The organism is Martinezella tropici (assembly GCF_003287875.1).
GTDB classification, from domain to species: Bacteria; Pseudomonadota; Alphaproteobacteria; order Rhizobiales; family Rhizobiaceae; genus Rhizobium; species Rhizobium tropici_C.
Window position 1 is genome coordinate 464,708 of record NZ_QMKK01000025.1, and the last position, 57,671, is coordinate 522,378.

Sequence of the window (57,671 nt, forward strand, 5' to 3'; positions counted from 1 at the left end):
ATCTTGCCGTCACCGTCGGCGTCGAAGACTAGGACTCCCGTGCCGTTGCCCGCCCAAGCCATGCGATGTTGGTAGCCATCGCCATTCACATTCACGAACTGCGACGAATTCGATAACGAATTGATGTTCAGGCCATTACCGGAGAGGTCGAGAAGGACAGGAGAAATGTTATCATTATTCGGGCCATCAGACTTCGGTGACCCCTCATCAGTTCCCTGTGTATCTTCGTTGTCCATAGAACTGGGGTGTATTCCACTGTCATTACTCCAGCTGCCGTAGGCGCCTGTATTTTGGTTGTCCCGAGGGCCGCTTACCGGGGCACCGCTCGGACTGCGTCCGGGACCGTGACCGCCGTAGGAGGAGGTCCCTGCCTCCGAGCCTTGAGTGTCCTCGTCATCCATAGAACTGGGATGGATGTCGCCAAGCGAAGACCCGCTGGGACTGCGGCCCGGCCCGTGGCCGCCATAGGACGACGAAGAACCGCCGCCACCAGAACTACCATTCCCTCCATAAGCCGATGATCCGCCACCTGCGTTGGAGCCACCATATCCCCCACCGGAATTTGATGGGCCACCCTGGTCGCCATTGCGCCCACCGCCGCCATCATTTCTATAACCAGAGGCACCTCCAAACGAGGATGCGCCATAGAATGTCCATGGGCCAACAGCGAATGGCTGCAAGTCAGGAGGGGTCGGAGCCACAGCCGACGTCACGCTCGGAGGACTCACTGTCGGAGGCAGCGGAGCCGCCAGCGCCGTTACGCTAGTTGGATTAACCGACGACGGGGGGGTGTAGGCGATATTTCCCAGCATCGCGTTAAGCGCTTCAGGAATGCTCGGCGGAAGTACCGGGGCCTCTACAGGCGGAGCTGAGTCTTTGAGATATGCACGATAGCCCGCTTCGATGTTATCAAGATTCTTGGGGTCGTTAAAATAATCACCACTTATATCTGGCAATATATGTTGCTTATCACTGGTTATTACAGAGATAATATTATCGATATCAACCCTAAGTCTACTATAGATGTTAACGATTCCAGACGCCTCCGCCACCTGGTTATAGCTGTATCCAAGAGCCGCAGCAGCATAGCCAACCGCCCATGAAGCAGCGGGCTTGAATGCCGGAACAAACCCTCCGCCACCTTGTGCAAACATTCCATTATAATTTCGCTGAAGATCAAATTGATGATTGGGGAAGAAGCCCATCATTCCTTCAAAAGAATTTCGGATGCTATTAACAAAATCTTGTGGGTTGAAATCGTTAGGGACAATCATCGGCTGCCCTTGGCTATTCAACACCACATTTCCACCAAGCTCAGAGAGCACCTTTGCGTCAACTGATGTGCCGTTATTGGATTTTACTTGCATTGCCCACCTCGGATACCTGCAGGTTCAAAGTATAGCGCCCTTAACAAGGACGATAAGTGTAATTACCAAAGCATATAGGAGCGCTGAAAATATAAACGAGAATAGACGAGGAAGTTTAAAATAAGATCCGACGTATATCGCAACAAAAAGCGGCGTTAAATAATCAATAAATTGGCCAACTACGCTGTACCCATATATATAATTTTCGCACGCCCCATCAGCTGTATATATTCCCAAGCCGTACTGGAAATTGCACCCAAATAAACCTGATATAAACAAGTAAAAAATAAAAAAGATAAAAATGTATACGGAGAATATCGCGATATTTCCGATGTTTTTTTTGAAAAACGTCATGACACATCTACTGTTTCAGAACTGGTGGCTGTAGGCCGAAGCATTAACGCCTCGTTCCACTCGATTGATACAGGACCGGCCAAGCTTCCTATCCCCTAGCGCCTTATCGAAAATGTTCCACTTTCTTGTTATCCAGCAAATGATGCATATACTCGCCGCGACTTGGAACAAAACGACGAATGGGACCTCACGATCCAATCATAAGTCGCGTATACTCGCTACGTATACGCGCATTTTTAATATTCACAATACAGGATCTTCGCATGACGAGCGAAATAAGCGAAAATAGTCACGATCTATCCGAATTACGCTCAGATTATCCAGAAGGCGAACCTGCCCTTGCGGCACGATGCATCGCGGCACTGCTGACAAGGCACGGCATTCCCAAGTACCGGTTCGCCGTCACCGTCTCCGAAATCCTCGGCCTTTCCTATTCCGCCGGAAACCGACGCCTGACGACGAATGCCTCCTGGTCGCTTGAGGAATTGAAGCGCGTCGCCGAGCATTTTGGTGAGACGCTGCAGGAACTCGTCACATCAGAAAATGCCGACGCCCTCGTTGACGCTTCCATCGTCATCAACAACCACATCGTGCCCTGCCGGATCCGGCTGGGCAACATCGTTGGCCAGGTATCGCCGGGAACACTGATTGCCGCCGAGATCGACGGATCGTGGCGAGTCATGCCGGCAGACGCTAGGTCGATCATACCGGCCCATATCGTCACCCGCCTGCTGATCGAGCCGACCGCCTCGCGGCGCCGGGTCGCGATACTCGACGATCACGCCGATACCGCCAAGACGATCGTGCAATACATGGAGACGGCCGGGTTTGAAGCGGTCGCTTTCAGCGATCCTCAGGCTCTTTACGATCAGACCGATTTCGACGCCTATGTTCTGGACTGGATCATCGAACGCGATGCACGGCGCCAGACGGCGCTGGAGCTGGTCGAGAATATCCGCGCGCGCAATGCGCTTTGTCCGATCATCATCCTGACCGGACAGATCAGAACCGGTAATGTCGACGAGGAGAACATCGCCGCTGCGTTGGCGCAGCACAATCTGAAGTTCTTCACGAAGCCGGCAAGCATGCCGATCCTCATTGCCGCATTGAATGCCAGCTTCAAAACTGCATGATCGTCCGCAACTGCTGCTGCCGTATCGGCTTGCCCAGCACAGCATCGAAGAGTGACAGGTCATGCCTGGAGCCAGCATTGGCGGCTGAGATAGCAACGAGCTTTGGCTTGTAGCCGAGGTTCATCTTGCGGATCTGGGCGGCCAGCTCCGGACCCGTCATGACTGGCATGTCGAGATCGATGAAAATCACCGAATAGGTATGTGCGGCAGCATAGTTGAGCGCCGCCATGCCGGAGGACGCCACGTCGGTTGCGAAACCAAACTCTTCGAGCACCGCTGAGAAGCCTTTCAGGAGGTCAGGATGATCGTCAACGACAAGCACGCGTCTTTGATCACCATTCGCTCCCTGCGATCGTCCTTCCGCGAGGACCACGGGTATCGACACGTCAAACACGCTGCCGCCCTCGGGCGGCCGGCTGACCGTCATTCGCGCGCCAAGCTGGCGTAGCAGGGTCTGGACGACCGATAGGCCGATGCCTCGGCCGGCGCCGAGGCTCAAAGGCCCCTTCGCATCCACGTCGCTCTCCATAATTCTTGGCGGCAGGCCAGGTCCGGTATCTGTCACACGCAGGGAAAGTTCACCAGCGTTCTCATCGAATGGTGCAAGATCGACCTGAACGAAACCGGATGACGTATATTTCACGGCATTCGAAACGAGGTTATGCAACAGTTGTGCAATGCGCTCACCGTCCGCCACCACGAAAATTGGCTCATCAGGACTTGTCTGCCGCAGCTGCAAATGCTTGGCCTGCGCCATCTCATGGTAATTTTCCAGCACCTCGCGGACGAGCTCTCCCGCCTCAAACACACCGGGCTGCAGCTCGATATATCCCGTTTGCGCCCGAGCCAATGTCAGCATGTCGCGAAGCTGGACAGCTAGGCTATTTGCCGCCCGACGAATGCGCGCCGTCAATTCGCTTCGCGTCCTTATATCCTGAGGGCGCTCCAGGATATCCAGCGCCGAAACGATGACCTGAAGCGGCGTTCTGAGCTCGTGGCTGACCATTGCAAGGAATGAGATCTTGTCTTCAACAGCCGCTTCGGCAGCTGCTATTGCGCGCGCCCTTGCGGCAATCGCCCGCCAATAGAAGATAGAAATGATAATAAAGGACAGGATCGCACAAATCAGCAGGCCGGCAATCACCAGGATGATGACATGCCCTGCCTGGATGGTCTCGAAGGACTTTTCCTTCAGTTGGCTATCCCTATCCATGGCCGCCTTGGAGACTCTGTCCACGACAAAGGCCATTTCCTCCATCTTCGGCAACAATGCCTGGGCATCGGCCGACGAAATATCGGTTTTGATAGCTGGCAGGACCTCTGTCGCGAATTTTTCCAACGCGGCCCCATCCTCGGAAAAGCCCGGAAGTGTCTTAAAGCTGTCGTTCAGTTGCGAGGGCCGCACGATAATATTGATGCCGGAAATCAGGACATCGATGTGAAACGAGAGGGCGTCCGGCTCGACGGTAGATCCATCGGCAATCGCTTTCAGGTCCAACCTGACGTCCTCAAGCTCCCTCAGGACCTGCGCGGTCGGCCAGTAAGAGAAAGATGGATTTCTGCTGCTGGCGGCATCCCAGAGATCATAGGCAGCTCGAATGGCCGCCCAGTTGTAGCCGATAACTCCAAGGCATAGGGCTACGATCAACGCGGGAATGCTAAACCATGCAACATGGAAAAACTTCATTCCACTTCGATCCCGCAGAGCTGCCACACCAGATACGATGTCGCGGCCGGCGTGTCCAATTGCTCCTTGAAGCTATCACGGGGAAACATGACGAAGACTGGTCCAAAATCTCTGATCGTCAGCCGGGTGCCGTTCTTGCTGACGGCAAGAATGGTGCCGTATTTCTCAAGGTAGGCGGCATCCACTTCCACGCTGAAATTATCAAGCGCAATGAGCCGAAGCTTCGTTCCTTTCGCACCAACCTCGCTCAATGTCCTGCTGAGCAAAGGCCCCACGAAATCGCTTTTGGGAGTCCATGCCGTTGATGTTGTCACCGTCGATTGCGGCAAACCGAGAAATTCGCGTTCCGACATCTCATAGGCATTCCCGGCGGTGTCCGTCGTCTTTCCAATCTTGCCGGAGATCGTCAGGAAAATATTCTGCCTACATCCCTTCGGAATATGCGTGCCTGCATTCGCCAATCCCGTGCTCAACCAAAGACCAATTGCAATCGATAAGAATGCGCGAACCATTTTCCCAGACATGCCTGACAATCCTGCAACCCCACGAAGTATGGCACAGTTCCGGTCAATTTCGAAGGGTACCCAATTGCGATTGCCGTGGAATCTCATAAACAGAGGCGCCGGCGAGCACTGTGATTTTGCCGGCACTAGCAAGAAATCTTGCGAAGTGCCCCATGACAGTTGGCGCAATGGCCCATATGCTCCCTCAGAATCTACATCTTAAAGATGATGTCAGCTGCGAGGCCCGCTTAACGTGATCTCCGTTTATTGTGTTCTGCGGTCCGGTGGCGAGTACAAACCCGAACACGTGGTGCGCCTGCAGGCGCAGGTGATGAAACATCTTCCGGACGCCGATTTTCGTTGCCTGTGCGATATTGACGTCGACGGCGTCAAAACAATTCCGCTGGCATATGACTGGCCCGGCTGGTGGTCGAAGATGGAGCTTTTTCGGCCAGAGATATCTGGTGACATTCTCTTCATGGATCTCGACACCTCGATTGTCGGAGATCTTGCCGATATCGCTTCGGTCGATCGGCTTGCCTTGATGCGCGATATCTATCGTCCGGAAGGTCTGCAGTCATCGATCATGTATCTGCCTGAGACGGAACGCGCGCCGATTTGGAGCGAATGGGCCGATCGGCCACGGCATTGGATGGATCTTTATCGACACGGCGGCGACCAGGCCTTTCTCGAGCGTTTCTGGCTCGCGCGCGCCGACCGGTGGCAGGATTTGCTGCCCGGTCAGATCGTCTCGTGGAAATCGCATGTGCGCAAAGCGCTTTACGATGATGAAAGCGGAAATGGATCAATTCCCTCAGGCGCGCGTGTGGTGATTTTTCACGGCAAACCCCGCCCCTGGGAGATTGGATGGTAGATGGTCGTCACCTGCCGCGGCGGGCCGTAGTCCCTATTTATTGCAGACACAATAATGCTCTTGAGGACTCGAACCGACGCCCCCGTTGGTACAAGCCTGTCGTTTTCCTTTTAATCTCTGGACGTCCTCAGCGATCAACACCACGGGCACGGTTAATCGTTCGACGTTGGCGCTCGGCGATAATCTCTTCTGCCCTATCTATAGCGACGGCACGCTGGACTGTGCGCAATTGACCAAGGATGGCTTTGAAGACCGCTTGCTGAGACTTCGAGACCATGTTGGCAACATCGGTCTCGTTGCGCAAAATTGCACCCGGCCCGAAGCGAGCATCAAGTGCCTTGCTGACAAGAGAAAATTCCTGGCGGACATCTTGTGACAACGACCGGACCAATCGTGCCAGCTCGCGCGGGTTCTTCTCCGTCTCGGACGTGATGTGCCGCAACTCTTTCTGGGCAGTTCTCGTCAACGCTGGAATAGGTATGGCCATCCGTCCGCGCTCTATCATGACCGCCGATTTTTCGTTTTCAAAAGCGCTCAAGTAATATCGACCAAGAGACCGTATATTAGCACCAACTGCCTCAATCGCCTGCAGAGCTTCCCTGCGCTCGCGACCACCGGCGAGCAGCCTATCCATCGCCCTGCCGGTACCGCGCATAGGGCCATAGGCCGTTGGCTCCGTGGCAACAGCACGTGCAATGCGCTCAGGGTCGATCTGCTTGCGCACCAGATCTTCGATGATCGTCAAGGCGGCCGCGGGGTCGCGCCAGATCACGGACGCAGTCGCAACGAGTGCAGCTCTTATCTGTTTGTAGTGCTCAGCGTCGGTCACACGCATCCGCGCCTCCTCATCGAGGCTTACCTTGAATTTCGTAACCGACGGCAACATAGCAGGTATGGTGTTGAGGTCGTCGGGGGTGGCCGGGGCAACGATCCTGAGCCTATCCGGTTGCTCAGCGAGCTGCTGCTCGGCGGCAAAGCGTTTGACAGCAGTAAATATTGCGATCAACTCGCTCCGCTTCTCCTTGTCAATCGTTTCCGGTATGCCCATCGCGGTCTCGCGATCTGCGAATTGATCAGTCTTTTCCGTAAAGGCATCCCGTCCGAATCGGCGGTTCAAGGCTTCACTCACCGCCTTGATCTCCTGAACAACGGAACGATCCTCCGCGGTAATGCGAAATGCTGTGTGGTATGCCTCCTGCCCACCCCGCTGTCGGATTGCTTCCAACTCAGCGAGTCGCCCTCTTGCTCTGTCGGAAAGGCCTGGCACCGTGACCTCCATGAACAACCGACGCCTTCGTTCGCGATCGTCGAACCGATCCGCCTGCTTGCGAAACTCAGTTGCGTGCGCCCGTGCAAGAACCACCAGTTCGGATACCGCGGCCAAGGCGTCAGCCCTCGTAGCTCGATCATCCCGGCCATCGATCAGCGTGTTGCTGCCCCGCAACGCACCTAGGCTTTGCGGAGAGCGTGACAGCCGGTCCGCCATGATGCCTGGATCCAGCGCGAGGTTCGATGACTGTTCGTTCAGACGGGAAAGCGCTTTATCTGACTCACGATAGATTCGCTCAAGCACCGGACGCAGGAGCGCTTCTCGTTCCTTCCATTGAGGAGATGCGAGTTGGGCGAGGCGCGCATCTTCCGCGATCGATCGGGTAAGGGATTTCACAGCGGGCAATAGACTGGAAGTATCTGCGACCGAAGCGGGCAACGCGTCTTTGTCGTCTGTCGCGTGAATAGCAGTATTTCGCCCCGGAGTTTCGATCGTGGCCCCGAAGGGCACGTTCGACCGTTGCCAGAGCTGCGCTACATGATCACGTTGTATGGCAAGCCAATTGGATAGACGCTCGACCTGTGCCTCGACGGCGTGACCATAATCCGCGATCGTGTCGATGCCGCGCCGCCGCGCGAAGTCGAAAGCCACGGATTGATAAGACGCCTCATTTTCGAAATCGAGCGTTGTCGTCTTTTCGCCGGGGCGCGACAGCCGTTCGACTAGTTGCGCAAAGAGCGTCGGTCGGTGATTGTCTGCGGCAAGTTGCTCCATCCGAGCCTGGACCTTATCAATTGAATAGGCCGTCCAAATATTGCGCTCGACAACGCGATCCTCAAAGTGCCTCGCGCCCGTTTCCTCATCAATAACAGGCACTTTAACGGTAACTTTTTCAGTTCCGTCCTTACGCACGGTCACTGTATCGCCGACCCCCATGCCGGCCTCCTCAAGCGCCTTGGGCAGACTGACGCCCCAAAGGCGATGCGTGGTTCCATCGTTCGTTCTGACGTCGACAGAAGGGGAAGGACCGGCGCCGTCCCGCTCGCGAAACTTCGCAAGCCCAATTTCAACAAGCTCGCCTGTGATGCCAGCGGCATGTTCGACGCGCGCCGGCTTGCCCCATTCGAACTGTGGCTGAAAATCTCCCCTTGCCACATAAAGATCGGCACGCTCGCGATGACGCGTCATAGCAACATATGTCAGGTGTCGGTCCATCATGCCTGTTGCCAGCACGAAAGCGCGGTCGAAGGTCGATCCTTGGCTCTTGTGAATCGTTGCGGCGTAGCCATGGTCGACATTGCGATAAGTGTCTTCGGAGAACATGACATCCCGACCACTGTCCAACCGAACGAAAAGGAATGGTACCCCGCCTCGACCCGCTATCGATATGACCGTTCCAAACATGCCGTTCTTGACGTGCTGAACAGTTAAGTGAGGAGCTTTGGGTTCGACGAACCGCGCATTTTCCAGGAAGATGATCCGGTCTCCCTCGCTAAACTCACGTATGCCGCGCTCTGTACGAAACGACCTACTCTCCCCAAGCGCATCCTGTTGCAACATGACCGCACGGATCGCGTCGTTGAGGCGTCTCACATCGCTGTTGGTGTGGGCGAGAACCATCAACTCGTCGCCACGCAACTTACGACCTTCGACCTCTGCCTTGGCAATGGCGTCAAGGCGAGCGCTGGCCCAGTCGGAGACGATGCGTTGAACCGCATCATTGCGCGTGTCACTTTCGAGGAGATGGCCATGGGCGCTATAGGCACTCAAAGCTTCCTCAACATTTCCACGGGCCAACAGACGGGACGCCTCTCGCGCCCATTCGTGCCTCTGGCGGCGAACGCCGACCAATTCGGTGAAGCCGATGCGCTCGACGATGGCGCGGAAGGAAGCTCCCGCCTGGATCGGCTGAAGTTGCATCGCGTCGCCGACAAGAACTGCTTTCGCGCCGGCATCCTCGACGCGTTTGAGAAGACGCGCCATCTGTTCCGACGATACCATGCCAGCTTCGTCTAGAACCAGCACGTCGCCCTTCTGCAGTAGGTCATAGTCGTTTTTCCAGGCAAGCTCCCACGCAGCAATCGTACGCGAACGGATCCCGGAGCTGCCATTCAATGCCTCCACCGCCTTGCCGGCGAGCGCTGCTCCGAGGACGCGCCTGCCGTCTCGCTCCCAGGCGATACGTGCCACACTCAGCAGTGTCGATTTGCCAGCGCCGGCAATACCGACGACTGCGGCAATGCCACTATCGGCTGTGATATGTCGAACCGCATCGACCTGCTCAGCGTCGAGGCGAATGGCCTTGTTTGGCGCTGCCTCAATCTCAACTATCGCAGCATCAACTTGGGATGACGATACCGCGAAGCCACTGATGTTCGAGAGATTCAATGCCGACCGCGCCATGTGGAATTCGGTTCTGATCGTCGCGCGCGTCGTGAAGACTGCCGGCAGCTCGACCCCACCAGTTTCCGCACTCACCTGCTGCGGCCGCAGCATTACCAAATCGTCCGACGCCATCAGTTTCGCGCGGATATTGGCAAAGACGATTGGATCATCAACGTGGCGGTGCAGGGCACGGGCAATCTCGGCTTCATCGAAAGTCGAGCGCTCGTTGCTGAGTTGCCTAAGCAGTAGGCCGGGGTTGGCAGCGAGGCGATCGGCCGTCTCGTAACGCTGCGCCAATGCTGCAGGGGCGAAATAGACATCGGCACCTTTGCGTAGACGCGCCACGCGGGCGGGAGCGAGGTGGCGCTGCCCCATTCCCCGCAACCCCTGCTCCTCATAGGAGCGGCCGTCTATGCGGATATCGTGACCGGCAAGTGCCAGATGGTGCGTTACCGTTTGAGCCCATGCAAGCTTCCATTCCTCCAGCGTTGCCTTGTTGCCTGCCCACGGACGGTAAATGATTGCTCCTTTCGGCCTATCGGGGGTTTTGAGGCGTAGCGGCTCGCCAGTATCGTCGACGATAGCGACGTGCTTCGGCCCAAACCCTTCCGCGGTCAGTGGACGCAACGTGGTCATAACGTGGACGTGCGGATTTCCCTTTTTGTCGTGATAGACCCAGTCTGCAACCATTCCGCGCGACACGAAGTTTTCGCGAACGAAGTCGCGCACCAGCGCGATATTCTCCCTCCTGCTGAGCTCGTTTGGAAGCGCAAGGATGATCTCGCGGGCAAACCGTGCATCGCGGCGGGTCTCGAAACGATCGACAGCATTCCAAAGCGCTTCACTGGCGCCGGCAACCGATCGGCCGTCGATTAAAATTCGCAACCATGCCGGCGTATCCTCGGGCACAGCGAGTTCCTCATGGATGAGTTCGGCCGCATCTGCGGAGTAGCGGAACTTAGTCCCCACCTGCTCATCCGTCATCTTGGTACGATGCCGATAGGCGGCAGCCGAGACAACGCTCTGTCCCGCTCCGCGGCTGATCATTTTCGCTCTCAAAAACATGATAGCCATATTTGACTCTATCTTTTCCGGCACATCAGTACCGCGCAGATATTGAGATTCTTGGCGAAAATGCCTCGAAAGAGATCAATTTTCCAAGACGAATTCCGCTTTCCTATATTATTTCATCTGATTTGACTACTGCATTTAATGCAGTATAAAAGATGCCATCGAACTCGCCCCTGATGAATGAAAGGACAGATATGCGTGGAAGAACCACAGTCTCCGAGATCGACACACAGGTCGAGCTGCTGAGGGAGAAACGCAAGAACATGGTCGCCAAGGCCAATGAACGTTTCGCTAGCGCGGCACGAAGGGCCGGTCTCGCCGATTTGGATATTTCCGACGCTGAGCTCAATGACGTTCTCGCCGAGATCGCAGCGCGATTTCGCGACGGCGAACAAAGGACGACAGGCCAATCCGCTTAAGAGGTTAGATCAGCGGATTATGCTTCTCGAACGAAGGCGGCAACGCGACATGACAAAAGATCGTAAGCGCGAAACGCGCGAAAGGATGATCTTCGGTGGATTGATCATCAAGGCTGGCTTGAGAAAAGCCGATCGCGCATTCCTGCTCGGCGCCCTGATCGAGGCAAGCCGGATTCCGTCAGATACCGCGCAATACCGCGAGCTTCACAAGATTGGTATGGAGGCGTTCCGAGCCGATGCACGCATGACCAATTCGAAAAGCGAGGACCTAACATGACGATAGAGTGACCACGAGCCTAATGCTTCCAGGGATATTGTCAGCGGTCGTGACAGGTGAAGACGAAACTGGCAAGAATCGCCCCACGACTTTGCTATTTTGTAAGCGTCAGAATTGATCCGGACAGCTGGAAACCTGCCTCATGCAATCTTACTCGCCGCGCTCGGCCTCGAGAGTGGCAATCTCGTCGGAAATTTCCTCAATGCGTTGCCGGAGCTCCGCCTCAGTACCGTCGTCCACCTCGCCTTCGCCAAAACAATAGCGGGCTATGTGCAGCTCAAGCTTGGCTTCAAGCTGCTCGCGCTGTGTGCGGAGATGTTTGAGATAGCTATTTCGCATTGCGAATACGCTTTCAAAGAAATGAAGTCTCACTCCCAATAAATAGGTTCGAAATCAGAAAGTTTCGATAGACGTCCCATCATCCCACCTGAAACTCTCGTCACGAGATGCCGCAATGGCGCCGTTTCACACTTGTTTTAAAGCGTCCGACCGGTCATCACATTCATGCGACTGCGGCTGAAATGATCCCGAGGGCAAATAATAGGCGCTGACATCAGCTTCAAATTCGGGCTAATTCAGGCGGAGTGTTCGAGGTATGTTGTGTTGAACGAAAAAATTGCCGTCATTGGCCTCGGTTATGTTGGCCTGCCTGTCGCGATTGCGCTTGCCGAAAAATTCCATGATGTGGTCGGCTTCGACATCAAGGCCTCCCGCGTCGCTGCGCTGCAGGCCGGCGAGGACGATACCCGGGAGGTTTCTGCCGAGCGGCTCCGGTCGAGCGGACTGCGCATCAGCAGCGAGATCGAGGATCTTCGCGATCGCGATATCTTCATCGTCGCTGTGCCGACGCCGATCGACCGGAACCGCCAGCCCGACCTGCGGCCCATGATTTCCGCCTCGCGTACGGTCGGCAAGGTTTTGCGCAAAGGTTCGATCGTCGTCTATGAATCGACCGTCTATCCCGGCGTTACCGAAGAGGTCTGCGGCCCGGTGCTGGCGGAAGTTTCCGGGCTGCGCCAGGGCGAGGATTTCCATGTCGGCTATTCGCCGGAACGCATCAATCCCGGTGACAGGGAACACACCTTCGAGCGTATCGTGAAGGTCGTCGCCGGCGATGATGCGCAAACGCTGGAAAGGATCGCCGCAATCTATGGCGCCGTGGTCGAGGCCGGCATTCACCGCGCCCCCAGCATCAAGGTGGCCGAAGCCGCCAAGGTGATCGAGAATACGCAGCGCGACGTCAACATCGCACTGATGAACGAGCTTTCGATCATTTTCGAGAAAATGGATATTCGCACGGCCGACGTGCTGAAGGCGGCGCGGACGAAATGGAATTTCCTACCCTTTACCCCCGGTCTCGTCGGCGGCCACTGCATCGGCGTCGATCCCTATTATCTAACGGCCAAAGCGGAAGAGCTCGGCTATCACCCTGAAGTCATCCTCTCCGGCCGACGCATCAATGACGGCATGGGCGCCTTCATTGCCCAGAAACTCATCAAGATGCTGGTCGCGGCGAAAAAGCCGATCAACGGCGCGCGGATCGGTATATTCGGTCTCACCTTCAAGGAAAACGTGCCCGACCTGCGCAACAGCCGGGTTCCCGACATTATAAGCGAACTGCGTCAGTTCGGCCTGGAGCCGCTGGTGCACGATCCGATGGCGAGCGCTTCGGAGGCTGAGGAAGAATACGGCATAAAGCTCAGGGAGTTGCGGGACTTCAGCAAGCTTGATGCCGTCGTGCTTGCCGTTCCCCACAAGTCCTACCTGATAGAAGGGGCAGCCACTATCCTCGATCTCCTGAGCGAAAACGGTGTCGTCGTCGACGTGAAGGCGGCACTCGATCGAGCCAATCCTCTGTTGGAGGGTCATGCGGTCTGGAGCCTGTAAGCCTGAAAGGCCAGCTCAGCGCGCCTTCGTCCCCGCATCGGCGACCGTTGCCGCCAACCCTTCTTCGACCGAGTAAGGCGGCGACCAGCCGGTGACCGACCGCGTCTCGCCGATATCGACCTGAAGCGAACCAAGCAACCGCTGCGCGGCGGCTCGGCGCCCCAGCAACGCGGCAAGTCCCTCGAGCAACGAAGGCGGCACCGGCAGCATCCAAGCCTTACGCCCCGCAGCCAGAGATAGTTTGGAGATCAGTTGGCCGATCGAAAGATCGTCGCCATCACTGATCAGGAAGACGCGGTTACCGACGGACGAATGCGTCGCGCAGAGCAGCATGAAATCGACTAGATTGCCGACATAGACGAGCGACCTGCGGTTTCGAACCGCCCCGAACGGCCAGGGAAACGGCCGCGCAGCCCATTTCATCAAGCTTGCGAAATTCGCCTTGACGCCAGGACCATAGACGAGCGGCGGCCGAATGATGACGACCTCCATGCCCGTTTCCGCTGATATCGCCAGCAAGGCCGCCTCCGCCTCTAGTTTCGAGCGGCCATAGGCATCTTCTGGATGCGGCACGTCCGAGGCCCTGAAGGGCTTACCCACCGACGTCGCTTCGCCGTTGACCTTGATCGAACTCAGGAAAATGAAGCGTTTCACGCCCGCACCCGCAGCCTGTCGCGCCAGATTGACTGTTGCATCGACGTTGACGGCACGGAATGCGGCCAGCGGATCGGAGGCGCTCTCGTTCATAACATGGACGCGGGCGGCCAGATGCATGACGGTGTCGATGCCGGCAAGCGCCTCGGACCAGTCTGTCTGGCCATCGATCACGCCGATGGCGGCGAAGCCTGGGCGAGAGTTGCGACTGACCGGCCGATAATCCATCCGCCGGCGGGAAAGCTCCGCGCACAGAGCCTGTCCGAGAAAACCCGTCGCACCCGTCACCAGGATCATCCGCGCACTGCCTTCGCTTTTCGCACCATGATTTGCTGAGACATGCTTTGCACGGGATATCCGCTCGGAACAAGGGAGGGGAATCTTGCCGGGGATGGTTGTGCTTGAAATCGCGATATGAGATGCACGGAGCAACGACGACCTTCATCACCCTTGGAACAAAGGGCGATGCAACGACAAGAGACGATGCTTTATACGATCGCCAAGCGCCTTTTCGATTTTCTCGCTGCTCTAGCCGCGACCATCGTTTTTTTCATTCCGATCCTGATCGTCGCACTCGCGGTACGGCTGACCTCGCCCGGTCCGATCCTCTATTGGTCGGATCGGGTCGGCCGGCGAAACCGGATCTTCCGCATGCCGAAATTCCGCAGCATGCGCACCGATACGCCGGCGGTGGCGACTCATCTACTGAAGGACGCGACCATTTATCTGACGCCCATCGGTTCCTTTCTGCGCAAATCGAGCCTCGACGAGCTGCCGCAGCTCTGGTGCATCCTGAGGGGAGAAATGAGCATCGTCGGCCCACGGCCGGCGCTGTTCAACCAGCACGACCTCGTCGCCCTGCGCACGGAACGCGGCGTCGACGCGCTGCTGCCGGGCTTGACCGGTTGGGCGCAGGTCAACGGCCGCGACGAACTGCCGATCCCCGAGAAGGTTGCCTTGGACGAAGACTATCTGCACCGACGCTCCTTTCTTTTCGATCTGAAGATCATTTTCCTGACGGTATTGAAAGTGGTCCGGCGCGACGGAGTTGCTCATTGACAAACAATCGGCGAAATCGGCATCAGTGACATAACGGCGTGGGAAAATTGCCGTATTCCTGCCCCTTTGCGACCATACGGCCCGTCACGGGGCGAGGAAGGCCGGATGATGAACCGATTCTGGACGAAGGCGGATGACGACATTGGACGACTCGCGCATCAACAAACCGCATGCTGACCTTGCAGCCGAACCGATCGGCGTCACGAAGGCAGGAAGCAACATGACGAAACCGCTCGCCATCATCGGCGGCATTCTCTGGCTGCTTGTCGCTTCGCCGACCGTCGTCGAGAGCGACGCCTATCGCTATGCCACCGCGCTCCTCTCTCTGATCGCCCTCTACTACTATATGAAGGCGCCCATACGGCCGCGCACCGACTGGATCGGTTGGCTCTGCATGGGCTGGGCCTTCTATGTCATGGCGCGTTTCTTCATCACCTTCTGGCTGACACCGCAGCACGATATAGGCGCCTCGGATTGGCTCTATGCCTTCCCCTTCTTCTTCCCCATTATGGGCGTCGCCTTCCTGCTCTACGAAGAGCTGATGGAAAAGATCATAGCTGCCTATTTCGCCATGGTTCTCATCATGCTTGTGGCAACACAGCACCTGCGCGAAGTCTTCGCCGGCGAAACCATCCGGCCGCTGATCATGAACAACCAGATCCACGGCGCCGTCGCCTGCGGCATGATCGTGATCTTCACCCTCTTCTGGCTGCTGCACTACCTGACGGACAAAACCAGTGACCGCCGGATCGCCCGCTTCGCCTATTTCGTTTCGCCCTTCATCTTCGCGCTCTGTTTCATCGCCATCTACGGCGCCAAATCGAAAGGCGTCTGGCTTGCACTCGGCATCACCCTGCCGCTACTGGCGCTCATTACGCTGACCTACCTACGCCTAAAAAGCGGCGTCATCATTATCATCGCCGTCGCGGCCCTGTTGATCGCCGGGATCTATGGCGTCAGGCACAATCTAGACAAGACGGCTGGCCCGACTTTGTCAGCAGCCATTTCCATGGTTGAAAATGTGGCCAACGGCCATGAAATGGGCGGCGTGGTCTCGAACGCCATCAGCTCGAGCAATACGCCGGTGTCGATGGACGAACGCCTGCAGCTCTGGTCCAACAGTTGGGAGGTCTTCTCCTCCGCACCGATCTTCGGCTGGGGTAATCGGTGGCTCGAACGCTGGGCCGAGACGCGCTACTCGCATGTCCAGTACACGCTGCTGCACAACGGCTATCTGGAAATCCTAGTGCGCTACGGCCTGTTCGGTGCGGCAATCATGGGCTTCATGCTCGCCATCTTCATCCGCGCCGTCTGGCGCGCCCGCAAGGCCGGCATTATTCCGCGCGCCGCATGGCACGCCTACATCGCTTGCCTTTTCTTTTTCTCATTGACGCTCCTCAGCAACTCCAACAACCGCCTAGCGATCGGCGAAAGCCTGGCCTTTGCAAGCTCCGCCTTCGCCTGCTGGTGCCATATGCGGCTGAAGGGGGAGTATTTGGCGGCGGGAAAGTCTGCGCCGAGAGCCGCGACAGCCGCCGTCTAAGTAATCACATATATCATTGAGAGCTAAACATTAAGGCGCCGGAGGTCTCATTGAGCCACCAAGAAGATAAGACTGACCACGATCTCTCACTCAGATCCGAAACGAGGTGACTGCCCTCAAGGAAATGGTCCCGAAAAATCACGAGAAATCTACCGACCATCTCGGAGTGCGGCGCATTTAGCTTCTAGACGCTGGCGTCGTTGCTTTGCTTGTTCTGTTTGGGATTTCTGTCGGATCGCTCATTGCTTGGGCGAGCGACACCGCTTCTGCGATTGTCCGCCATTGGCTGCTGCTTTGAGATTGGCGCGATCGTGAGCCTTTAGGCCGGTCACTATGTCATGGTTGACTGGTAGCGGCTGGAGTCAAGGATGAGAAGCGCGGCATAAGAGCTGGCTTTTATGTTGATGCGCAATCATATATGGCTTGGCGCTGGCTGTTTGCGCCTATGGAAATAATACAAGTGTGTTCGATGTCCGTAACTGCGCTCGCCGAAACTTCTTTTACACCGTCACAAACCGTGCCGGTCTATCTTATCAATATCGATCGGGCAGCCGAACGACTGGCGGAGATTCAGCGACAGAGCGACGTGTTCGGTTTTCGATTCGAGCGTATCCACGGTGTCGACGGCGCCCTCATCCCACGCGACGAATGGGTCGACGTAGATCACGATCGTTTCCAGCGGCGGCACGGTCGCACCATACTGCCCGGTGAATACGGCTGCTATCGCAGCCATCTGCTGGCGCTGCACCGGTTTTTGGCGGGCGACGACGCGATGGCTGTCATCATCGAGGACGATGTCGCGCTGGATATCGATTTCCTCGCACGCGCCGTGGCGGCGAAGAATGCTGCGCCCAATGCCGACCTGGTCAAGCTCGTCAATCACCGCTGGAACGGTTTTCGCGCCACGGGCCGGAGCAGCAGAGGAGATATCGTTGGCCGCTGCCTCTTTGGTCCCCAGGGCTCGACGGCCTGCTATCTCGTCACGCGCAAAGGCGCCGAAAAGATCGTGAAATCGCTGGCCATCATGTCGCTGCCCTGGGATGTGGCTGTGGAGCGCGGCTGGGACATGAATGTATCTATCGTCAGTACGCGTGCGAATATCGCCGGTTTCAGCCAGCTGCAGCGAACGACGATGATCGGCTTGCGTCGCGATTATCGCGCAGCCAAGGCGCCTGCATGGCGGCGCATACCCGCATATATCTTCCGAACCGTGGATTTCTTTCGGCGCATCGCCTACGCGCTGACGACGCCGTAGGGTTCGAGGGCATGTAAAACACCCCTACAGGATGGACCTGACGAGTGGAAAATCAAAAGCAACGCGCATTCACGGCAGGCCGCGCCGTTTTACACTCCCATTGATACAAAACCACTTTTTTCCGCGTGAACGGCTGGGCTTTGCAGCTTCGACATTAAACCGAGCTTCCCAAGCTGATGGCTCTCGAATGGCTGCTTCTCCCAAACGCCGAACAGTTCGCTGCGATAGCTGGCAACATACCGGGACGGGTTGTCGGTAGCCACTTTGGTAACCATGGTCAATTCGCCACTAAAGGTGACAGACATTGAATCCTTTGCCGGACTTGCGGCGAAGGCAGCGACGGGAGTTTAGGCATCCCTGTAGCGGTTAATACTGCGCCCGTGCAGTCGGCTCGGTCCATCGCCTTCGAAGGAGGTCACCATCGCCTCGCTCATCGAGACCTGCAAGCTCAATGCCGTTGATCCGCTTGCCTACCTGAGTGCCACGCTCACCGCCATAGTCAACGGTCACAGGCAGTCCCGAATTGAGGAACTCCTGCCGTGGAATTACTCGATGGTGTGATACGCGCTTAAAGGTTTCTATCGGACCATTGCGGACGGCCACGTTTTTAGAGCATTGTCAAAGCAGCTTGGGGTAGCTGGTGACAAAATTGCGTAGAAAACTCTTTGGCCGAGGATGGGAGCTTAGCGTCTTTGAGGATGACATTGGCTTGGTTCTCTCACTCCCGGTCGATTCAGGCTTTTTGACACATAGCTTTGAATTTTACATCAAGAAGCCCGATCTCGATGCCCTTCAGGGCAGTCAACTGCGGCACAAGGTATTGGAATTCATTCTGCATGAGCGCCTTCAATGTCGAATGAATGAAGGAGCCCTTCGGAGCGTTGAAGAAGAAATAGGCCCAGTGATCCAGGCAGTTCTGCATGGAAATATAGGTCAACTTATTGAGGCGGTATCAGCCTCTCCGAATTCAGAGTTTATTCGGGATCGACTGAACGGGGCCGGATTAACCCTGGACTGAACGGCAGCAAAATTGACGCACCGTTGCCCGTCCTCGTCATGGCTCCGGCCCTCGACACTGCAAAAACCATCTTGGTCAAGGTGCGAGCGAAACAACGCTTACGGAACCTCGGCTGAAGCGAACAAACCAAAAAGCAGGGACTAATCATTTCTCCGCTCGATCACGGCTCAAAATAAATCTCGCTCACCCGAAACTGCCCGTCGATCCGCCTGCACTGGACAATGATATCAACCGCGACCTTCAGCAAACTACGAATATCGCTGCGCTTAAGGTCACGACCTCCCTCCGACTCTTTCACGAGCAACGTCAGTTGCTCAAATGCCAGCGCCGCAGAATCGGCATGCACCGTTGTGATCGATCCAGGGTGTCCTGAATTGACATTGCGGATGTAGTAGAAGGCCGAGCCGTCGCGCAACTCCTGTAGAAGAATGCGATCGGGTCGCATCCTGAGGCACGATTCGAGCAGATCTTTCGCGCTGATTTTCGCTGGTCCCTGTCCTCCTTTCGAGTAGAAAAGCCTGACATGATTGGGCTGCGAGATGACCAGCTCCGGCGTATCTTCGATTGAGATTATCCGCTCATGCTCCGGGATATGCCGGATCAATGCCTTCGACAGGGTGGTCTTGCCCGATCCGGTTGCGCCCGAGATGATAATGTTCTTGCGCGCAAGAACCGCCGCACGCAGAAATGTCGCGTAATTGCCTGCCTTGAGGATCTTATCCAATCTCGCATCGGAGGATTCGCTATGACGGTTCGGCGAGGAGACATTGGAAAATAATTCACCCCTTTCGAGATCATCCAACGTCAGCGTCACCGACGACGGCTTTCTGATCGTGACGCTGACCGTGCCCTTGCTCGTTGCGGGCGGAACAACGATCTGAATCCGCTCTTCATCTGGCAAAGAGGCCGACAAGACCGGCCGGGCCTCGTCGATTGCCTGGTTCGAATAGCTTGCAATGGCTCGGGCCAGGCGCATGAGCTTCTCGAAACTAAGGTCCGGCAGCGCATGATGTCGCCATCCCTCCGCTCCCTCGGTCAGGACTTCACCTGGACGGTTAACGACGATCTCATACAGCGACGTGTCCTTCAGGAAGCGAGACAGTGGCAAAAGCAATTCACGCACCACACGAGCATCTGAAGCTTCCGCCATCTTCCGCCCTACTTCGTCACGAGCGTTGATCGAGGCCCGAAATCCCCCAATACCGCCCGATCGAGGATCCTGTTGCGAGGTTCGGTGACACGCAGGCTATAGACATCGGAAAAATCGAGATCTCGGGCCACAAAAATCGAGACGAGCTCGCCCTGATGCTTCGTCAATGTCGGCACAATATTGATGGATTGCTCGACGGCGATCGCTGCTGCCTGTTGGCCAGTGGTTGTCGTATTCTGCGCTTGAACGTCACTATCCTGCAGTCGGCTGCCGGCATAGGTCGTCGCGTCGCCAACGATGGAGAGCAGGATGGCGCTGCCGAAGCGCTCCCACCAATGCGTGTCAACATAGCCATCCATGCCCGCCCGCCCGAGTGCGTCGGTTGCGGGTGAGGCGAGTGTAATAATTACACCTTTTGGCGTCTTTGCCCGGTTCCAAAGCACGAATAGACGCTTCTGGCCCCGGTTCAAGCCACCTCGATATTCTCCGACGATCTGGGTTCCTTTCTCCATCAGAACTACGCGGCCGTTGTCGGAAAGCACATCGCGGTTGATGATGCAGCTAGCGAAGCCTGGCTGGTCGGAGGCAAGCGCCGTCTCCAGCACGCACGGAATGGAAGTTCCCATCGCCACAATGAAGTCGCGATTGCCGAGCGTGCCGGCGCGTGATCCTTCCAGCTGAGTCGGCGTCAACATCCTGTTGAAGCGCTGGTCCTCGGTTTCAGGTTGGGCGCCCCCAAGGCTGCCAGGAACGGGCAGGTAATTGGAACCGGTGTCTTGCGACATGGCGGCTGCTGTGTCGCGGCGTTGCGATGAGGACTGCTGTCCATTATAGGCCATCACCGGCGCACGGCGGGCGGAGTCCAACAACGGGTCCTCAGTAGGTGTGATCTGCTCCTTTGACGCAGGCGTCGGTAACAACACCTCAGGAAGGGGTGCCGCCGGCTTTACCTCTTCCTTCGCCGGCTCGAAGTCAGCCGTCTGGCGAATAACGACATGGTCGGGCTCTTTCGTCTCAGCCTTTTGCCGGTCACGCATCGACCACAACGAAAACCCAACAAAAGCGACCATCGCTAAAACCACGCCACCGCGCTTCAGGAATGGACGGCCCTCAGCTCGCGCATTGACATCCGTCTCGGCGCGCTCACCTGGGATACGGTCTTCTGCCTCATCCGCCATAGGCTCCTCCTGTTGCAGCGCTTGCCGCCTGCGCTTTCATGACGCGCTCTACGGAAGGCGATGTTGTACCGGTGTTGGGATCGATGCCCACCGGATCGTAGGCTTCGTTGAAGATGCAGAGCACGTCTCCTCCCCGCCGCAGAATAAATTTGCGACTGATCGCATGGACGAGCACGAGGTCACCGGAAACCGACTTAGGTACCAGGCTCTCGGTGCCGTCAGAGTTTTCCATATAGATTGCCGGCATTTCCTGATTGCCGGTGAAGGCGATCGTCGTGATCTTGCCGTTGTCATAAACAGCGTTCGGTTCCAACGCTCCTGAGCCCTGTGCCGAATAATGCCAGTTGCGCGGTCCATATTGCTCATGCAAAGCCAGCACTGTGTCGGCTTGTCCAGCTTGGGCTGCCTGGGTTCGCGCGAGCGCCTCCTGACGACGGCGTTCCGCATCATCGGTCGGATAGCGATATTTGACATAGAAGTAAGTGTCCTGGCCGGCGGCAACCGGACCGTCTCGGACCGTCAACTCCATCTGGTAACTGCGCGTCGAACCATCACGACGTGTCGTGACCACGGAGATGTTCGTAACAGGCTGGTTCTCTCGCGCCTTCAGGAAGAGGATATTGCCGGCCGGCGCCACTTCCCAGGCGACCGTGTTGCCAAGCGCCACATGGGCGATTTCCTCGTCGGCGGCAAACTCCACCTGGACGGAGGAACGCAACGAGCCAACGATCCTGGTGATATTGTAAGGCTGATAGTCGACGAAGCGGACCCGACTGTCCTGGGATGCGCCGCGCGGCGTTTCCAACGCAAGGGTTGCCGATGGCCAGCTAGCGGTCAGGAGCAGTGCAATCAAACAATGATGTTTCAGATGTCTCAATTGATGGCCTCCGGATCGGAGCGATAGTCGCTGACGGCGAAGCCGAGCGGATTTATCAGCCGATCGGTCGAGGACATTGGAGCATTCACATAGGAGAAGGTAAGCGTTGCCACCCAATGGGTCGTATGCGTCTCATCACCGCGCGTGATGGTACGCATATAGCGAACAGACAGTACATTGGCGTTGATCAGCGAGATGGAAACGATGTTGATCCGCGATGTGGCGCCGCGACCGTAGATATTTTGCGGGGAATCCGGATTGCCGCCGCGATAAATCGCGGCAAAGCGGGTCTGTTCCGGCGCCGTCGAGAGCAGCGAAACCGTGCGAAAATTCTCCTCTGCCTCGCTCCAGACATAACCCTCACGGGCACGAACATAGCGGGCGGCGAAATATTTGGTCACTGCTTCGTCGTAAGTGCCGGCGGTCGACGTGAGTGCCGAAACGACATCGACAATACCGGTGGAATTGTCGACTCTCACGACAAAAGGCTCGACCGTCTTTAGCGGTGTCAGGCCTGCGATGGCGACGGTCGAAATCGTCGCAAGAATACCGGCGCCGATGGCTACGAACCAGGCAATTCGAGCCGAACGTTCCATCTGGATCATGCGGTCCTGGTCGAAGCGCCGGGCCTTATCGAAATAATCCTTGAGACTGTCCGTCGTCACCATCACCGCTGCCCTCCGCATGGGCGATAGGAGTGGCCGACATCAAAATGCGCGAAGGCGGCGGGAGCGATATCCAGCTTTTCCTCGACGTAGGCAGGTGGCTTGCCGCCGGACTGCGCCGGTGAAGCATGAGGGGGTTGCGGCGTGGACCGACTATCGCCATCCCATTGCCACATGGCGCGATTGAGCGGCCGGCGCGAATAGCCGTCGCATTTGGGCAGGGGATAGGAATGTGACGCGCAGCCGCCGAGCGTTGATGCCACACAAAAAAGCACGAATATTCGGATCATCGTGAACCATCTTGTTGCTTGCTTGAAGTTCCACATCAGCCGGTTCTTTCGAAACGAAAGCTGCGGCCAACGGCACGTGCACCCCGACCAGTCGCGCGCGCCATGTAGGTAGCACCTCGGGCAAGCGTGCCTTCATGGGCGTCGCGTGCCGCGCCATAGCCGTAGGTGAGCGACGCCCCGCCCGAGGCAAGTGCCGAAGCGATGCCTGGAAGCTGGTAAAAGACGTAGAGGGACGCAAGGCAAATGGCGCCGAGCGCAACGGGTCGCATGAGTACGTCGCTGTAGCTCTCGATCATTGTGAAGGTGGAATCGATACAAGTAATGAGTAGCGAGCCAACCGCCACGACCAGTACCTGCAGGATCACGAAGTTGGCGAGTTGTCCGATCCAGGCTTCGGTAAAGCGGCGCGTCGAGCGGAACATGGCGAGTGCTACGAAAATCGGGCCGATAGCGAGCACGATCGCCAGTGCGAGACGGGCATAGAGCGAGACGATATAACCGATCGCGGCAACCACGAAACTTGCCAAGATGACAAGCATGCCACCGAAGCCGGTAACGATATCGACTCCCCATGAGGCGCGCGACCAGATCTCATGCGCGCATTTTTGACCTTTATCCAACAGGCTGTCGAAGGTCGAGGCGCTTGGTATCGTGCCGGAGTTCAACGCCTGCGAAATTTCCTTAGGCAATGTGTCGAAAAAGATACCGCCGACATAAGTCTGGTACTCGCCAGCATTCGTGACCAGCATCAGGATGATGGCAAGCTTCATTGCCCGAAAGGCGAAATCCATGATCGGTTCATGGACCGATCCACGCAGGATCAGGAAGCCATAGAGGATGACGTAAAGTGTCAAGGCCGCCGTCAATGGCCCTGTGACCCAGCTGGCGATATTCGAGGTACCTGATGATATGAAGTTCTCCAGCGGCGCCTTGAACTGCCCATCGACAAAGGCAAAGATCTGGTACATGCCTCAGCCTCCGAGTGCTTTGCCCATGCGTTCCAGGCGGGATTTCCAATCTGCCGCCTCGGCATTTACGCAGTTCGGCGTGGCTCGCAACTCACCGGGATTGCTTTTGCATTTGGCAATGAGATCTGACAGCAGCGTCTGGTTGGCCATCAGCTCGTCGACCGAATACGTACGCTCGGGCTGCTTCGAGCAGCCGAACAAGGAGACACCGAGTGTAAAGAGAACAAGAAACTTCATTGAAGGGCCGCTCCCATCGTATCCATGCGCTTGCGCCAATCCTCTGCCTTGCGCTGTTCATCGACCTGAACCTCGGCCTGCTGCACCATCTGCAACCCCTGCATCCTGAGCATATCGGTCTGGAGAAAGGCCGTTTCGGCCTGCAGCCGTGCCTGCAGATCGGCGATGTCCTTGGCGTCGCTCGCCGAAGAGATTTGCCGGCGTAACTCATCAATCCCATCGATCCGCTTGGTCGCGGTATCGTAGATTTGCTGGGCTAGGCTCATCTGCCCCGCATTCTTGTTCTGAAGACGCGACAGTTCCTGAGCATAAAAGTCGTTAGCGCTCGTTTTGTAGGTCGAATTGTCGGTCAAGAACTTCGAGGCGGCATCACCAAGCGTGCCTGAACCTGAGCCCTTGAGCAGGCTTTGGACCGCAGAAAAGTCTCCTGGCAAAGCCTTGCGGACCGCCGGATCGTTCAACAGGTTGGCAACGTCGGCCATATTGGTCAGCTTGTTTAGCGAACCATAGAGCTGCTGGGTCTGCTGGAGTTGCTGGTTTAGCGCATCGAGCTGCGATTTCAGTTGGGTTATGCTTTCGATCTGCTTGGCAATCGCCGTCTGGTCGATCACCGGGATACCCTGCGCGTCGGCGGCGTACGAAGAAAGGAACAGCACTATCGCTGTCATGGGAATCACCCTGCTCTGCGCCATCAGCTTGCACTCCTTGTCTGTTGGAATATCCGCAACCATTCGTCCCGGTCATCGCCAAGCTCCGCTCGGATGGCCTCGGCAAGTTCCACGTTTGCCGTTCGCCCGGAGAGGATTGCGAGCTCATCGCCGAAACCGTTGAGATTGAGCTCGGCGACAACGCTGTTGTGACCCTGTTTAACGATAAAGCGCCGGCTTTCGGCGGAGAGCTCGCGGGCAAGCAACTCGAATTCGCGTTCAGTGAGCTTGAAGCCACCGACATAGTCGTCTCGATCACCGCGGGAATTCGGCAGGAAAACCTGTGTTGGGCACTGCTCGATGATTGTATGCGCGATCGGTGAGTTGATGGCGTCTCGCGGGCTTTGCGTGGCAAACAGCATCAAGCCGTTCTGCTTGCGAATGGTCTTGAGCTTATTCTGGGCGAGATCAAGAAAGCTCTCGTCTTGCAATGCCTTCCAGAACTCGTCGATAACGATGATGATCCGTCGACCATCGATCAACTGTTCGACACGATAGAAAAGATAAGCCATCAAGGGATTACGGATTTCCTCGTTGTCGAGAAAATCGGTCATGTCGTAGCCGAGAAATTTGGCGCCGATACCGATCTCATCGGCCTCGTTGTCGAAGACCCAACCAAGCGGCCCGCCCCTTTCCCACCGACGCAGGCGCGCGGCAATCCCTTCCGGATCGGTATTGTTGAGAAAGGTGCGCAAAGCGCCGATCGTGCGCTGCTCTTTGGGCAGATCGGCAAGACCATCGATCGCGAGCGCGATATCGCTAACATCGCTGACCGAAAAATCGCGCACCGCCTTGCCGGCTAGCTTGGCGATAAATCGTGCCAGGAAAATCTTATTTTCCGGTGTCAACTCTAAGGCTTTCAACGGTGCACATCCCGTCGGCAGCCCGTTCTTCAGCGGCAAATAGGTGCCACCGGCAGCCCGAACGAAGAGGTCGGCGCCACGATCCTTGTCGAAGAAGACCATGTGCGGGTCATGCTTTTCGAGTTGCGATAGCATGAAATTGAGAAGTACGGTCTTGCCAGCACCCGACGGACCGCAGACGAAGGTGTTACCGAGATCACCATAGTGGAAATTGAAATAGAACGGCGAGCCCGACGCCGTCTTTAGCATGGCGACGGCCGGCCCCCATTCGTTGCCGTCCTTCTTACCCATAGGATAGGAATGAAACGGAGAAAGTGCTGCAAAATTCAGCGAGGTGATCGCACCGGAACGAGCCCGATACCGAAAATTACCGGGCAATTGTGCCCACCATGCAGCTTCGAGCCCCAGATCCTCGCGCGCTACGACAGCGCCACCATTGGTCAGATGCGCGCGCGCCTTCGCGAGATTGTCACCGAGGTCTTTGACAGATGAAGCGAAGATCCCGAGAGTCAGATGGTGTTCACCAAGCACGAAACGGTTCGATTCCAGCTCGTCCATTGCCGCATCAAGCTCTTCAATCTGGGAGGCTGCCTTGTCGACCGCACTCACCATTTGATTCTGCTTGCGGCCCATGATGGTGCGGGCATCGGTCTTGGACCTGAATGCGAAGGACTGAGTGAGGATCAGTTCGAAAGGTGCCGTCAGAATGCCGTCCAGCATACCGACACGGGTTCTCGCCGGATATTCCTTGAACCCGAACATGCCGGCATAACGGCTTGTCCCTTCATCGCGGATCTCGACCGTCTCGCGCCCGAAGATCACACGATCGGAATAGATCGCCGAGGAGATCCTGCCTTCCGTCAATGGTATGGGCTCTCGCCGGCCGCCGATCAACTGATGCAGCACCTCGCTCGGTTCGGAAAACAGGATGCCGTTTTGATCGTAGAGAGACAGCACGCGCGGGGCGAAGCGTCTCAGTCCCGCAGTGACATCGGTCACCTTGTCCCGCAGATGTTTCAGGCTGTCCTCATCGAGCTCGGCTGCTGCTCGTTGGGCCTTACGAAGCCGTGACAGCAAATTTGCAAGCCGTTCGGCCGGATCGTGTCCCGGATGCCAAAGCAGGGTGAGATAGAGATCGTTGCGAAACAGATCTTCGCTCACCATCCGCTCCCGATACTTGCCATTCAACGTTGCCGAGAAGAAATTGGTGAACTCGCCGTCGGGATAAGTGTTATCGCGCCGACGGATGAGGTGGGTCCAGATTGCCAGACGGTCGTCGGCAATGTTGCGGTAGAGCGTGTTGAGATCGCGCTGCAGGCTGTTCAAATCGATAGCGTCGATTGTCTCGAACGATACGCCCTCCAAAGCGATCATCGCTAGCAATGCTCTGGAATCGAGTGCGATCACGGTCTCATCCACGTGCCGGACATAGGGGATGTACGTTTCTGGCTCGAGTTCACGGAATTTGAGACGGGACACATTAGGCATGGCCAAGGTCCCTTTCGTCATAGTGTCGCACTAGCCTCAACGGCGTCAGCGAAGCACCCCTCCAATAGGCGCCGTTACGCGAACGACCACGGGTTTCGATCCAGGCCAGCAGAATACGGAACATGTTGTGGTCATGCTTGACGAGCGAGCGAAAAATGAAATGGAAGACCACACCGACAAGCCCATAGGCAATCGAGCCGGCAACAATGTAGAGGATCGTCGTCAGTATAATATTGACGCCCATGGCCTCCATTGTCACCCCGGCGATCATCGCTGGCCGGGTGCAAGCCAAGAACAGGGTATCTTCCTCAAGCGAAACCTTCTTCACCATGATTTCAGCCCCCGGAAATCGTGCTGACGATCTGAGAGGCGCCAAAGAGAATGCCGATGCCGAGCACGACATAGGCTGCCTTGCGAAGGTCGAGGTAACCAAACATCCAGGCGATGCCGACGATGATGACGGCGATCGTTGCCAGGAGTTTGGCAACGTTGCCCGTGAGCAAGGTGACGATATTCTGCAGAACCGTCTCGATCCCGCCGGCGCTCTGCGCGAAGGCTGGCTCGATCATGGCGATCGAAAGGACAGTTGCCATCGCAACGGTGACGCCAAATGCACGAATATTGATCCTCGACATCATTCAGACTGCTCCGGTTGATCATTTTGGAAGACCAGCGCAGATGATTGCCGCGCTGCGTGGAAGACATCCCAAGACGGTGGTTTCGCCGACCGGTCGGGCAAAGGCCCTTCCTCACCGTTCAAGGACGGATCACTGGTCTGGTATTCGGGAACTGTCGGCCGCCCCACACTCTGCCCTATCGCTATGGCGAACAGCGTCTTCGAAAGCCGTTTGGCCTCGCTTTGGACCTGATCGTCATACTGGGCCATCTTTCCGACCGAAGGATCGGAGCGCCCGTAGTAGGATTGCAGCATCACGCGCTCAGCCTGCTGCGGTGCGGCGCCGGCGCGCACTGCCAGACGATAATAACCATCGAGCAATGTGGCCGTTGCCTTGAGGTTGAGGCATGGGTCGAAAGCATCCGCGATGCTGAGATCAAATTTACGCAATTCGGCGATGCCAATGCCGCCAAGTCCTAGCTGGACATCGTTATGCTCCGCCATCAGCGCCGTTGCGGTTTCGATCGCCTCGGCCTTGCTCTTCGGCTGTTCATGAAGAGATGAACTCCCGCCTACACGAATATCAAAAGGTTGGAACTGGCTTTCGAGACTGACAACCGCCGCAAGCGTTTCGATCGCAATCGCCGGCGCACAGGTCTGGGCAAGATCGGTAAAGGAGACGGCCATGGTCAGTACCAAACCCGTTGGCTTCCCACACCGTCGATGGTTACATCGACATAATGGGGCTCGGATCGCACATTCGGCCTTGCCGTCGGATAGCCCATGCACTGTACGTGCCGGCCATCCCGCTGCCAGCGCGCCGATATCACCAACCCATCGTCTCTAGCGCCGCCATCACGACCGGAGGCGCAATAGCCGCCGTCAACCTTGGAAAGGGTTCGCGAAACGCAGGTCTCCTGTTGGCTGCGCTCGCCATAGCGTGTCGTCAGGCGATAATTATCACTGCAGAAATAGGGCTCGTAACCAGGACGCGATGCCCGGAAGCCGACACCGCTGCAAGTGGGAAAGGAATGCCCCTTGGCAAGCTCCTGCCAGAGCTTATTAATCGGGGGACGGCAGGCGGCATATTGTGTGGGCCCACCCGGATTGGAAAGGCACAGGATAACCTGGCATCCCCAATCATCGGCGCGCGCATGCCGCTCGGAAATGAGATATAAAGGCATGCAGCCGGCAATGGCGAAGATTGTTCCAACCAGAAGGCGTTTCATCAGCATGATCCTTCGATGTGGCGATATCAGACGATCGGTCCGGCGACGAATCGGGCGTCTTTCGTAATTTATAGTGACTTATATAATGCAGTTAAAAAGATGACAAGCACCCTAACCACGCAGTGGCACAGTCTTTCGTTTGCCGCCTTCATCCTGCATGAGATCATGGATAATCCGCAGGAGGACGAGACACCGCAATCCCGGCTGAAACAGGTCGGCATGATGAGTGTTCTTTACATCATGAACCAAGCTCACCAAGCACTAACTATCTCAAATATAGTCGAAATTACGAAGCTCACACGCATGGGCGTGACGGAGACAATCGAGCCGCTGGTGAAACGTGGCATCCTGACCGAGACGTTCGTGAAGAATTCTATGGGGCGCGGTAAGGCCCGTCAGTTTGAGATCGCGCCGGAGATTTTCGAGAAGCTACGGAGCTTTCAGGCGCGGTAATTGAGCATCTCAGTGGCCGAATCAAACTGAATTAAAAGAATCAATAAAAATCTAGATCCGTCCAAGCAAAGCGACTACGCTGATGTGCTTGACCCAGTCTTTCGCAAGCCCCGGGGTTTGAACACATAGCCAGCTGCATGGACGGTGCGAATGGCAGCACTACATCCGGGCAACACTCCCAGCGCCTTGCGCAAGCGGCCAATGTGAACGTCTACGGTTCGCGGCGTGACTTCGGCGGAAGCCGGCCAAGCCGAAGCAATCAGTTCGGAACGGCTGCAGAGCTGTCCCTCCCTCTTCATCAGATGACGTAGAATATTGAACTCGATGGGTGGCAGCGCAAAGTCGCAACCGTTGCAAAGTATTCGGCGACTGTCGACGTCGACTTCCAAGTCGGCAAAAGCCAGCGACGCAACCCTTTTTGAGTTGGCCGTTTCCATGGCCTGTCCCGCCGCCTGCCTGAGAGATGTCAGCAACTTCTCCGGTGAAAGCGGCCTGAACAGGCAATCATCAACACCGGCTTGCAGCAAGGCAAGATGAAGCGGCTGCGCTTCGCTTCGCAAGAGCGCAATCAGGCGGACTTCCTTGTCATGTGTGGTGGATCGCCTGATTTCGCCACATATGGAAACGGCATCTTGGGTTTCATGGGTGCAATCGAAAAGGACCGCGCACGGCAAGCGCTTCGTGCAGGAAGCCAAAACATCGTTGGCGCTGCAAGCCAAAGAGGGCATAAAGCCCTCCGTCTTCAGAATATAGCTAAACGGCAAGAACAGCTCTGCATCGGAGGTCCAGATAATGACTTCGTTGTGGGCCGCCACTTCGAGCTTCACTGTCGCATCGGAGCGCTTGAAGTTGAACGCCCCGGGCCGCGTGACGGCTCTAGGCTGGCGCATATTCGCCTCCATTGATATCGAGGATAGCACCATTAACGAAGCCCGCTTCTTCCGACGCCAGAAAGGCAACGGCGGCGGCAATGTCCTCCGGAGTTCCCAATCTGGCAGAAGGAATGCGTGCAACCGCGTCCTGATTGGCCGGCGTATTGGGATCGCCAGTCAAGGGTGTCAAGATCCTGCCCGGCGCCACGAGATTAACGGTTATGCCGAAAGGACCGCACGATCCGACAAGCGCGCGCATAAGGCCGGCCAGCGCTGCCTTGCTGGCGGCGTAAGCGCCACCGGCAATGCGAGGACGTGTGCGCCCAGCGAGCGATCCAATCAAAATGATGCGTCCGAATCCCGCCTGTCGCATTCCCCTGACGACCGCCTGACAACATAACATGGTGCCGGTCAGATTAACGGCCAGCACTTCGTTCCATTCCTCCAGCCCAATTTCCTCGAACCGCCGAGGACCAGCTAGGCCTTTGGGCGATATGCCGGCGTTGCAGACGAGAATTTCGGCATCTCCCCAGGTGGATGAAAGCTCTTCGAAGAAATTGGTAACAGCCACAGGATCCGACAGATCGACAACTCGGCCCAAGACGCGTCCAGATCCGAATTCCGCGGACAGCACGGCAGTTGCATCAGTCACAGTTTTAGCGCTGTGACTGAAGACGGCGACGCAATGCCCCGCCGCCAGTAGTTTTCGCGCCGTCGCCAATCCGATACCGCTCGTCCCTCCTGTCACGACGGCGATGCGAGACGGCTCTGGCATCATGCCGCCTCATCCAAGCCGGCAAATAAGGACAAAGCCGGATGAGCCTCTGGATCTGTCATGACCTCAATAAACAGCGGCCCCTTGCCTGTCAGTCCACCCTGTAGATGAGCCGTGAGCTCGGCCGGATCCTCAACGCGCACTGCCGGGCATCCGCAGGCTTGAGCGATCTGCATATGATCGACAGGCGCGAAATGGCACGCCGATGTGAAGCGCCCGAACTTTACTGTCTCGGCATCCCGCTGGAAACCGAGGATACCGTTGTTGAGAAGGATGATGGTTATGGGAAGATCGGAGCGAACCATGGTTTCCATCTCCGCCCAGCTATGGGCGAACCCGCCGTCGCCAACGATGGCGACCACCGGATGCTCGGGTCTAGCTGCCTTTGCACCAAGAGCCAGAGGCAGGCCCCACCCCAGTCCCGCAAGACCGCGCGGCGTCAGGAACCGCATTCCTGAAGCAAGCGATCGCAATTGGCCGACGACCCACATCGATGAATAGCTTGCATCCGCAACGACAGTCGTCTGCGGTGTCAATGACGCCTGCAGTTCCGCCATGATGCGTTCGGGGCGAATCGGCGACGCAGTAGCATGCACGAGGTGATGCCGATCCTCATCGAACTGCCGCCAGCACTCGGCTACGCGGCTGGTAACAGCGGCCCGTTGGTCCCGACGTTGGGATAGATCTTGCGCGTTGAGGGCATGAACAAGTTCTCTGAGTGTCTCACGCGCATCCCCGACCAGGCGTAGCGCTTGATAATTGCGGCCGATTTCCTGAGGGTCGACATCGATGTGGATCACCTGAGCGCCAGCAGGAATTTGCCGCCAACTATCCGTGCCATTCTGATTGGTTCGCGTTCCAACCAGAATGACAAGGTCTGCGTCACCGACCAGAGCTGCCGTATGGCGCCCGAGTGACCGCGGACCTACGAGTGATCCTAAGACGCCGGCCGAAAGCGGGTGATATTCATTAACTGCACCCTTGCCCATGTTGGTGGTCAAAATTGGGAGTACAGCCAGATCCTGCAACATGGCCAGTTCATGGCAGGCATCGCTGCCGAGGACGCCGCCACCCGCGACTACTACCGGATTGCGCGCATTCGCGATCAACTCCGCTGCCCTTTGCAAAGTCGCGCGATCAGGGGACGACCGGTCAAGCGGCCAATGGCCAAGATTCAGAGATCGCGATGGCGTTTTGACACCAAGCTCCGAACGCAGCAGATCGGCAGGCAACAGCAACGCAACCGGCCCGGGTCGACCGGAGGCAGCAGCAGTGAAGGCGGCATCAACATAGTCCTCTATTCGCTCCGGGACCATGACCCTGCGCACCCATTTCGTGCAGGATTGGAAGAGCGCGATATGGTCAAGCTCCTGGAACGCGTTCCGATCCATCTGATCGCGCTCGACTTCCTGCACAAGTGCTACGATCGGAACGCTCGCTTTCAGCGCTTCGGCCATGGGCGGCACCAGCAGCGTGGCAGCCGGACCATTCTGGGCGGCCACCACGCCGATCTTTCCGGATCGTCGCGCATAGCCATCGGCCATGGCGCCGCCCATATTCTCCTGTCGGTAAGCGACCTGGCGAATGCCTGCCGCTTCGGCAGCCAGGATGAGCGCTGATGGTAGGCTCTGGGCAAATATATGAGTGACGTCATGGCGCACCAGCGAACGAGCCAGGCATTCAGCGACAGTTTCCAAGGACTTCGTGGTCATGCGTTTGCTCCAGCAAAATCGGCTTCGTAGGTTTCGAGGAAATCGCCGAAGACATCGACGATCAAATCAAGATCGGTGTTCGTCATTGCCGTGGACAGGCAGGCGGCGGCCCCAAAGGGCAGGAGGATATCGAGCTGACGGAAATGGCTTGTCAGATTGGTCATCCAACTGTTCTGTTCCGGTGTCGGGAAGGCCTGCCGATAGTCACGGGGCACCTGCCGCTTGGGGTGAATACGAAAAAGCGAAGCCGAACCGGTGACGATAAATGGCGCGTCATGACGCGCGATCGCGGCAGAAAGGCCGTCGCGCACACGCGTACCCATTTCATCAAGACGCTCGAAGCTTGCCGAAGTCAGTGCCTCCATGGCCACCCTTCCTGCGACCATTGAAACCGGGTTGGCCGAAAAAGTGCCGCCCTGTGGCACCGCTGGCCTTGCGCCCGAGCTTGCGAACACCGCCATCACCTCCTTGCGACCACCAACTGCGCCGACTGGAAAGCCCCCGCCGATAATCTTCCCGGCAGCAATAAGATCCGGCACGAGCCCGAAACGCGCCGATGCACCACGATATCCCTGACGCAGATTCAGCACTTCGTCGGCTATGACGAGAACGCCATATTGCCCGGCAAGACTGGAGATGGCTTCGATGAAGGCTGGCTCAGGGGCGAGCAAACCTGCCCTGCTCGGCATGGGATCCATCAGGATGCAGGCAAGGTCGCCACCAGACACGGCCAGCCTCCGTTCCAGGCCTTCGACATCATTGAAGCGGATCACATCGACCTCTTCGGCAATACTTTCCGGCGCGCCGGCATAAGAGGTTGTGGATGTGGGGGCGTCCGCTGGTCCCCAGGATGCAGGCGACGCGCCTTGGCTTACCTCGGCCCAATCATAGGCACCGTGATAGGCTCCTTCGACGCGGGCAATGCGCGACCGCCCGGTAAAGGCGCGAGCTGCCTTGATAGCGAACATGACAGCCTCGGTGCCGCTGTTGACGAAGCGAATCTGCTCGATCGCGGGAATGCGCTGTACGAGCAATTCCGCCAATCCCAACTCGTGCTCCGTTGGATTGGAAAAGCAGGTTCCTTTCTGCAGGAGATCTGCGATTGCGTCGGCAACGGGTAGGTAACCGTGACCATGGATCAGTGTTGTGAAATTGTTATTGAGGTCGAGGAGCCGATTGCCGTCGACATCGACCAGATAAGCACCCTCACCGCGGGAAATATACGTCGGCAGAGGATCGCGTTCGACGGTGACGCGCGTGGTTCCATCGGGAAACACGATCTGCCCTCGCTCAAAGAAATATTGCGATCGCGATCTGAGTGCTGCCCGTCGAAATGGTGGAAAATCCTGATGAAGCATGCCTTGCCCTCTCCATGCAGAGATGCGCGTTCGCATCCCGTTCACATTTTTGTTGCAACAAAAAAACACGGAGAAAAGGAAAGTGCAACATAATTATTCAGCGGCGAGAGAGATTCCTTTGATCGCGGTCTGCGCTCATTTTTTTCATCTGACGAAATCCATCACGAATGTCGCTCTCGATGGCTGCGCGCGCAGCATCGGCATCCTTTTCAACAAGCGCCTCTATCGCGTTACGGTGATTGCGAGCACCGTAGCGCGTCTCGGAAAATTCCGGGTAGAGGCCATTAAATGACGCACCAACCCGCAGCCACAGAGTCTCGATCACCTGTAAAAGATAGGGCATTCCGCTGAGACGATAGATCGCGAAATGGAACTCCTTATTATGCCAAAGGGTGTCAAAATAACGCTTTTCATCCAATGCGGCGTCAATTTTCGCCTGAAGTTGCTCAAGTTCATCGATCGTTGCCTCGCTTGCGGCCTTGACGGACAGCGCTGCCGCAAGCCCCTCCAGAGCCAGACGCATCTGCGTAATCTCCTGGAGATCCGACAATCTTAAGTGGGGAACGATAACGGTTTTCGGCCCAGAATAAATGAGCGCACCATCGATCACGAGGCGGTTGATGGCGTCACGAGCGGGCGTCGTGCTGACATCCAGCATTTCCGAAACCGCACGAATTGTGAGCTTATCTCCGGGGGAAAAAGCGCCTCGGATCAGTCGCTCCTTCATGTTGTGATATGCCATTTCGCCCAATCGATTGGGCTGATGCTGATGGTATCCTTCGTCTTCCGATACGTTTTCCATTGAAAATTCCTCCAATTTCCTTTGACAAGCATTTATTTTGTTGCAACAAAAATGAAAAGCGACATACTTGCAAACATTATGTGACATTAAAGTCATAGCACTTTCGCAGATTTCCGTCTTCCCAAAGTTCAGCTCGGGAACCGGACCAGAAGCCAAGCGATCGGTGAACAACTCGCGACGCCGTCGCAAACGAACACGTTTCACAACGACAACAATAAGGAGAGGAACTTTGATTGGTGAAGCACTTACGCTGCAAGCGCTTGAAAAACGATATGACACATCGCTTGCTGTGGATGGCATTTCACTGGCCATTCGGGCAGGTGAGTTCCTGTCGATCCTTGGTCCTTCGGGCTCCGGCAAGACGACGCTACTCACGATGATCGCCGGCTTTGAGAGCCCGAGCAACGGTCAGATAATGATCGGCCGTCGTGACGTTACCTATATGGCGCCAAATAGGCGCAACATCGGTATGGTGTTCCAGCGCTATGCCCTTTTTCCGCATCTGACGGTGGCAGCCAACATCGCTTTTCCGTTGCGCATGCGCCGAATGGACAAAGATCTCATCAGCCGCAAGGTGGAGGCGGTACTGGCGCAGGTACATCTCGACGGCTACGGCGATCGATATCCCCATCAGCTCTCTGGAGGTCAGCAGCAACGCGTCGCCGTCGCTCGGGCGATCGTCTTCGAGCCGCCTGTTCTCCTTATGGACGAACCACTTGGGGCCCTCGACAAGAAACTGCGCGAGGCGCTGCAATTGGAAATCAAGAGCTTGCAGCAACGGCTTGGGGCGACCGTCGTCTATGTGACGCATGACCAGGAGGAAGCACTCACCATGTCTGATCGCGTTGCAGTGGTGGCAGAAGGCCGGTTAGCCCAAGTGGGATCACCGCTCGATCTTTACCATTCGCCTGTCTCAGCCTTCGTCGGAGACTTCATTGGTCGCATGAACTTTCTCGACGGCGAATATCTCGGTCGAGATAACGGGAAGCACATGGTACGGCCTAAGGGCGGCAACGTCGTTGCTACCGCGGCTAACGAAGGCGGGGCAAGCCCCTTTGCCTCTCGCCAAGCTGTCACTATCGCGGTTCGCCCCGAACGGTTGTCGTTAGCGCCTCATGGTCGCGACCGTGGTGCCATTATGACGGGCACCATAGACGCAACCGTTTTCGCCGGGTCGTTTTTCCTCTTCTTCGTGCGAACCCGGAACAGCGATGATCGTTTGCTCCAGATCCAGATGCCCGTTGGGCATGTGGCGGCAGGCCTTCATCAGGGAGACTTGGTTGACGTTATCCCAGAGGCGAACGCCTTACGGCTGTTTGCAAAAGCGGGGGTCTAATCATGGCGTCATCCTTCGCGAGACAATCGACCGGCACTTTCCGCAGCTGGATCCTCACAGGGTCGGTCCAACATTATTCGCCACTATTGGCCATCTTGCTGATCCTGCCGCTGCTCCTCCTCTTGGCGGGAGGCTTCGTCTACCCGGTGGTCAGACTTATCGGTATCAGCCTTTCCGGAGAAGCTCCGCTTGCCCCCTACCAGCGTGTCTTCGACAGTCCACTTTATGTTCAGGTCCTACTTAGAACCTTCCGCATCGCGGCGATCGTAACCGTTGCCTGTTTTGCAATCGGTTATCCGACCGCCTATGCAATCGCGCGCATGCGCGGCAAGTTGGTAAAGCTCGGAACGGCATGCTTATTCATTCCGCTATGGACCTCGGTGCTTGTCCGTTCCTATGCCTGGATCGTGCTGCTAGGGCGCAACGGCATCATCAACGACGGGCTGATCCAGCTCGGTGTTATCTCGACACCGCTGAAAATGCTCTATACGGAGGGCGCTGTCATTCTCGCGATGACGCATGTGCTGATGCCCTTCATGATCCTGCCGATCCATTCTGCCCTGCGTTCTGTGCCGAGCGCATATGAGCAGGCGGCACGAAATCTCGGTGCCAGCCGGATCGTCGCCTTTTGGCGCGTGACCTTTCCACTTAGCCTATCCGGCGTCTTCGCCGGCTGTGTGATCTGCTTCATTCTCGCCATCGGCTTCTACATCACCCCCGCCCTAGTCGGTGGACCCGGCGCGCTGATGATGGCGACCCTCATCGGCCAGCAGACAATCGTCCTTCTGGATTGGCCATTTGCGGCCGCCCTGTCAGTCATCCTGCTCAGCGCGACATTACTGCTGGTGCTGCTCTTTCGCCGCGCGCTCTCTTTCAGCAAAGGTTTGAACAGTGTCCATTGAATCTCAACCCTTGACGCAGCGATTGACAACATCGTCATCCGACGCCCGGCGGTTTCGCCCGATCTGGTCACGAGTGGGACGACACGCATCCAATCTGATGATTGCGGCGGTGCTGTTCTTTCTCGTCCTTCCGACTCTGCTGGTGATACCACTGGCACTCAGCAACGCCTCCTATATCACGTTCCCGCCGCAGGGGCTGACCCTGCGCTGGTTCGAAGCGTATTTGTCCGATCCCGACTGGCTGCGCTCGACCATTTTCAGCCTACAGATCGCCGCGGTAACCACGGTGGTAGCGACGACCATCGGGACGATGGCGGCGGTTGCTCTCGTACGTGGCAAACTACCGGGCAAGGCACTGCTGCAGGCCCTCTGCCTCGGACCGATGATCGTGCCGGCAATCGTCTTCGGCGTGGCGCTCTATCTGGTCTTCTCACCGTTACAACTGACAGGAAATCTGACCGGATTCGTCCTTGCCCATTCGGTGCTGGCGGTACCTTTTGTCGTTATCATCGTTTCCGCAGCGTTGGAGAGAATGGACCCGTTGCTGGAATTGGCGGCTTTGAGCTGCGGAGCGGACCGGCTCAGAGCCTTCTTTGCCGTGACACTTCCCAATCTCGCGCCGGCGGTCGCGACGGCCGCGGTCTTTGCTTTCCTGACCTCCTTTGACGAGGCGACCGTGGCATTCTTCATCTCAGATACCGGCGGGAAGACGATCAGCCGGAAAATGTTCGAGGACATCGATTTCAACCTGACACCTGTCATTGCCGCCGTCTCGGTCATCATTGTTGCCGTTTCGCTGCTTTTGATGGGCTCCATACATCTCCTGAACAGCCGCCGGGAGCAGCACTAGCGGCAAAACACCCGCTGTAGGCGGGACAATAAGAGGGAAAAATTGATGACAATAAGAGCAGCCATCCGGCTGAGCGGCGTTGCTATGTTTTGCGCAGCCATTCTTCTGGGAGAGACACCCGTTCCGGCACTTGCCAGTGAGCAGGTCGTAATCGCCACGACTGGCGGCGCCTATGATGCGGTGCTACGCAAATGGTGGTTCGAGCCGTTCACCGCTAAGACTGGTATACAGGTCGTTTCTGTAGCGGCGACCAACGCGGAGATGCGCGCTAAGGCGACCGCGATGGTGAAAACCGGCAATGTCAGCTGGGATCTCTACCCCGATGGAGAAATCCAAGTGAGCTCAAAGGATCATCTCGCGATTTCCGAACCACTTGACAGTTTTTGCACACAATTTAGGGACCGTCAGGATCTCGTTTCCGATGCTTGCATCCCGGCCGGCGTGCGGCTGTTTTCGACAGCCACATTGATGGCCTACGATCCGCAAGCCTTCAAAGGCAACCAGCCGGTCACCTGGGCGGATATGTGGGATACTTCAAAGTTCCCGGGCGGACGCTCATTTCCGAATTTCGACGATCCGTGGCGCGTCATGGCAGCTGCCCTTTTGGCAGATGGGGTCAAACGCGAGAACCTGTTTCCGCTCGACGTCGATCGCGCTCTTAAGAAGCTTGACGCATTGCGGCCGTCCATCTCGCTCTGGTGGAAAACCGGGGATCAGAGCGTCCAGGGGTTCCGTTCGAGCGATTACAGCATCGGACAAATCTGGCTAACGAGGGCAAGCGCGCTTAAGGCGGAAGGCCGTTCAATCGCCTGGTCGAACAAGGCGGCATTTCTGGTGGGCGATCGCCTCACCGTTATCAGGGGAGCGCCCAATCGCGACAATGCTCTGAAACTCATCGCCTTCTGGTTGGATTCCCCTGATATCCAGGCCAAGGTGTGCGAGGCATTATTGTGCACGCCACCTAGCAGCGCGGCGATTATGATAATGCCGCAAGCAGTTCGCGACCAGATGCCGAGCGCCGAAGACGTGCGCGACAGCATCGTCATTCCAGATGCCAAATGGATCAACGATCATGCCTCGGAGTTACTGGAGAAGTGGAACAACTGGGTTCGCTAAAACAGGATGACGACGTGAAAACATTGTGCATGATCATACGGTGCCACGACGTTTGAAAGATGAGTGTTTAGCGATCGTTCATTGAATGAACGCTCGACGCCGGCGCACCCCAATACACCTCTGCAAGAGGTCCGCCTGCGAGCAGAAAGGCTCGAAGCCGGGCGGGCCTCTCTTGCCTAATGAGGTGGAAGATTGGAATTTCGCTGATGATAGCCTCGACCGCAGTGACCGCGCCTGCGGTCCTGGTGTTGAATCCCAAATGTCTCGGCCTGCAAAGCGTCGAGACAATTCACGGCTGGATGCCCAAAAGACTCCGGCGAACGGACATTTCGCAAACACATAAGCGCCTGGAGTCTCTGAGGAGACAATGTCCGCAAGCTATTTGGTCTTTAGGTGCGGCATTTAAAGAGATGAACCACCACCTTCATGCTCAGAAGTTAAACTTGACTTCTCATTTGCTATATAAGAACATAAAGCGAACATTCGGATTTTTCCGTGACCTGCGCAGGGCAGATTATTGGGCAGGCGCCCTCGAAATCCGAATTCGATCGAAGGGCTGAAAGATCTCTTCTGCTACCTATCCGCCTTGCATAGAATCAATATCGGACTGGCGTTGTAGTCGGATCGTACCTACAACTGGAATCATCAGAAAGGGTCCCGCTCTCCATGAAGTTCAGCCTCGATCATCTGCCGGAACGCAAACGCCTCGAACTGTCGCGAATTGTCGAGATCGTGCATGAAGAATTCGAGGATGCGTTGAAGGAAGGTACGGCCGATTTCAAGAAGAAGGGTCGCATCCTCAAGATCATTCTTTTCGGCTCCTATGCTCGTGGCAATTGGGTCGATGAAGAGCATACCGGCAAAGGCTATAAGTCCGACTACGATCTGCTGGTGATCGTCAACAATCGCAAGCTGACCGACTTCGGCCTATACTGGCGCAAGGCGGCCGACCGCTTTCCGCGCATCATCAAGCCGCCGGTGAGCCTTGCCGTGCATTCGTTGCGTGAGGTCAACACGGCACTGAAACTCGGCAATTATTTCTTCAGCGAAATCCGTCGCGACGGCATCGTTCTTTACGAACTCGACGACGAGGAACTTGCCGAGCCAAAGACACTCACACCAGCGGAGGAATATCGCGCCGCTCGACAACATTTTAAGAGATTTCACAGAAGCGAAAAATTTCTTAAAGTTGCCCGCTTTTCCGCAAGCGAGGGCGATACGGACGAAGCGGCGTTCCTCCTCCATCAAGCGATTGAACAGGCGTATTCGACCTTACTCCTGACATTGACGAATTACAGCCCTGCCTCACACAACCTCAACCATTTAAGGACACTTGCCGAAGGCCGCGATCAGCGGCTTGCCGAGATCTGGCCACAAGATAGTCAACGCTATACTGCCTGGTTCAACATTATCAACCAAGCCTATGTGAAAGCCCGCTATTCCGAGCATTTCAAGATCACCGAAGAAGCGCTCGTCTGGCTTGGCGAACGTACAGGCGCACTACAGCAATTGGTAAAAGCGATTTGTGAAGAGCATATCGAAAAGCTGCGGCAAAAGCTCTAAGCGCTGTTGGCAATCGCTTATCGACGTTCTTTGCTCCGGCCGCCCGCCGCTATCGATCACCAGACAGTTGGCACTTATTGGATCACCGTCCCCAGCCGCTCCCCCACCTCGGAAACCCCCTCTATCCGCACTCCCATCGCTTAGCGTCGGGCCGATACCCGAGCGGTGGGACGTTACCGAGATGCAGGAAGATACATCGGTCCCGCCCAACCAGTTTTGGCCAAAGGAAACCTAATTCAGTTTGCCGTCCGCGTCACCGAATCCGCGCCGCGCCGGCCGAAGAGCCCGCATCTGCGTTTCCCTAGCGCTCAGGAGGCAAAAAACTTCGAACCAGAAATGGCTGTCGGCGGCACGTCCGTCCACCTTCGCGCCTAAAGCGCACCAAGCCACAGCAAGCGTGGCATCAGGTCCATAGGCCGCTTTTGCGGCCAAGGCCGCGAGTGCAGGGTCCTTACCACACCAAATAGAGATGTCATCAGCCGAGGACGGTGGCTGGCGATATTTTGATGTATCCGCAAAAGTCATAGGAAGCTCTCCCGTGAACGTCCGGCACGGGACGAAGTTTGGCCGGACTTTGTTCCCACAAGTGAGTCACGACCGCGGATGCCGCATGTGTCGTGTGATCCCTGGCCACTTCCCATTTCATCTCAACATACACCAACCTTGAATCTTGGGCGAGCCGAACGAACTCGCTCGCGAAGCGCCTCCTTTTTGATGCAACAAAATTGTGATTGAGAAAATATCATTTTCTCTCTTTACGTGCAATGCGAATTTATGACAGGTAAAATACAGCGATTTTCAGCGAACGCAGGCAAGATCGCAATTACCGGGTGTATTTTTGTTGCGTCAAAATACCGAAAGGTTATGCGGAATCTTTGCCCCTCTCATCGTCCGCGTGCTGCGGCCCACTGATCGAAAGGTTATCATCAATGAAGCCACTCATCCTCATTTGTTCCAAGGATTACGAATTCTACCTTCTGCTCGCCCAGATCCTCAACATGACAGGTTTTGAACCTTCACTGGTGGAAGGAGCGGAGGAGGCTCTCGCTGGTGTGAAATCCCATGATTTGGTGGCCTTGATAATAGACTATCATAGCGACGCCTTCCGTATTGGCGATCTTGTTAGCCAGATCAAGGAAGCACTGGCCGACAAAACACCACCGATCGCGGTCTTCGTGGGAGCAGGCAATCAGCAACTTTATCTCGAAGTGCTCAAAACTGGCGTAAGCGAGATTTTCATGCGCCCCTTCAACCCAGACCGTTTTCTATCTTATCTGTCAGACTTATCGCCAGACGCGAGTGGGAAATCTTGCATGATGAGCCCCCCCGGCAATACGCTTATTTATGCGGAAATCACGATGCACCTCGATAGCATGCGCGTCGATTGCGATGGCATGGACGTTCAACTCAGTCCGATCGAATTTCGCCTTCTTCAGCATTTTCTACAAAAACCAGGCTACGTCTTCAGCCGAGACGCTCTCATCGAGGCTGCATGGCCGCAAGGTACCTTTGTGGAGCCCCGCACCGTCGACGTTCATGTTGGGCGCCTCCGGCGGGGCATGAGACGGGTGTTAGGTCGCGATATTATCCGCACGGTGCGGGCCACCGGTTATGCGCTCGATGAGCGTCAGAATGCAGAGCGGGCTTCGTAAGCACTGAGATCACCGAGAAACTCCGTGAGCATCAATGTGACATTCCGCCTGCTGTGTTTATCAAGCCTTTCGTTTTCGAAATATTGGCGTCACAGAACCTTCAGACAATATTACCAAAACGATCGTTGTTCGCAGACCCATTCCACGGCAATAAAATAGCATCGCGTCGCCAATGAGATGCGATGTGCTGCAGCAGATGTCCATTTTCTGTTGTGTCGCTGCTCCGCTACGAACAATTTGGATATTCCCATGAGCGATGATCATCATCCGCCCACCGCTACGGCTGTGTCGCGATCCTACCGCAATACACTCAGCATGATCGTTTCCGCCGATCAAAATCTTGCTGGGGCCGAGCAGGAAGGAGTTATGGCGCTTTACGCGGACCCAGATAGGGATCGCTCCGTCCTGTTGCCCACGACGCGTCAGAAGAGACAAGTGACCGACTTCGTTCGCTGCTCTTATCTGGGCCTCGACAATCATCCGCTCATCCTCGAAGGCGCAATAGAGGCGGTGCAGCGATGCAAGGCGCTCCATTGGTCCTGCGCAAGAACGAGGCTTAATTTCAGCCTGTTAGGCGAACTGGAAGAAGCTCTCTCCGACTTATTTGCGGCACGGGTTATAACCTACACGACCGTCCTCGCCGCCAATATGGGAGCTCTACCGCTCCTCGCCTCCGGATATCTCACTGAGAACAAAAGACCTGCGATAGTTTTCGACCGGTTGGCGCATGCGACGCTTGCGTTTCACAAGCCGGTCGTCGCCAATGAAACACCGATTGAAACGATTGCTCACAACGATCTGAACGCACTCGAAGATATTTGCCGGCGCAACGATCGCGTAGCCTATGTTTGCGATGGGGTTTATTCTATGGGCGGGAGCGCACCAATCGCGGACCTCCTCGCGCTCCAAGATCGGTACGGTCTGTTTCTCTATATCGACGATGCCCATGGCATTTCCTTGTTCGGGAAGTCTGGGGAGGGCTTTGTACGATCCCAGGCCGGCGAAGCCCTTGGCGAGCGTACAATCATTGCCGCATCGCTCGGCAAAGGCTTTGGAGCATCGGGCGGTTTGCTGATGCTCGGTACTCCTCGGCAGGAAGAATTGTTCCGGCGCTTCTCGATCGCCTACGCCTTTTCCGCGTCGCTCAATTTAGCGGCAATCGGCGCTGCTATGGCGTCTCAAGCGCTGCACCGCACTAATGAGCTCAAATTACGCCAGGATGCACTTGCGGATCGGTTAGCTGTTTTCGACAGGATGGTTGCCAGCGAGCAAGCCGGCTCAAAGCTACCAATCCGCACCATAGACTTCGGCGACGAAAGACAGTCCATTCGTGCCGCGGCCTATATTCTCAACAAAGGCTTCTATACCTCGGCGATCTTCTTTCCCACCGTCGCAAAGGGCAAGGCCGGTTTGCGGGTCTGCCCTACCGCCAGCCACGGCATTCGGGAAATTGAAGAGTTGGGACATGCGATCAACGAGGCGCTCGCCGAACGACGAACAAATCCATGATCGACCCAATCGGTGTCATTCTGACTGACACCAGAAGTTATCCGCAGCGCCAGCTTAAAGGCCGACGAGATCGATATGCTGAAATATATCGCGGAAACCTACGTCACCTTACCCGATTCCGATCTATGGCTTGAGCAGATTTGCCATCACGCTGCCGAGCTATGCCCTTCAATAATCTTCAAAGGGCGAAGAAAAAGGTTCGAATACGAGGAAGGACACCGAATTATCAGCGCTACCCATATGGTCGCTGACAGGACGCGGACACAAATTCGGTGTGGTAGTCGATCTGCAGTTTCCGAAAGAGTCGACAGGTTTCTGAACTTTGGCGACGGTTGCGCCATTATACGGCCAACCAACGAAGGTTTATTTGTTCGCATTTCCGCCCACGACCTCGTCATTTTCTACGGAATTCGAACGCTTCTAGAGGGTAGCTTATTCAAACTCGCGGCCATCTCCAATGACGCAATCGAGTGGTTCCCTGCCGAACGTGCCGCCTCGCTTGCCTTCACATAGAAGGGAGCATTAGGGTCTGAGGTATCGGTTAGAGGTTGGTAATGGGATTAGTGCCATTCCGGCTCGGCAACCTCGCCGCCCTCGGTCACTTGGCGCGAACCAGCGGCATCAATTCCGTCAACACCGTGGTCGCGATGTTGCGCGCCTCGCGCGCCGCGCGACCATCAACCAGAAGATCGGAACCACGTAGACGCCCGAACTGGTCCGGCACAGTGAGCAGACGTCGGCAGACCAGAAGGACAGTATTCAAAGTGCCTTATCACGAACCGGAAATACTAACGCCTGAGAAGGTTTCTTCATGGCGCTGAAAGACAGACTACATACGAGCTTACTGCTCACCCTGGTGCCGGTCGCAGTGACAACGCTAACACTCTGTATCACTGGATGGCAGTGGCAGGACTTGGCGATTGGCATGCCACCACGCATCTCCTATTGGTTCCTGCGAGGGGCTCCTCTTCCCAATCTCGTCCTTGGACCAATTGCCTCACTTCTGACGGTTTCGGCATTGCCGCTGCATCGCCGGCGGCCGATCGTTTTCACGAGCCTTCTTTGCTTTCTATGCGTGGCAGGCTTTTACGCCCTGCGGGAATATGCCCGCCTAGTTCCATGGGTGGAGAATGGCGTCGTCATATGGAACGAGGCACTCACTTATCTCGACGCTTTCGCGGTTGCTGGGACCATTCTCGGATTTGGTATTGTCGCTATCTCCGCGCGCATCTCGATCGTAGTGTCCGATCCGATCAAGCGCGCCAAGCGCGGAATTTTCGGCGACGCCGATTGGCTGTCTATGTCGGAGGTGGCTAAGCTCTTCCCCTCTGACGGAGAGATCGTCATTGGCGAGCGCTACCGCGTCGACCGTGATCGCGTGCATAAATTGCCTTTTGATCCGATGCATCACGAGACTTGGGGGCAAGGTGGCAAGGCACCACTCATGACCTTCAGTCAGAATTTCGATTCCACCCATATGTTATTCTTCGCGGGCTCCGGCGGCTTCAAGACGACCAGCAATGTCATCCCGACGGCGCTACGCTACAGGGGGCCGCTGATCTGTCTCGATCCATCGACGGAGATCGCGCCGATGGTCCTCGAGCATCGCGCCCATGCGCTCGGTCGCGAAGTTATGGTACTCGATCCCACCAATCCAATTATGGGCTTCAACGTTCTTGATGGAATCGAGAGATCGACGCGCAAGGAAGAGGACATCGTTGGTATCGCCCATATGCTTTTGTCGGAAAGCCTACGCTTCGACACCTCGACAGGCTCCTACTTCCAGAACCAGGCGCACAATCTGCTAACTGGGCTTCTGGCTCACGTGATGCTATCGCCCGATTATGCCGGCCGCCGCAACTTGCGTAGCCTGCGCCTGATCGTTTCTGAGCCAGAACCGTCGGTGCTTGCCATGCTGCGCGACATCCAGGAAAATTCCGAGTCCGCCTTTATCCGCGAAACGCTCGGTGTCTTCACCAACATGACGGAGCAAACCTTCTCCGGGGTATATTCGACCGCATCCAAGGATACGCAATGGCTGTCGCTCGACAATTATGCTGCGCTCGTCTGCGGTAATGCATTCAAGTCAAGCGACATCGCCTCCGGGCGGAAGGATGTCTTCCTCAACATCCCTGCATCAATCCTGCGCTCCTATCCCGGCATTGGCCGAGTGATCAGCGGCTCGCTGATCCATGCCATGGTCCGGGCCGACGGTGACTTCCGCCACCGGGCGCTCTTCATGCTCGACGAGGTCGATCTGCTGGGTTACATGCGTATTCTTGAAGAAGCACGCGACCGCGGGCGCAAGTATGGCATCACACTGATGCTGATGTACCAATCGATCGGCCAGCTCGAGCGTCATTTCGGGAAGGATGGAGCGACTTCCTGGATCGAAGGCTGCGCCTTCACGTCCTACGCCGCAATCAAGGCGCTCGATACAGCACGTAATGTCTCCGCCCAATGCGGAGAGATGACCGTTGAAGTCCAGGGACGTTCGCGCAATATTGGCTGGAGCAATTCCAATAGCAGCGCCCGCAAATCCGAAAGCATCAGTTTCCAGCGTCGACCGCTGATCATGCCGCACGAAATCACCCAGTCGATGCGCAAAGACGAACAGATCATCATTGTCCAGGGCCACAGTCCCATTCGCTGCGGGCGAGCGATTTATTTCCGTCGTAAGGAGATGGATGAGGCGGCAGGGGTCAATCGTTTTGCGAAGTTCTAGGCTTTGGTGACAAAGCTGAAGCCTGACAGATTCTGGCAAAGAGAGAAAAGTCGACAGCCAGTATTTGAGATTGATGGGCAAATCTGGTAGCGACTGGCAGTCGCAAAACATGATGAAACTTGCCGACGGCTTACGACGGTATGCGCTCTTAACTTAAATCATAAACGGTATAAAGTACGCCTGATGTTGATGACGCAATCTCATAGAAATAAGTGAATTGCTCTCGAACTATATCCAGACTAAACGCGCATCCCACTGGGGTTGCTAAAGAGACTTACATTGCGAAAACTCATTATCCAGATACCGTGCTTGAATGAAGAAGGAACTTTGCCGGTTACGCTCGCTGATCTCCCGCGTCACGTCGAGGGTTTCGACACGGTGGAGTGGCTCGTCATTGATGATGGCTCGACCGACGGAACGGCACGGGTTGCAGCCGAAAACGGCGTCGACCACATTATCTCGTTGTCACACAATCAGGGCTTAGCTAAAGCCTTCATGACTGGAATCGAATCAGCGCTGAAACTCGGGGCTGACGTCATCGTCAACACCGATGCCGACAATCAATATGATGCGTCTTGCATTCCTGACTTGGTCCGTCCCATATTGGAAAAGCGTGCGCAGATCGTAGTAGGCGCCAGACCGATCAGCGAGATAGAACACTTCTCGCCCATCAAGAAAATACTGCAGAGGTTTGGTAGCTGGACCGTGAAGCTGGCAAGCGATACGACCGTCACCGATGCTCCCAGCGGCTTTCGCGCTATCCATCGCGACGCGGCAGTGCAATTGAACGTCTTCAACCGATACACCTACACGCTGGAAACGATTATCCAGGCGGGGCGCAAGAATATTCCGATCACCTCCGTGCCGATCCGGGTAAACGGCGACCTGCGACCGTCGAGGCTCGTTAAGAGTGTAGGGAGCTACGTCCGTCGCTCGTTGATCACGATTGTTAGAATATTCATCGTCTACAGCCCGCTGCGTTTCTTCTCCGCCTGCGCGGCGGTTGTCGCAATACCGGGAACGTTGATGGTCTTGCGCTTCCTCTATAACTATATGGCCGGCCATGGTAGCGGCAACATCCAGTCGCTCGTCCTCTCGAGTGCGCTGCTTGCGCTCGCAGGTATTCTTGCCATGAGCGGAATTCTCGCCGAACTCATCGCTGTCAACCGGCAATTGCTAGAAGAGGTCCGGATACGGCAGTTGCAGCAAGAACTGCGCAGCCTCTCACAGGCTGGTCGCGATGGCCAGCCAGCCGAGACGCCCGGCGAACCGAAAAAGAAAGCAAAGGCGCGAGGGTGATCAAATATCCGGATTGACGCCCGCCTATGACCATTCCACAAAAGGGCACGCGGCCGGGATTTCTGGCTCAGGTCGATAGAATATAACTAATTCTCTCTGGCGCCATTCGGCTCTTTGTGATGGAAATCGAAGACAGGTAGGGCCTCGGGCATCTCACCGCGTCGTGAGCAGGAAGAAATAAAATGACTGAAACGCCGCCAATATACGAGAATGTCCCCGGTAACTATTATGACAAGTACAACACGCGCAATCCTATCGCCCGCTATTTGATGAATGGCTTCCTGGACAGTTTCGATGAGCTTACGGAAAAGACCGGAGCTCGCAAAGTGTACGAGGTTGGATGCGGCGAAGGCAATTTGTCGATGCGCCTTCACGACCGCGGCTGGGACGTCAGTGGAAGTGATCTCGAGACGTCGAGTGTCGCGGAAGCCAATCAGCAGTGCGTAACGCGCGGTATCACGCCGAGATTTGAAGCCCGATCACTCTTCGATCTGACGCGGGAGGAAGCATCCGCTGAACTGGTGATCTGTTGTGAAGTGCTGGAGCATGTTCCCCAAACCGAGCGTGCGTTGGCCGTTTTGAAATCGCTCGCAAATCCGTATCTCCTCCTCAGCGTACCGAGAGAGCCCATCTGGCGCATACTCAATCTGGCCCGAGGAAAATATATCACGGATCTGGGCAATACGCCCGGTCATATCCAGCATTGGTCCTCCGCCAATTTTATCAGTATGCTGGGAAAAACGATGAAAGTCGTTAAGGTCCGGACGCCCCTTCCCTGGACGATGGTTCTTTGCCGCTGTGATTGAGACGACGCCGGAAAGCCTGGCAGCGCAGGCAAACCGAATGAAGCCTGTCGTCCGCATTGTCGGTGTCATTGTTAGCTTAGCCGCATTTGCCTTCGTTGGTCGGACTATCTACCGTTCGCTGGACAGCCTTCAACAACAGCTTGCTTCCCCATTATTTCTTTTTGCCGTTGCTGGCTCCGTTTTCGTGTATGCGATGATCCTCCAACTTTGTGGACTAGCGTGGCACCGGCTACTGACTGCCATCGATGATCCCCCGTTCGGTATCGGACGTGCGCTTGCAATTTATGGAAAAACCCAAATCTACAAATACCTGCCTAGCAACGTACTTCACATGATCGGGCGCTACCGTCTCGCTAGAAGCGCGGGAGCATCGAACAAGGCCCTTGCTTTTGCTCAAATAGCGGAATTGCTCACCATCCTCCTGGCAGCGGCAGGCATTTCGGCACTGTTGGCAAGAGCGGTTTTAGTCCATGCACTCAAGGAACGTGGCATCGATGCTCCAACCTTCGTCAACGTTCTAGTTGTAGGCGGTATTGCCGTCCTGGCCGTTGGCGCAACTGCGATTGTTCGCCAGAGGATAGCAGGAACCGGGCGAAAAGCATTGGCCGCAGCCGCAGTAGCCTTCGCTATTTACGCATTGTTTTTCATTGGAAGCGGATTGCTGCTAGCCGCACTCTGCAAAAGCCTTTCCACTGCTGGTGGGGTGTCCGAACTGGTCGGCATCGGAGCTGCGGCATGGCTGGTCGGTTTCGTCGTTCCGGGTGCACCCGGGGGGCTTGGTGTCCGCGAGACTATCCTTATTGCCGGCCTCTCTGCAGCGGGCCTGCCTACGGCCGAAGCAACTGCAGTCGCACTTGGATATCGTTTTGTGACGACCGTCGGAGACGCTCTTGTTGCCACGGTCATCATGCTTCTTGAGTTCGAAAAATAAGCCAACTCATCCTTTGGAATTTTCGGAGCAAACATGTCGGAAGTCGATAATTGGACCACTCGCCAAAAGGCCTTCGCAATCTTAGCGGTGGGCCTAACGCTGTTTTTCCATGGCGCCGTCCCGTTCTTGATGACACCCACACTGGGGCAGGCAGTCTGGACAACTGGTTTTGCTAAATCATTCGCCAACGGAGCTTTGTATAGCATATACGCGCATGACTTCGGATTTCCGAAACCGGCTGCAATTGCGTTTGGCCTAGCCGGCGCTCTGCCCGAAAGCTGGTTAATCCGACTGGGGCTACGCCCTTCCGACGCTTATGCCGGAATGGTTGCCCTCTGGTTGATACTGGCGTTGTGTTCTGCCTATCTCATTTCCCGCACGCTTGGAGCAAGCCGTTCGGTTTCTATCCTCAGTGCTATGACTTGGATGAGCATGCCCACCATCTGGGCGCACGCTGACTACTCCATGCTTTCGTTGGGAATCGCCCTGCTGCCCTTTTACTTCCTAGTAGCGTTGAATTTGTTTCAGCACCCACTAGTATCCGGCACAAAATCAGCTATTTTTCTACATTTTGTCGCCGCCTTTTTCTCTGTATTCATGGACGGATATACTTTTATTATGTTCGCCATAGGATCCAGTATACTTTATTTTTACTTTTTATTGACTGATATATCAAAACGTAGATACTTAATTACAATTGCACTACCCGTTCAAATTACAAACTTTTACTTGGCATATCTCGCGTACATGCTATACGTTGGGAAAGGTCAGTTCGAGACGAGCCCTATAGATTTCTTTCGTGGATGGGGGCTCGATCTATCTTTCGTCGCTGTACCAACAAAAGGTTTCCATTGGTTCTTGGATCTTCTAGGGGTAAGTGTACCTCGTACCGATGCGGTGTATTTCGGTGACGCCTCGGTTTGGAGAACAACTTTCTCGCTTCCGGTAATTCTGGCTGGGCTATTTGCTTGGTGGCAAGTTAGGCGGAAGCGCAGCGTGGCAACAGGCTTTTTAGCTCTGGCGATCGTTGGCTTCTTCATGGCACTTGGGCCCACTTTAAAAATAAACGCAACTAAGCCCGAGCACGTTCAGATAACTCAGCCTCGACAGCAGAGCGCAATGATGCCTGCCGAATATGGTCTCGGGCCGACAGGTAGCACGTGGATCTCGGAAACCCTGCCAGGGTTTAAATCCATGCGAGCGTCTTATCGATGGTCTGCCCTTGGGATATTGGCATTGTGGGCGTGTGTTATCGTCTGGGCGGGATCGTCTCGAACAGGCAGCGTGGCGCCCGTTGCTATCTTGATGTTGATTACCTTCTTAAATATTCCAAATCTTCCTCAAAGATATCGCTCCCTAACGGACAACAGAGCGCAATTCCTCCAAGTTGACGAAGACTTAATTGAAAAACTACGCGTTAGCCTCAAACGAAATGAAGTGGTCGCTTTTGCACCGTGGGGAAACGATTTTATAGCAAACTACTTAGCCCCCGCTATTGGCTTCCGCACATTCAATATAGGCGGCGATAAGAACCTGACATCCGCGCAAGCAAACTGGCCCCCGGCTATGTCAGCTCTGAGTGGGGAGCTCGAGACAAGTAAGATTTCGCTTATTACCAAGATGCTCCGAGATAGGAATGCCGACGTAGTGGTAATACCCTATTTCCACATGCTTTGGTCCGCTCATCTCTGGCCGTGCGTCGATCAAACTAGGGCCAAACTGACAGAGGTTTCAAGAGAAGATTGGAATGCCATCCCTGGATTTTACTGTCCGGATCAACGGAAAATTATGCTTCGGCCCGTTATCCAAGAGATAGAACAATTGCCCGATGTTGAGGTAGCAGACGGTGATCTCTTTGCAACGGTCAGGCTGCGGCGGCAACTCGCCGCTGGTATAGATTGAACCGCGCCGAGTTTGCCGTAGGCTGTTTGATTTAAGTTGTGTAGCAGGCTCGTGAATGGTGCAGTCGGTGCTAATCGCTGCACACCGTATTTTCCGAAAGTGACAAACGCGAGAGAGCCGAAACAACAACGAAATCCATCCCCATTCCGCGCTCAAGATGGCTTCCCCACGGCAGTTCATCAGGGCTAAATCAAACTAGCCGACATGTCCGGTGAAACGGGGAGCACTCCACGACCGCATCATGGCCGATGAGATGAAACGCGGACTATAGCTTCCATCTCTCGGCACCCAAAAAATGCGTTCGCTGGACGCTCACTTGACATCCAGGGTATGGAGACCTCTGTTCTTTCATCTCTAATAGATATGTCAAAGGCACGCGCTCGATCGGTTGGAACACACTCCAAGATGATTAAGGGTGAGTTGTTTGATTTGTTTCAGAATAATCAGTGGAGACTGATCCGTGAGAGACTGACGAGATTCAAATATATTCCCGAACGGCCAGATATCGCGGGGATAACAATACACAACGGCGGCCAGTGTTGGATAAATTCCAGGTTCCGATAGCGCTGTTGAGTCGAGAATCGCAGTCACTTCCTTTTTCCGATGGCCTCCTGGAAAATCTCCAGAAGCGCTGAAGCGCTTTTGTCCCACTGAAATCGAGCGGCATTGATCGGCCCGGCAGATGCCAGGTTGGCTTGCAGTTTGGTATCCGTGGCCAATCGCGTCATTGCATTCGAAATCTCATTTGCATTAGCCGGATTTACCAGCAACGCAGCATTTCCCGCCACCTCAGGCATTGCGGAGCGGTTTGAGGTCAATACCGGAATGCCTTTTGAGTTTGCTTCGATGATGGGAAAACCAAAGCCCTCGTAGAAAGACGGCATCGCAAGAAACTTTGCATTGGCGTAAAGAGACGCAAGTTGTTCGTCTGAAACATACCCGGTCAGTCGCACTGATGACGAAACGCCTAGCGCTGAAATCTGCTCCTTTAGGCTTCCAAGCTTCCATCCCTGTCCACCTGCGACCACCAGCAGCAAATTGTTGCGAAGAGCTTGATCCAAGAGTGCATAAGCCTTCAAAAGATTCGTGAGATTCTTACGGGGCTCGAGCGTGCCGACGAAAAGAACGAACGGCCGGTCGATATTAAATGCTTCAAGCGCGTTCCTCACCGTCGATCCAACATCAAGCGGTGTCAAACCCGGATAGACAACCCGCACTTTCCTTCCGATACCAGGATACTCCGCCGCTAGCTGCTCAGCAGTCGCCCGGGAATCGGCGATGACTCGATCTGCAAGCTGGACCGCCGGCCTCATGAAATACCTGTCCGCGAGCCGGCTCCTGAAGCGCATAGTGGCGGCTGCGTGACGCCACGCAAGATCATGGATGGTGACAACGCGGGCAATGCGTCTATCGAGCAATTGAGGCAGCCGATGTGCAGGCCCCCAAAAGAGATCGATCTCGTCGCGTCGCACCGACATCGGCAAAACTGTCTGCGCCCAAATTGTCCGTGCAAGACCGCCATGGGCCTTGGCAAACCTAACGACAACATTTGGGTGGTCTGGAATTGCCACCTTGGGCGGCTCCGGCAGATAAAGATAGATACGATGCTCGCCGGCAGCTAAATGCCGAACCATCTCGGAAACGTAGCGCCCTAAGCCGCTCATCTCCGGAACGAGGTTGCGTGCGTCGACCCCTATCCTCATTGGGCCAAGAGCGCTTCTGCTCGGCCGAAGACGACCTTGGCAGTGTCCTCCCATTTGGGCGCACTGTATTCCTTCCGTATACGGTTTTCGGCGCGCGCAAGCGATTCGGGATTATCGAAATACCATTTCAACCTCTCAGCCCATCGTGGCACATCCCAAGGATCGAGATATTCGATGAGATCGCCCCCGACTTCCGGAATGGAAGCGGCGTTCGATGCAAGGCAGAATTTGCCAGCCGCAAGACTTTCAGCGACGGCGAGCCCCCATCCTTCGTAAAGCGAGGGAAAGACTGTAAACATCGCTTCTCTGTAAAGCCATGCGAGATCTGGGTCGCTAATATTCGTCAGCAGTTGCACTTTATCCTTCATCCGTGGATCAAAACGCAGATCTGCGAGAAAATCCGCAACTCCCCAGCCGGGCATGCCAACAAACACTAGCTTTGGGAGGTTCTTAACTCCCTGATCGACGAGGCGCGTATAGGCTCTGTAGAGCGTCTCGTGATTCTTGCGTCGCTCGATGGTGGAGACAAACAAGATATAGCGATCCCCAGCAGCCCTCTTGGTCTCTTCTGAAACCTGATCGCCATTCGATGCCGGCAAATGGCTGCCGAGCGTGATCACGGTCGTCTCGGGTGTTGGCGCACCAAGCTCATCCAAAAGTTCGATCAGGTCGCGCTTACTGCACTCGGAAATACTGACGAATTCGTCGGCGCACCAGGCCAGATCGGAAAAATAGCGTGCGAATTTCGCGGCAACGTCACCAACACAAAGATGCGGTAGCTTAACAGGAATGACATCGTAACAGCAGAAAATCGCCTTGAATTTTTCTTGAGCCTTTTTCTCCGCGATGTAGACGGTGCTCTTTTGATCCCAATCTAATCCCAAGGAAATGTAGACATCGTCCCTTTCAAACACGAGAGCTTTTTTGGACGGTTGCGTCGCAGCGCCCGGCAGTCCGGCAACGGGCATAGGATTGTGCCAAGCGCGAAGCGCTGTACGGAACTCCCGCAGGCCATTGATCGCCGCATATGCCGCACCCCGCCGTCTAGACAAATAGCTGAAAGTCGCGTCACCGATCCGGCGCGGCAGGCGATTAAGAACCCGTCTCGTGATTACCGCCACGCGCACTATAAGCGGCGTACCGATAGGCTGGACTTGCTGAATTTGACTATTTACAGCATTGGCGTGTTGTGGCTTAACCGTCTGGTTTATACGATCAATTGTGCGCCGCACCTCATCAGCGGAAACGGGAACATATCCCACGCCATGATCATAGCGGCAAAATCCCACTGAAGAACCATTATGCTCCAAAGCATATTTCGCGCACTCTGTCTCGACGCGAATCACACCAACGGCTGGACGGTTCCATAGAAGGATCGACGTTACATCAAACCAAATCTTGCCCACTGCGCACCTTCTTCGTCATTGCATTTTCTACGACTTTCGTCAGTTGCTCCAACCTAACTTCCCAAAGCAGGCTCCTCCGGCGCTCAAATGGCGGGGAATTCTTCTCAAGCGGCATTTTCGGAGGTAGGGACAAGACATTACGAATAGCTTTTTGGAAACCCTTCACGTCCTGACCAATATAGACTTCGTGCAGATCGGAGAATGTCTCGAAACCACGAAGCGCCTGCGGTGTGCCAACAACATATGCACCCGAATACAAGGCCTCCGCCGTTTTGATATTCGAGCCACCGCCAAAAGGTATCGGCAAAACGAAACCATGGGCCAGCGATTTCACAGCTGCAAGATCCCGATCGGAAAGCGTAAATAGAAGCTGCATGCGCGAAAGGTTGAGTTCGGACCATCTTGTCTCATTCAACACACGATAGGCATGCTCGGTGACGCCGCCAGCGATCACCAGTCGGCACTGCGGGGGAAAACACGCCAACGAACTGCCAAAAACTTGCGCGAGGCCAGTGAAATTCGGAGGATGAGCACTGGCAACATAGAGAAGCCAGGGATATTTGGGGAGCTTCTCTCGCCACTCCGCTAAGGCACCCGGATCAGCGTCCCAGCTTGCAATACCATTTGGCACGAGCACCGCCTCATCGACGCCCCAGCTTTTCAGGACGTCCACTTCCTCCTGTGTGACTGCGACCGCGATATCGGCGCTTCGGGCCGCCTCGACTTCGAGCGACTGCAATGTTTCGAGCGCATCTCCCGCGGTGACGCCAAAATCCCTAAAGATGTCACGTTTCAGTGGCTCTTCGATATTTTGAGACCCATAGATCATCAATGCGGAAGCGTATCCAGGCATCGTCTTCAGCTTGACGGCGGCCGGCCACAACCAAGGTTGTTCGACGTGGATTGCATCAAGCCTTGCCGGAAGGCGCTTTAAAAGATCCGGCCACGCGCCATCTTCGGCTGCCGCAAAATTTCCCGTTACCAGGTCTGTAACGAAGGGGATATTCCGTCCCTCAAAGAAGCGGTAGGGGCTGTGGGCCGGGAAAGGAATGTCATTATCACCAGCGACTGCCTTGGAATAGGACTCCTCCGGGTAAACAGCTATTGTGACAACGTCCCACCCTGCCTTTTCATAGGCCTTTTTGATGTTCAGTAACCTGACCTGTCCGCCGTGCTTCGGCTCCACAATAGGGTAAGTGCTTAGAATGAGAATCGTTCGCGTGGCCGGCATGTTTAAAGAATGCTCCTTTGGAAGACGCTTGGGGTAGGAATCGATATAGCATGCGCGTACATTGTCGGTCCTTAACCACGCCAAAGCAGCTTTTTCAATACACGGAGAGGCGCGGTTATGCGCCAAGAGAGGCTGTTATGGATGGCCTCCATCTGCCCCGCCAATGCATCTCCACGACGTTCCGAACCCGTAAGTTTCTCATTGAGTATCGCTATGGCTCGATCGCTTTCATCGATCACTTGCCGCATTCCGGCGATGGCCTGGTTGTTTTCATCGATAATATCTCTCTGCTCATCGACGACTTGCTGCAACCGCCTTCCACTTTCCATCAATTCCGAAATTTGCGAATTCAACAAATTGGCAATTGTCGAACTCGCTCTCCCGGCAATCGCATATTCATCAAAGACATTCGGGCCCGTGAGAAAATGCTTCATCAACTCCTTATGATCTTGAGACAGATAGAACCTGTTCAGGCCGTCGAAATAGACGAAATCATATCCCATGTCGGACAGGATGGCTTCGTAAGTCGCTGAAACCGGCTCGCTGGAGAGAGGCTTAGTGCCCTCGACGACTACGATCCATGGCCGAATCTGAGATGGTGGCCAGCTTTCAATAACCGCGCTCTCCATGCCTTCGACATCGATCTTCAGCCAGTGCACATCACGTCCGGAGAAGCTATCCAATAGCGGCCCAAGAGGGCGCATCGACACCTCGATCTCGTGAACCGCAAAACCCTGCTGCCGATGTTTCTCAGCAATGGCTTCATCACCGGTGCTCAGTCCAGTCTGCGGAAATTCGAAAAAGCGTAGATTGCCGTCGCTCGCACCTATAGCCGCCTGCACGACCACTTCATCGGGGCGATCCTGGCGCAGTTTTTCGGCGTAAGCCGGGGCCGGCTCGATATGAATTCCACGCCAACCCTGTTCATAGAAGCCGCGGCTAACTGAATCAACGATCGGATCTTGAGCGCCGATATCTACGTAGAAGCCGTGCGGAATATGCCCGAGTGCGCGCCAGAGGATGACATCCTCGAAATTTTGAGCGTAGGAGATAAACATCACGATTCCGGGAACAACGAGTTTTTCGGCTCGTTCCGGCTGATCTCCGAGAAATGGAGCTTATGATCTTGCGCAAAGAAACTGGCTACAATGAGACCATCGCCACTGAAGGACTCTTGCACGTTGTGTTCGGCTAGCACCAAACCGCCCAGTTGTTTAATGGCATGCAAACAATCTTCATGAGTAGTTCTCGAGCCGGAGATCGAACTGTGATGTGTGGAGACGACGACAAACCGAATACGGCCTGATGAAACGGCGATTTTCAACGACTGCAAGAAGGGAAGCTCGGCTCCTTGGACATCCATGTGCAAGATCTCTATGACCTCGCCCTGCGCCATTTCAAGAATGTCGTCCATGTTCAGGCACGGCAGCGTCACGTTTTCATTTGTGCTTTCGCAATAGCCCGTCTGACTCTCGACAGACTGCCCGCCTACCCAAGCATTTTGGAACCGAATGCGATCGGACATCTGGTTCAAGGCAGCGTTTTTCCTGCCAATTGCCAAATTTCCGGAATCCGGCTCGATGCAAATGGCTCGCGATCCCGGAACATCCTTCAAGTACCAAAGCGTATAGTAAGCCCAGAATGCGCCAAGTTCAACGAACAGGGAATTGTGCCGCGCATACTTCAAGAGATCAAAGAAGAGGCTCTCTTCCTGAGGCTCATGATGACCGCCCAACGCGCGGAT

54 protein-coding genes and 1 pseudogene (2 of these 55 running past the window's edge) are annotated in these 57,671 nt (G+C 55.7%); 24 read left to right on the plus strand and 31 right to left on the minus strand.

Annotation, left to right across the window (positions count from 1 at the left end):
* Positions 1–236 carry the start of a DUF4214 domain-containing protein gene (locus DQ393_RS10140; RefSeq protein ID WP_245430292.1) on the minus strand. 7,054 nt of this gene lie to the left of the window's left edge, so 236 of the gene's 7,290 nt are visible here — the first part of the coding sequence; the start codon lies at positions 234–236; its stop codon lies off the left edge, out of view.
* Between the two features lie 1,748 nt (positions 237–1,984).
* Between DQ393_RS10140 and DQ393_RS10155 the strand changes: the two genes are divergently transcribed.
* On the plus strand, positions 1,985–2,854 hold the full coding sequence (locus DQ393_RS10155) for a helix-turn-helix domain-containing protein (protein WP_169645237.1): 870 nt from the start codon (positions 1,985–1,987) through the stop codon (positions 2,852–2,854).
* On the opposite strand, the gene DQ393_RS10160 is transcribed toward DQ393_RS10155, so the two are convergent.
* Positions 2,841–4,541 carry a hybrid sensor histidine kinase/response regulator gene (locus DQ393_RS10160; RefSeq protein ID WP_112341634.1) on the minus strand — a complete coding sequence of 567 codons (1,701 nt, stop codon included), beginning with the start codon at positions 4,539–4,541 and terminating at the stop codon, positions 2,841–2,843. The two genes, DQ393_RS10155 and DQ393_RS10160, sit on opposite strands and share 14 nt — an antisense overlap.
* A complete protein-coding gene (locus DQ393_RS10165) occupies positions 4,538–5,152 on the minus strand; it encodes an oxidoreductase (protein ID WP_146758969.1) in 615 nt (204 codons plus the stop codon). Before DQ393_RS10165 ends, DQ393_RS10160 begins: the two co-directional genes overlap by 4 nt.
* 223 nt (positions 5,153–5,375) lie before the next feature.
* On the opposite strand from DQ393_RS10165, the gene DQ393_RS10170 reads away from it, so the two are divergent.
* Positions 5,376–5,918 carry a hypothetical protein gene (locus DQ393_RS10170; protein WP_245430293.1) on the plus strand — a complete coding sequence of 181 codons (543 nt, stop codon included), beginning with the start codon at positions 5,376–5,378 and terminating at the stop codon, positions 5,916–5,918.
* Positions 5,919–6,045: 127 nt separating this feature from the next.
* Here the strand turns inward: DQ393_RS10170 and traA are convergent, their stop codons facing one another.
* Positions 6,046–10,647: a Ti-type conjugative transfer relaxase TraA gene (gene traA / locus DQ393_RS10175; RefSeq protein ID WP_112341637.1), complete on the minus strand. Its 4,602-nt coding sequence runs from the start codon at positions 10,645–10,647 to the stop codon at positions 6,046–6,048.
* Positions 10,648–10,907: 260 nt separating this feature from the next.
* Between traA and DQ393_RS10180 the strand changes: the two genes are divergently transcribed.
* Both DQ393_RS10180 and DQ393_RS10185 read left to right on the plus strand, forming a co-directional pair.
* The gene (locus DQ393_RS10180; RefSeq protein WP_245430305.1) at positions 10,908–11,063 is read left to right on the plus strand and encodes a TraC family protein; all 156 of its coding nucleotides are present in this window, start codon (positions 10,908–10,910) and stop codon (positions 11,061–11,063) included.
* Positions 10,993–11,340 carry a conjugal transfer protein TraD gene (locus tag DQ393_RS10185; RefSeq protein ID WP_432421994.1) on the plus strand — a complete coding sequence of 116 codons (348 nt, stop codon included), beginning with the start codon at positions 10,993–10,995 and terminating at the stop codon, positions 11,338–11,340. The genes DQ393_RS10180 and DQ393_RS10185 overlap by 71 nt, the downstream gene beginning before the upstream one ends.
* A 150-nt stretch (positions 11,341–11,490) precedes the next feature.
* On the opposite strand, the gene DQ393_RS10190 is transcribed toward DQ393_RS10185, so the two are convergent.
* A complete protein-coding gene (locus tag DQ393_RS10190; RefSeq protein WP_112341640.1) occupies positions 11,491–11,679 on the minus strand; it encodes a hypothetical protein in 189 nt (62 codons plus the stop codon).
* 261 nt (positions 11,680–11,940) lie between these two features.
* On the opposite strand from DQ393_RS10190, the gene DQ393_RS10195 reads away from it, so the two are divergent.
* On the plus strand, positions 11,941–13,227 hold the full coding sequence (locus DQ393_RS10195; protein ID WP_112341641.1) for a nucleotide sugar dehydrogenase: 1,287 nt from the start codon (positions 11,941–11,943) through the stop codon (positions 13,225–13,227).
* Between the two features lie 15 nt (positions 13,228–13,242).
* On the opposite strand, the gene DQ393_RS10200 is transcribed toward DQ393_RS10195, so the two are convergent.
* Positions 13,243–14,178: a UDP-glucose 4-epimerase family protein gene (locus tag DQ393_RS10200; RefSeq protein WP_112341642.1), complete on the minus strand. Its 936-nt coding sequence runs from the start codon at positions 14,176–14,178 to the stop codon at positions 13,243–13,245.
* A gap of 186 nt (positions 14,179–14,364) precedes the next feature.
* Between DQ393_RS10200 and DQ393_RS10205 the strand changes: the two genes are divergently transcribed.
* From DQ393_RS10205 to DQ393_RS10215, 3 genes are all read left to right on the plus strand, one after another.
* On the plus strand, positions 14,365–14,940 hold the full coding sequence (locus DQ393_RS10205; protein ID WP_112341741.1) for a sugar transferase: 576 nt from the start codon (positions 14,365–14,367) through the stop codon (positions 14,938–14,940).
* 133 nt (positions 14,941–15,073) lie between these two features.
* The gene (locus DQ393_RS10210; RefSeq protein WP_112341643.1) at positions 15,074–16,483 is read left to right on the plus strand and encodes an O-antigen ligase family protein; all 1,410 of its coding nucleotides are present in this window, start codon (positions 15,074–15,076) and stop codon (positions 16,481–16,483) included.
* Between the two features lie 418 nt (positions 16,484–16,901).
* Positions 16,902–17,738 (plus strand): glycosyltransferase family 25 protein, encoded by an 837-nt coding sequence (locus tag DQ393_RS10215; RefSeq protein WP_245430294.1) that lies wholly within the window; start codon positions 16,902–16,904, stop codon positions 17,736–17,738.
* An 89-nt stretch (positions 17,739–17,827) separates the two neighbouring features.
* Here DQ393_RS10215 and DQ393_RS10220 read toward each other — a convergent pair whose 3' ends face one another.
* Entirely contained in the window at positions 17,828–18,043 is a 216-nt protein-coding gene (locus tag DQ393_RS10220) for a hypothetical protein (protein ID WP_112341645.1), read from the minus strand.
* A 115-nt stretch (positions 18,044–18,158) separates the two neighbouring features.
* On the opposite strand from DQ393_RS10220, the pseudogene DQ393_RS10225 reads away from it, so the two are divergent.
* Positions 18,159–18,299: pseudogene (locus DQ393_RS10225) on the plus strand (transposase domain-containing protein); the annotation flags it as partial.
* Between the two features lie 79 nt (positions 18,300–18,378).
* Complete coding sequence (locus DQ393_RS33180) at positions 18,379–18,756, plus strand: hypothetical protein (protein ID WP_146758970.1); 378 nt, start codon at positions 18,379–18,381, stop codon at positions 18,754–18,756.
* A 160-nt stretch (positions 18,757–18,916) separates the two neighbouring features.
* On the opposite strand, the gene virB11 is transcribed toward DQ393_RS33180, so the two are convergent.
* From virB11 to DQ393_RS10295, 13 genes are read right to left on the minus strand one after another with little or no spacing between them, the layout of a single operon-like run.
* Positions 18,917–19,906, minus strand: coding sequence for a P-type DNA transfer ATPase VirB11 (gene virB11 / locus DQ393_RS10235; protein WP_112341647.1), 990 nt, complete (start codon positions 19,904–19,906; stop codon positions 18,917–18,919).
* Between the two features lie 8 nt (positions 19,907–19,914).
* Positions 19,915–21,084, minus strand: a complete 1,170-nt coding sequence (gene virB10, locus DQ393_RS10240; RefSeq protein ID WP_112341648.1) for a type IV secretion system protein VirB10 — start codon at positions 21,082–21,084, stop codon at positions 19,915–19,917.
* Positions 21,074–21,952, minus strand: a complete 879-nt coding sequence (virB9, locus tag DQ393_RS10245; RefSeq protein WP_181592319.1) for a P-type conjugative transfer protein VirB9 — start codon at positions 21,950–21,952, stop codon at positions 21,074–21,076. The genes virB10 and virB9 overlap by 11 nt, the downstream gene beginning before the upstream one ends.
* 5 nt (positions 21,953–21,957) lie before the next feature.
* Entirely contained in the window at positions 21,958–22,629 is a 672-nt protein-coding gene (locus tag DQ393_RS10250) for a virB8 family protein (protein ID WP_112341650.1), read from the minus strand.
* Positions 22,629–22,916: a hypothetical protein gene (locus DQ393_RS10255; protein ID WP_112341742.1), complete on the minus strand. Its 288-nt coding sequence runs from the start codon at positions 22,914–22,916 to the stop codon at positions 22,629–22,631. Before DQ393_RS10255 ends, DQ393_RS10250 begins: the two co-directional genes overlap by 1 nt.
* Positions 22,917–22,951: 35 nt before the next feature.
* Complete coding sequence (locus tag DQ393_RS10260) at positions 22,952–23,884, minus strand: type IV secretion system protein (protein WP_112341651.1); 933 nt, start codon at positions 23,882–23,884, stop codon at positions 22,952–22,954.
* 3 nt (positions 23,885–23,887) lie between these two features.
* Complete coding sequence (locus DQ393_RS10265; protein WP_112341652.1) at positions 23,888–24,121, minus strand: EexN family lipoprotein; 234 nt, start codon at positions 24,119–24,121, stop codon at positions 23,888–23,890.
* Positions 24,118–24,813 (minus strand): P-type DNA transfer protein VirB5, encoded by a 696-nt coding sequence (gene virB5 / locus DQ393_RS10270; protein WP_112341653.1) that lies wholly within the window; start codon positions 24,811–24,813, stop codon positions 24,118–24,120. The genes DQ393_RS10265 and virB5 overlap by 4 nt, the downstream gene beginning before the upstream one ends.
* Positions 24,813–27,200, minus strand: coding sequence for a VirB4 family type IV secretion/conjugal transfer ATPase (locus DQ393_RS10275; protein ID WP_432421995.1), 2,388 nt, complete (start codon positions 27,198–27,200; stop codon positions 24,813–24,815). The genes virB5 and DQ393_RS10275 overlap by 1 nt, the downstream gene beginning before the upstream one ends.
* Positions 27,172–27,510, minus strand: a complete 339-nt coding sequence (locus DQ393_RS10280) for a type IV secretion system protein VirB3 (protein ID WP_112341654.1) — start codon at positions 27,508–27,510, stop codon at positions 27,172–27,174. Before DQ393_RS10280 ends, DQ393_RS10275 begins: the two co-directional genes overlap by 29 nt.
* Before the next feature lie 4 nt (positions 27,511–27,514).
* Positions 27,515–27,817, minus strand: a complete 303-nt coding sequence (locus tag DQ393_RS10285) for a TrbC/VirB2 family protein (RefSeq protein ID WP_007694680.1) — start codon at positions 27,815–27,817, stop codon at positions 27,515–27,517.
* Positions 27,814–28,482 carry a lytic transglycosylase domain-containing protein gene (locus DQ393_RS10290; RefSeq protein ID WP_112341655.1) on the minus strand — a complete coding sequence of 223 codons (669 nt, stop codon included), beginning with the start codon at positions 28,480–28,482 and terminating at the stop codon, positions 27,814–27,816. Before DQ393_RS10290 ends, DQ393_RS10285 begins: the two co-directional genes overlap by 4 nt.
* Positions 28,483–28,484: 2 nt before the next feature.
* On the minus strand, positions 28,485–29,024 hold the full coding sequence (locus tag DQ393_RS10295; RefSeq protein WP_112341744.1) for a hypothetical protein: 540 nt from the start codon (positions 29,022–29,024) through the stop codon (positions 28,485–28,487).
* 99 nt (positions 29,025–29,123) lie between these two features.
* On the opposite strand from DQ393_RS10295, the gene DQ393_RS10300 reads away from it, so the two are divergent.
* Positions 29,124–29,477, plus strand: coding sequence for a MarR family transcriptional regulator (locus tag DQ393_RS10300; RefSeq protein WP_095436095.1), 354 nt, complete (start codon positions 29,124–29,126; stop codon positions 29,475–29,477).
* 74 nt (positions 29,478–29,551) lie between these two features.
* Here DQ393_RS10300 and DQ393_RS10305 read toward each other — a convergent pair whose 3' ends face one another.
* The 5 genes from DQ393_RS10305 to DQ393_RS10325 form a co-directional block, all read right to left on the minus strand.
* A complete protein-coding gene (locus DQ393_RS10305) occupies positions 29,552–30,367 on the minus strand; it encodes a winged helix-turn-helix transcriptional regulator (RefSeq protein ID WP_181592311.1) in 816 nt (271 codons plus the stop codon).
* Entirely contained in the window at positions 30,354–31,127 is a 774-nt protein-coding gene (gene fabG, locus DQ393_RS10310; RefSeq protein ID WP_112341657.1) for a 3-oxoacyl-ACP reductase FabG, read from the minus strand. The genes DQ393_RS10305 and fabG overlap by 14 nt, the downstream gene beginning before the upstream one ends.
* On the minus strand, positions 31,124–32,836 hold the full coding sequence (locus DQ393_RS10315; protein ID WP_112341658.1) for an acetolactate synthase catalytic subunit: 1,713 nt from the start codon (positions 32,834–32,836) through the stop codon (positions 31,124–31,126). Before DQ393_RS10315 ends, fabG begins: the two co-directional genes overlap by 4 nt.
* Positions 32,833–34,194, minus strand: a complete 1,362-nt coding sequence (locus tag DQ393_RS10320; protein ID WP_112341659.1) for an aspartate aminotransferase family protein — start codon at positions 34,192–34,194, stop codon at positions 32,833–32,835. The genes DQ393_RS10315 and DQ393_RS10320 overlap by 4 nt, the downstream gene beginning before the upstream one ends.
* Before the next feature lie 97 nt (positions 34,195–34,291).
* Entirely contained in the window at positions 34,292–34,996 is a 705-nt protein-coding gene (locus DQ393_RS10325; RefSeq protein WP_112341660.1) for a GntR family transcriptional regulator, read from the minus strand.
* A 229-nt stretch (positions 34,997–35,225) separates the two neighbouring features.
* Here DQ393_RS10325 and DQ393_RS10330 point away from each other — a divergent pair, with 229 nt between their 5' ends.
* The 8 genes from DQ393_RS10330 to rctB all read left to right on the plus strand — a co-directional run bounded on the left by DQ393_RS10330 (position 35,226) and on the right by rctB (position 44,437).
* Positions 35,226–36,332, plus strand: coding sequence for an ABC transporter ATP-binding protein (locus DQ393_RS10330; protein ID WP_112341661.1), 1,107 nt, complete (start codon positions 35,226–35,228; stop codon positions 36,330–36,332).
* Between the two features lie 2 nt (positions 36,333–36,334).
* Positions 36,335–37,234, plus strand: coding sequence for an ABC transporter permease (locus DQ393_RS10335; RefSeq protein ID WP_112341662.1), 900 nt, complete (start codon positions 36,335–36,337; stop codon positions 37,232–37,234).
* Between the two features lie 97 nt (positions 37,235–37,331).
* A complete protein-coding gene (locus DQ393_RS10340) occupies positions 37,332–38,084 on the plus strand; it encodes an ABC transporter permease (RefSeq protein WP_112341663.1) in 753 nt (250 codons plus the stop codon).
* A gap of 84 nt (positions 38,085–38,168) precedes the next feature.
* Positions 38,169–39,200 (plus strand): extracellular solute-binding protein, encoded by a 1,032-nt coding sequence (locus DQ393_RS10345; protein ID WP_245430295.1) that lies wholly within the window; start codon positions 38,169–38,171, stop codon positions 39,198–39,200.
* Between the two features lie 666 nt (positions 39,201–39,866).
* Complete coding sequence (locus DQ393_RS10355) at positions 39,867–40,763, plus strand: nucleotidyltransferase and HEPN domain-containing protein (protein WP_112341666.1); 897 nt, start codon at positions 39,867–39,869, stop codon at positions 40,761–40,763.
* 929 nt (positions 40,764–41,692) lie between these two features.
* On the plus strand, positions 41,693–42,415 hold the full coding sequence (locus DQ393_RS10365; RefSeq protein WP_112341668.1) for a winged helix-turn-helix transcriptional regulator: 723 nt from the start codon (positions 41,693–41,695) through the stop codon (positions 42,413–42,415).
* A 249-nt stretch (positions 42,416–42,664) separates the two neighbouring features.
* Positions 42,665–43,924 (plus strand): aminotransferase class I/II-fold pyridoxal phosphate-dependent enzyme, encoded by a 1,260-nt coding sequence (locus DQ393_RS10370; protein WP_112341669.1) that lies wholly within the window; start codon positions 42,665–42,667, stop codon positions 43,922–43,924.
* A gap of 75 nt (positions 43,925–43,999) precedes the next feature.
* Positions 44,000–44,437 (plus strand): SMa0974 family conjugal transfer regulator, encoded by a 438-nt coding sequence (gene rctB / locus DQ393_RS33785; protein WP_245430296.1) that lies wholly within the window; start codon positions 44,000–44,002, stop codon positions 44,435–44,437.
* Between the two features lie 85 nt (positions 44,438–44,522).
* Here the strand turns inward: rctB and DQ393_RS33395 are convergent, their stop codons facing one another.
* A complete protein-coding gene (locus tag DQ393_RS33395; RefSeq protein ID WP_181592312.1) occupies positions 44,523–44,687 on the minus strand; it encodes a hypothetical protein in 165 nt (54 codons plus the stop codon).
* Positions 44,688–44,735: 48 nt separating this feature from the next.
* Here DQ393_RS33395 and traG point away from each other — a divergent pair, with 48 nt between their 5' ends.
* The 5 genes from traG to DQ393_RS10400 all read left to right on the plus strand — a co-directional run bounded on the left by traG (position 44,736) and on the right by DQ393_RS10400 (position 51,587).
* On the plus strand, positions 44,736–46,649 hold the full coding sequence (gene traG, locus DQ393_RS10380) for a Ti-type conjugative transfer system protein TraG (RefSeq protein ID WP_112341670.1): 1,914 nt from the start codon (positions 44,736–44,738) through the stop codon (positions 46,647–46,649).
* A gap of 279 nt (positions 46,650–46,928) precedes the next feature.
* Entirely contained in the window at positions 46,929–47,948 is a 1,020-nt protein-coding gene (locus DQ393_RS10385) for a glycosyltransferase family 2 protein (protein ID WP_245430297.1), read from the plus strand.
* A gap of 182 nt (positions 47,949–48,130) precedes the next feature.
* Positions 48,131–48,754, plus strand: a complete 624-nt coding sequence (locus DQ393_RS10390) for a class I SAM-dependent methyltransferase (protein WP_112341671.1) — start codon at positions 48,131–48,133, stop codon at positions 48,752–48,754.
* 37 nt (positions 48,755–48,791) lie between these two features.
* Complete coding sequence (locus tag DQ393_RS10395; protein WP_112341672.1) at positions 48,792–49,685, plus strand: lysylphosphatidylglycerol synthase domain-containing protein; 894 nt, start codon at positions 48,792–48,794, stop codon at positions 49,683–49,685.
* 33 nt (positions 49,686–49,718) lie between these two features.
* Positions 49,719–51,587, plus strand: a complete 1,869-nt coding sequence (locus tag DQ393_RS10400; protein ID WP_112341673.1) for a hypothetical protein — start codon at positions 49,719–49,721, stop codon at positions 51,585–51,587.
* A gap of 587 nt (positions 51,588–52,174) precedes the next feature.
* On the opposite strand, the gene DQ393_RS10405 is transcribed toward DQ393_RS10400, so the two are convergent.
* From DQ393_RS10405 to DQ393_RS10425, 5 genes are all read right to left on the minus strand, one after another.
* Positions 52,175–53,290, minus strand: a complete 1,116-nt coding sequence (locus DQ393_RS10405; RefSeq protein WP_112341674.1) for a glycosyltransferase family 4 protein — start codon at positions 53,288–53,290, stop codon at positions 52,175–52,177.
* Positions 53,287–54,696: a glycosyltransferase family 4 protein gene (locus DQ393_RS10410; protein WP_146758971.1), complete on the minus strand. Its 1,410-nt coding sequence runs from the start codon at positions 54,694–54,696 to the stop codon at positions 53,287–53,289. Before DQ393_RS10410 ends, DQ393_RS10405 begins: the two co-directional genes overlap by 4 nt.
* Positions 54,677–55,927, minus strand: a complete 1,251-nt coding sequence (locus DQ393_RS10415; protein WP_112341676.1) for a hypothetical protein — start codon at positions 55,925–55,927, stop codon at positions 54,677–54,679. The genes DQ393_RS10410 and DQ393_RS10415 overlap by 20 nt, the downstream gene beginning before the upstream one ends.
* Positions 55,928–55,998: 71 nt before the next feature.
* Positions 55,999–56,985: an FkbM family methyltransferase gene (locus DQ393_RS10420; RefSeq protein WP_112341677.1), complete on the minus strand. Its 987-nt coding sequence runs from the start codon at positions 56,983–56,985 to the stop codon at positions 55,999–56,001.
* Positions 56,985–57,671, minus strand: the 3' portion of a protein-coding gene (locus DQ393_RS10425) for an FkbM family methyltransferase (protein ID WP_112341678.1). Its footprint extends 174 nt past the window's final position; the window shows 687 of its 861 coding nt (coding positions 175–861); its start codon lies off the right edge, out of view; it ends in the stop codon at positions 56,985–56,987. The genes DQ393_RS10420 and DQ393_RS10425 overlap by 1 nt, the downstream gene beginning before the upstream one ends.

Coding starts and splice junctions, on each gene's coding strand:
- DQ393_RS10340 (WP_112341663.1), top strand. CDS start 37,332: ATGATTGCGGCGGTGCTGTTCTTTCTCGTCCTTCCGACTCTGCTGGTG.
- DQ393_RS10260 (WP_112341651.1), bottom strand. CDS start 23,884: ATGTACCAGATCTTTGCCTTTGTCGATGGGCAGTTCAAGGCGCCGCTG.
- DQ393_RS10335 (WP_112341662.1), top strand. CDS start 36,335: ATGGCGTCATCCTTCGCGAGACAATCGACCGGCACTTTCCGCAGCTGG.
- DQ393_RS10365 (WP_112341668.1), top strand. CDS start 41,693: ATGAAGCCACTCATCCTCATTTGTTCCAAGGATTACGAATTCTACCTT.
- DQ393_RS10200 (WP_112341642.1), bottom strand. CDS start 14,178: ATGATCCTGGTGACGGGTGCGACGGGTTTTCTCGGACAGGCTCTGTGC.
- DQ393_RS10295 (WP_112341744.1), bottom strand. CDS start 29,024: ATGAAACGCCTTCTGGTTGGAACAATCTTCGCCATTGCCGGCTGCATG.
- DQ393_RS10320 (WP_112341659.1), bottom strand. CDS start 34,194: ATGCTTCATCAGGATTTTCCACCATTTCGACGGGCAGCACTCAGATCG.
- DQ393_RS10290 (WP_112341655.1), bottom strand. CDS start 28,482: ATGGCCGTCTCCTTTACCGATCTTGCCCAGACCTGTGCGCCGGCGATT.
- DQ393_RS10405 (WP_112341674.1), bottom strand. CDS start 53,290: ATGAGGATAGGGGTCGACGCACGCAACCTCGTTCCGGAGATGAGCGGC.
- fabG (WP_112341657.1), bottom strand. CDS start 31,127: ATGATGCCAGAGCCGTCTCGCATCGCCGTCGTGACAGGAGGGACGAGC.
- DQ393_RS10205 (WP_112341741.1), top strand. CDS start 14,365: ATGCTTTATACGATCGCCAAGCGCCTTTTCGATTTTCTCGCTGCTCTA.
- traG (WP_112341670.1), top strand. CDS start 44,736: ATGGCGCTGAAAGACAGACTACATACGAGCTTACTGCTCACCCTGGTG.
- virB10 (WP_112341648.1), bottom strand. CDS start 21,084: ATGGCGGATGAGGCAGAAGACCGTATCCCAGGTGAGCGCGCCGAGACG.
- DQ393_RS10160 (WP_112341634.1), bottom strand. CDS start 4,541: ATGAAGTTTTTCCATGTTGCATGGTTTAGCATTCCCGCGTTGATCGTA.
- DQ393_RS10250 (WP_112341650.1), bottom strand. CDS start 22,629: ATGGTGACGACGGACAGTCTCAAGGATTATTTCGATAAGGCCCGGCGC.
- DQ393_RS10315 (WP_112341658.1), bottom strand. CDS start 32,836: ATGACCACGAAGTCCTTGGAAACTGTCGCTGAATGCCTGGCTCGTTCG.
- DQ393_RS10155 (WP_169645237.1), top strand. CDS start 1,985: ATGACGAGCGAAATAAGCGAAAATAGTCACGATCTATCCGAATTACGC.
- DQ393_RS10325 (WP_112341660.1), bottom strand. CDS start 34,996: ATGGAAAACGTATCGGAAGACGAAGGATACCATCAGCATCAGCCCAAT.
- virB11 (WP_112341647.1), bottom strand. CDS start 19,906: ATGGCGGAAGCTTCAGATGCTCGTGTGGTGCGTGAATTGCTTTTGCCA.
- rctB (WP_245430296.1), top strand. CDS start 44,000: ATGCTGAAATATATCGCGGAAACCTACGTCACCTTACCCGATTCCGAT.
- DQ393_RS10210 (WP_112341643.1), top strand. CDS start 15,074: ATGACGACATTGGACGACTCGCGCATCAACAAACCGCATGCTGACCTT.
- DQ393_RS10255 (WP_112341742.1), bottom strand. CDS start 22,916: ATGATCCGAATATTCGTGCTTTTTTGTGTGGCATCAACGCTCGGCGGC.
- DQ393_RS10390 (WP_112341671.1), top strand. CDS start 48,131: ATGACTGAAACGCCGCCAATATACGAGAATGTCCCCGGTAACTATTAT.
- traA (WP_112341637.1), bottom strand. CDS start 10,647: ATGGCTATCATGTTTTTGAGAGCGAAAATGATCAGCCGCGGAGCGGGA.
- DQ393_RS10170 (WP_245430293.1), top strand. CDS start 5,376: ATGAAACATCTTCCGGACGCCGATTTTCGTTGCCTGTGCGATATTGAC.
- DQ393_RS10395 (WP_112341672.1), top strand. CDS start 48,792: ATGAAGCCTGTCGTCCGCATTGTCGGTGTCATTGTTAGCTTAGCCGCA.
- DQ393_RS10345 (WP_245430295.1), top strand. CDS start 38,169: ATGTTTTGCGCAGCCATTCTTCTGGGAGAGACACCCGTTCCGGCACTT.
- DQ393_RS10285 (WP_007694680.1), bottom strand. CDS start 27,817: ATGATGTCGAGGATCAATATTCGTGCATTTGGCGTCACCGTTGCGATG.
- DQ393_RS10415 (WP_112341676.1), bottom strand. CDS start 55,927: ATGCCGGCCACGCGAACGATTCTCATTCTAAGCACTTACCCTATTGTG.
- DQ393_RS10185 (WP_432421994.1), top strand. CDS start 10,993: ATGACGTTCTCGCCGAGATCGCAGCGCGATTTCGCGACGGCGAACAAA.
- DQ393_RS10220 (WP_112341645.1), bottom strand. CDS start 18,043: ATGTCTGTCACCTTTAGTGGCGAATTGACCATGGTTACCAAAGTGGCT.
- DQ393_RS10275 (WP_432421995.1), bottom strand. CDS start 27,200: ATGACGAAAGGGACCTTGGCCATGCCTAATGTGTCCCGTCTCAAATTC.
- DQ393_RS10180 (WP_245430305.1), top strand. CDS start 10,908: ATGGTCGCCAAGGCCAATGAACGTTTCGCTAGCGCGGCACGAAGGGCC.
- DQ393_RS10265 (WP_112341652.1), bottom strand. CDS start 24,121: ATGAAGTTTCTTGTTCTCTTTACACTCGGTGTCTCCTTGTTCGGCTGC.
- DQ393_RS10190 (WP_112341640.1), bottom strand. CDS start 11,679: ATGCGAAATAGCTATCTCAAACATCTCCGCACACAGCGCGAGCAGCTT.
- DQ393_RS10305 (WP_181592311.1), bottom strand. CDS start 30,367: ATGCGCCAGCCTAGAGCCGTCACGCGGCCCGGGGCGTTCAACTTCAAG.
- DQ393_RS10280 (WP_112341654.1), bottom strand. CDS start 27,510: ATGGTGAAGAAGGTTTCGCTTGAGGAAGATACCCTGTTCTTGGCTTGC.
- DQ393_RS10370 (WP_112341669.1), top strand. CDS start 42,665: ATGAGCGATGATCATCATCCGCCCACCGCTACGGCTGTGTCGCGATCC.
- DQ393_RS10400 (WP_112341673.1), top strand. CDS start 49,719: ATGTCGGAAGTCGATAATTGGACCACTCGCCAAAAGGCCTTCGCAATC.
- DQ393_RS10165 (WP_146758969.1), bottom strand. CDS start 5,152: ATGAGATTCCACGGCAATCGCAATTGGGTACCCTTCGAAATTGACCGG.
- DQ393_RS10420 (WP_112341677.1), bottom strand. CDS start 56,985: ATGTTTATCTCCTACGCTCAAAATTTCGAGGATGTCATCCTCTGGCGC.
- DQ393_RS10300 (WP_095436095.1), top strand. CDS start 29,124: ATGACAAGCACCCTAACCACGCAGTGGCACAGTCTTTCGTTTGCCGCC.
- DQ393_RS10215 (WP_245430294.1), top strand. CDS start 16,902: ATGGCTTGGCGCTGGCTGTTTGCGCCTATGGAAATAATACAAGTGTGT.
- DQ393_RS10355 (WP_112341666.1), top strand. CDS start 39,867: ATGAAGTTCAGCCTCGATCATCTGCCGGAACGCAAACGCCTCGAACTG.
- virB5 (WP_112341653.1), bottom strand. CDS start 24,813: ATGGCGCAGAGCAGGGTGATTCCCATGACAGCGATAGTGCTGTTCCTT.